This window comes from Lactobacillus johnsonii ATCC 33200, assembly GCF_000159355.1.
Classification (GTDB): Bacteria; Bacillota; Bacilli; order Lactobacillales; family Lactobacillaceae; genus Lactobacillus; species Lactobacillus johnsonii.
Window position 1 is genome coordinate 815,099 of record NZ_GG670120.1, and the last position, 57,671, is coordinate 872,769.

60 protein-coding genes and 1 other annotated feature (1 of these 61 cut by a window edge) are annotated in these 57,671 nt (G+C 34.5%); of the genes, 5 read left to right on the forward strand and 55 right to left on the reverse strand.

Going from position 1 to position 57,671, the window contains the following annotated elements; genetic code table 11:
• From HMPREF0528_RS03920 to HMPREF0528_RS03935, 4 genes are all read right to left on the reverse strand, one after another.
• The coding region (locus tag HMPREF0528_RS03920; RefSeq protein ID WP_004895275.1) for an ABC transporter ATP-binding protein at nucleotides 1-1,774 on the reverse strand (1,774 nt) is incomplete at its 3' end.
• Complete coding sequence (locus HMPREF0528_RS03925) at nucleotides 1,764-3,530, reverse strand: ABC transporter ATP-binding protein (protein WP_004895277.1); 1,767 nt, start codon at nucleotides 3,528-3,530, stop codon at nucleotides 1,764-1,766. The genes HMPREF0528_RS03925 and HMPREF0528_RS03920, both read right to left, overlap by 11 nt.
• Before the next feature lie 76 nt (nucleotides 3,531-3,606).
• Nucleotides 3,607-3,828, reverse strand: coding sequence for a YneF family protein (locus tag HMPREF0528_RS03930; protein WP_003649044.1), 222 nt, complete (start codon nucleotides 3,826-3,828; stop codon nucleotides 3,607-3,609).
• 72 nt (nucleotides 3,829-3,900) lie between these two features.
• Nucleotides 3,901-4,149, reverse strand: a complete 249-nt coding sequence (locus tag HMPREF0528_RS03935; protein ID WP_004895283.1) for a DUF896 domain-containing protein — start codon at nucleotides 4,147-4,149, stop codon at nucleotides 3,901-3,903.
• Between the two features lie 137 nt (nucleotides 4,150-4,286).
• On the opposite strand from HMPREF0528_RS03935, the gene lexA reads away from it, so the two are divergent.
• On the forward strand, nucleotides 4,287-4,910 hold the full coding sequence (lexA, locus tag HMPREF0528_RS03940; protein WP_004895286.1) for a transcriptional repressor LexA: 624 nt from the start codon (nucleotides 4,287-4,289) through the stop codon (nucleotides 4,908-4,910).
• A gap of 36 nt (nucleotides 4,911-4,946) precedes the next feature.
• On the opposite strand, the gene HMPREF0528_RS03945 is transcribed toward lexA, so the two are convergent.
• Nucleotides 4,947-5,585, reverse strand: a complete 639-nt coding sequence (locus tag HMPREF0528_RS03945; protein ID WP_004895288.1) for a uracil-DNA glycosylase — start codon at nucleotides 5,583-5,585, stop codon at nucleotides 4,947-4,949.
• Nucleotides 5,569-5,988, reverse strand: a complete 420-nt coding sequence (locus tag HMPREF0528_RS03950) for a bis(5'-nucleosyl)-tetraphosphatase (RefSeq protein WP_004895290.1) — start codon at nucleotides 5,986-5,988, stop codon at nucleotides 5,569-5,571. Before HMPREF0528_RS03950 ends, HMPREF0528_RS03945 begins: the two co-directional genes overlap by 17 nt.
• Nucleotides 5,989-6,189: 201 nt before the next feature.
• On the opposite strand from HMPREF0528_RS03950, the gene lepB reads away from it, so the two are divergent.
• A complete protein-coding gene (gene lepB, locus HMPREF0528_RS03955; protein WP_004897109.1) occupies nucleotides 6,190-6,831 on the forward strand; it encodes a signal peptidase I in 642 nt (213 codons plus the stop codon).
• 95 nt (nucleotides 6,832-6,926) lie between these two features.
• On the opposite strand, the gene rplS is transcribed toward lepB, so the two are convergent.
• The 21 genes from rplS to HMPREF0528_RS04060 all read right to left on the reverse strand — a co-directional run bounded on the left by rplS (nucleotide 6,927) and on the right by HMPREF0528_RS04060 (nucleotide 31,507).
• Nucleotides 6,927-7,277 carry a 50S ribosomal protein L19 gene (gene rplS, locus HMPREF0528_RS03960; RefSeq protein WP_003647502.1) on the reverse strand — a complete coding sequence of 117 codons (351 nt, stop codon included), beginning with the start codon at nucleotides 7,275-7,277 and terminating at the stop codon, nucleotides 6,927-6,929.
• Nucleotides 7,278-7,390: 113 nt separating this feature from the next.
• Entirely contained in the window at nucleotides 7,391-8,113 is a 723-nt protein-coding gene (trmD, locus tag HMPREF0528_RS03965; protein ID WP_004895296.1) for a tRNA (guanosine(37)-N1)-methyltransferase TrmD, read from the reverse strand.
• Nucleotides 8,103-8,624: a ribosome maturation factor RimM gene (gene rimM, locus HMPREF0528_RS03970; RefSeq protein WP_004895297.1), complete on the reverse strand. Its 522-nt coding sequence runs from the start codon at nucleotides 8,622-8,624 to the stop codon at nucleotides 8,103-8,105. Before rimM ends, trmD begins: the two co-directional genes overlap by 11 nt.
• Nucleotides 8,625-8,692: 68 nt before the next feature.
• A complete protein-coding gene (rpsP, locus tag HMPREF0528_RS03975) occupies nucleotides 8,693-8,965 on the reverse strand; it encodes a 30S ribosomal protein S16 (protein ID WP_003647505.1) in 273 nt (90 codons plus the stop codon).
• 86 nt (nucleotides 8,966-9,051) lie between these two features.
• Nucleotides 9,052-10,482, reverse strand: coding sequence for a signal recognition particle protein (ffh, locus tag HMPREF0528_RS03980; RefSeq protein ID WP_004895299.1), 1,431 nt, complete (start codon nucleotides 10,480-10,482; stop codon nucleotides 9,052-9,054).
• A gap of 1 nt (nucleotide 10,483) precedes the next feature.
• Nucleotides 10,484-10,825: a YlxM family DNA-binding protein gene (gene ylxM, locus HMPREF0528_RS03985; RefSeq protein WP_004895302.1), complete on the reverse strand. Its 342-nt coding sequence runs from the start codon at nucleotides 10,823-10,825 to the stop codon at nucleotides 10,484-10,486.
• Between the two features lie 143 nt (nucleotides 10,826-10,968).
• Nucleotides 10,969-12,393: a C69 family dipeptidase gene (locus tag HMPREF0528_RS03990; RefSeq protein WP_004895305.1), complete on the reverse strand. Its 1,425-nt coding sequence runs from the start codon at nucleotides 12,391-12,393 to the stop codon at nucleotides 10,969-10,971.
• A 39-nt stretch (nucleotides 12,394-12,432) separates the two neighbouring features.
• Nucleotides 12,433-13,761: a signal recognition particle-docking protein FtsY gene (gene ftsY / locus HMPREF0528_RS03995; protein ID WP_004895308.1), complete on the reverse strand. Its 1,329-nt coding sequence runs from the start codon at nucleotides 13,759-13,761 to the stop codon at nucleotides 12,433-12,435.
• A 2-nt stretch (nucleotides 13,762-13,763) separates the two neighbouring features.
• On the reverse strand, nucleotides 13,764-17,324 hold the full coding sequence (gene smc / locus HMPREF0528_RS04000) for a chromosome segregation protein SMC (protein ID WP_004895309.1): 3,561 nt from the start codon (nucleotides 17,322-17,324) through the stop codon (nucleotides 13,764-13,766).
• Between the two features lie 14 nt (nucleotides 17,325-17,338).
• The gene (gene rnc, locus HMPREF0528_RS04005) at nucleotides 17,339-18,019 is read right to left on the reverse strand and encodes a ribonuclease III (RefSeq protein ID WP_004895312.1); all 681 of its coding nucleotides are present in this window, start codon (nucleotides 18,017-18,019) and stop codon (nucleotides 17,339-17,341) included.
• A gap of 107 nt (nucleotides 18,020-18,126) precedes the next feature.
• Nucleotides 18,127-19,887: an oligopeptide ABC transporter substrate-binding protein gene (locus tag HMPREF0528_RS04010; RefSeq protein WP_034525138.1), complete on the reverse strand. Its 1,761-nt coding sequence runs from the start codon at nucleotides 19,885-19,887 to the stop codon at nucleotides 18,127-18,129.
• 126 nt (nucleotides 19,888-20,013) lie between these two features.
• Nucleotides 20,014-21,768 (reverse strand): oligopeptide ABC transporter substrate-binding protein, encoded by a 1,755-nt coding sequence (locus tag HMPREF0528_RS04015; protein WP_034525140.1) that lies wholly within the window; start codon nucleotides 21,766-21,768, stop codon nucleotides 20,014-20,016.
• Nucleotides 21,769-22,060: 292 nt separating this feature from the next.
• Nucleotides 22,061-22,975 (reverse strand): ABC transporter permease, encoded by a 915-nt coding sequence (locus HMPREF0528_RS04020; RefSeq protein ID WP_004895319.1) that lies wholly within the window; start codon nucleotides 22,973-22,975, stop codon nucleotides 22,061-22,063.
• A gap of 16 nt (nucleotides 22,976-22,991) precedes the next feature.
• Entirely contained in the window at nucleotides 22,992-23,954 is a 963-nt protein-coding gene (gene opp4B / locus HMPREF0528_RS04025) for an oligopeptide ABC transporter permease (RefSeq protein ID WP_004895321.1), read from the reverse strand.
• A gap of 2 nt (nucleotides 23,955-23,956) precedes the next feature.
• A complete protein-coding gene (locus HMPREF0528_RS04030) occupies nucleotides 23,957-24,925 on the reverse strand; it encodes an ABC transporter ATP-binding protein (protein ID WP_004895324.1) in 969 nt (322 codons plus the stop codon).
• 6 nt (nucleotides 24,926-24,931) lie between these two features.
• Complete coding sequence (locus HMPREF0528_RS04035; protein ID WP_034525143.1) at nucleotides 24,932-25,942, reverse strand: ABC transporter ATP-binding protein; 1,011 nt, start codon at nucleotides 25,940-25,942, stop codon at nucleotides 24,932-24,934.
• Between the two features lie 157 nt (nucleotides 25,943-26,099).
• Nucleotides 26,100-26,342 carry an acyl carrier protein gene (gene acpP / locus HMPREF0528_RS04040; RefSeq protein WP_004895326.1) on the reverse strand — a complete coding sequence of 81 codons (243 nt, stop codon included), beginning with the start codon at nucleotides 26,340-26,342 and terminating at the stop codon, nucleotides 26,100-26,102.
• Nucleotides 26,343-26,396: 54 nt separating this feature from the next.
• On the reverse strand, nucleotides 26,397-27,398 hold the full coding sequence (gene plsX, locus HMPREF0528_RS04045; protein ID WP_004895328.1) for a phosphate acyltransferase PlsX: 1,002 nt from the start codon (nucleotides 27,396-27,398) through the stop codon (nucleotides 26,397-26,399).
• 17 nt (nucleotides 27,399-27,415) lie between these two features.
• Nucleotides 27,416-29,455, reverse strand: a complete 2,040-nt coding sequence (gene recG, locus HMPREF0528_RS04050; protein WP_004895330.1) for an ATP-dependent DNA helicase RecG — start codon at nucleotides 29,453-29,455, stop codon at nucleotides 27,416-27,418.
• Between the two features lie 3 nt (nucleotides 29,456-29,458).
• Nucleotides 29,459-31,123 (reverse strand): DAK2 domain-containing protein, encoded by a 1,665-nt coding sequence (locus tag HMPREF0528_RS04055; protein WP_004895332.1) that lies wholly within the window; start codon nucleotides 31,121-31,123, stop codon nucleotides 29,459-29,461.
• A 21-nt stretch (nucleotides 31,124-31,144) separates the two neighbouring features.
• The gene (locus HMPREF0528_RS04060; protein WP_004895335.1) at nucleotides 31,145-31,507 is read right to left on the reverse strand and encodes an Asp23/Gls24 family envelope stress response protein; all 363 of its coding nucleotides are present in this window, start codon (nucleotides 31,505-31,507) and stop codon (nucleotides 31,145-31,147) included.
• Between the two features lie 170 nt (nucleotides 31,508-31,677).
• Between HMPREF0528_RS04060 and rpmB the strand changes: the two genes are divergently transcribed.
• Nucleotides 31,678-31,863, forward strand: a complete 186-nt coding sequence (gene rpmB, locus HMPREF0528_RS04065; protein ID WP_004895337.1) for a 50S ribosomal protein L28 — start codon at nucleotides 31,678-31,680, stop codon at nucleotides 31,861-31,863.
• Between the two features lie 47 nt (nucleotides 31,864-31,910).
• Here the strand turns inward: rpmB and HMPREF0528_RS04070 are convergent, their stop codons facing one another.
• From HMPREF0528_RS04070 to gmk, 10 genes are read right to left on the reverse strand one after another with little or no spacing between them, the layout of a single operon-like run.
• Nucleotides 31,911-32,579: a thiamine diphosphokinase gene (locus tag HMPREF0528_RS04070; RefSeq protein ID WP_004895340.1), complete on the reverse strand. Its 669-nt coding sequence runs from the start codon at nucleotides 32,577-32,579 to the stop codon at nucleotides 31,911-31,913.
• Nucleotides 32,576-33,226 (reverse strand): ribulose-phosphate 3-epimerase, encoded by a 651-nt coding sequence (gene rpe, locus HMPREF0528_RS04075; RefSeq protein WP_004895342.1) that lies wholly within the window; start codon nucleotides 33,224-33,226, stop codon nucleotides 32,576-32,578. The genes HMPREF0528_RS04070 and rpe overlap by 4 nt, the downstream gene beginning before the upstream one ends.
• A gap of 8 nt (nucleotides 33,227-33,234) precedes the next feature.
• A complete protein-coding gene (gene rsgA / locus HMPREF0528_RS04080; protein WP_004895344.1) occupies nucleotides 33,235-34,128 on the reverse strand; it encodes a ribosome small subunit-dependent GTPase A in 894 nt (297 codons plus the stop codon).
• Entirely contained in the window at nucleotides 34,128-36,116 is a 1,989-nt protein-coding gene (gene pknB / locus HMPREF0528_RS04085) for a Stk1 family PASTA domain-containing Ser/Thr kinase (RefSeq protein WP_004895346.1), read from the reverse strand. Before pknB ends, rsgA begins: the two co-directional genes overlap by 1 nt.
• 2 nt (nucleotides 36,117-36,118) lie before the next feature.
• On the reverse strand, nucleotides 36,119-36,871 hold the full coding sequence (locus HMPREF0528_RS04090) for a Stp1/IreP family PP2C-type Ser/Thr phosphatase (RefSeq protein WP_004895348.1): 753 nt from the start codon (nucleotides 36,869-36,871) through the stop codon (nucleotides 36,119-36,121).
• A gap of 6 nt (nucleotides 36,872-36,877) precedes the next feature.
• Nucleotides 36,878-38,194, reverse strand: a complete 1,317-nt coding sequence (gene rsmB / locus HMPREF0528_RS04095; RefSeq protein ID WP_004895350.1) for a 16S rRNA (cytosine(967)-C(5))-methyltransferase RsmB — start codon at nucleotides 38,192-38,194, stop codon at nucleotides 36,878-36,880.
• A complete protein-coding gene (gene fmt / locus HMPREF0528_RS04100; protein ID WP_004895351.1) occupies nucleotides 38,187-39,131 on the reverse strand; it encodes a methionyl-tRNA formyltransferase in 945 nt (314 codons plus the stop codon). The genes rsmB and fmt overlap by 8 nt, the downstream gene beginning before the upstream one ends.
• A 21-nt stretch (nucleotides 39,132-39,152) precedes the next feature.
• Nucleotides 39,153-41,549 carry a primosomal protein N' gene (gene priA / locus HMPREF0528_RS04105; protein ID WP_004895352.1) on the reverse strand — a complete coding sequence of 799 codons (2,397 nt, stop codon included), beginning with the start codon at nucleotides 41,547-41,549 and terminating at the stop codon, nucleotides 39,153-39,155.
• A gap of 54 nt (nucleotides 41,550-41,603) precedes the next feature.
• Nucleotides 41,604-41,822, reverse strand: a complete 219-nt coding sequence (gene rpoZ, locus HMPREF0528_RS04110) for a DNA-directed RNA polymerase subunit omega (protein ID WP_004895353.1) — start codon at nucleotides 41,820-41,822, stop codon at nucleotides 41,604-41,606.
• Nucleotides 41,823-41,825: 3 nt separating this feature from the next.
• On the reverse strand, nucleotides 41,826-42,440 hold the full coding sequence (gene gmk / locus HMPREF0528_RS04115; protein ID WP_004895355.1) for a guanylate kinase: 615 nt from the start codon (nucleotides 42,438-42,440) through the stop codon (nucleotides 41,826-41,828).
• A gap of 160 nt (nucleotides 42,441-42,600) precedes the next feature.
• On the opposite strand from gmk, the gene HMPREF0528_RS04120 reads away from it, so the two are divergent.
• A complete protein-coding gene (locus HMPREF0528_RS04120; protein ID WP_004895357.1) occupies nucleotides 42,601-42,894 on the forward strand; it encodes a hypothetical protein in 294 nt (97 codons plus the stop codon).
• Nucleotides 42,895-42,955: 61 nt separating this feature from the next.
• Here HMPREF0528_RS04120 and recN read toward each other — a convergent pair whose 3' ends face one another.
• From recN to rplU, 12 genes are all read right to left on the reverse strand, one after another.
• Complete coding sequence (gene recN / locus HMPREF0528_RS04125) at nucleotides 42,956-44,635, reverse strand: DNA repair protein RecN (RefSeq protein WP_004895359.1); 1,680 nt, start codon at nucleotides 44,633-44,635, stop codon at nucleotides 42,956-42,958.
• A 10-nt stretch (nucleotides 44,636-44,645) separates the two neighbouring features.
• The gene (locus HMPREF0528_RS04130; RefSeq protein WP_004895360.1) at nucleotides 44,646-45,458 is read right to left on the reverse strand and encodes a TlyA family RNA methyltransferase; all 813 of its coding nucleotides are present in this window, start codon (nucleotides 45,456-45,458) and stop codon (nucleotides 44,646-44,648) included.
• Between the two features lie 3 nt (nucleotides 45,459-45,461).
• Complete coding sequence (locus HMPREF0528_RS04135; protein WP_004895362.1) at nucleotides 45,462-46,328, reverse strand: polyprenyl synthetase family protein; 867 nt, start codon at nucleotides 46,326-46,328, stop codon at nucleotides 45,462-45,464.
• A complete protein-coding gene (locus tag HMPREF0528_RS04140) occupies nucleotides 46,329-46,574 on the reverse strand; it encodes an exodeoxyribonuclease VII small subunit (RefSeq protein WP_004895363.1) in 246 nt (81 codons plus the stop codon). It abuts the gene before it with no gap.
• Nucleotides 46,564-47,925: an exodeoxyribonuclease VII large subunit gene (gene xseA / locus HMPREF0528_RS04145; protein ID WP_004895364.1), complete on the reverse strand. Its 1,362-nt coding sequence runs from the start codon at nucleotides 47,923-47,925 to the stop codon at nucleotides 46,564-46,566. The genes HMPREF0528_RS04140 and xseA overlap by 11 nt, the downstream gene beginning before the upstream one ends.
• Nucleotides 47,915-48,763, reverse strand: coding sequence for a bifunctional methylenetetrahydrofolate dehydrogenase/methenyltetrahydrofolate cyclohydrolase (locus HMPREF0528_RS04150; RefSeq protein ID WP_004895365.1), 849 nt, complete (start codon nucleotides 48,761-48,763; stop codon nucleotides 47,915-47,917). Before HMPREF0528_RS04150 ends, xseA begins: the two co-directional genes overlap by 11 nt.
• Before the next feature lie 46 nt (nucleotides 48,764-48,809).
• The gene (nusB, locus tag HMPREF0528_RS04155; protein WP_004895366.1) at nucleotides 48,810-49,211 is read right to left on the reverse strand and encodes a transcription antitermination factor NusB; all 402 of its coding nucleotides are present in this window, start codon (nucleotides 49,209-49,211) and stop codon (nucleotides 48,810-48,812) included.
• Nucleotides 49,212-49,652, reverse strand: coding sequence for an Asp23/Gls24 family envelope stress response protein (locus HMPREF0528_RS04160; RefSeq protein WP_004895367.1), 441 nt, complete (start codon nucleotides 49,650-49,652; stop codon nucleotides 49,212-49,214).
• Nucleotides 49,653-49,669: 17 nt separating this feature from the next.
• Entirely contained in the window at nucleotides 49,670-50,239 is a 570-nt protein-coding gene (efp, locus tag HMPREF0528_RS04165) for an elongation factor P (protein ID WP_004895368.1), read from the reverse strand.
• Between the two features lie 84 nt (nucleotides 50,240-50,323).
• Nucleotides 50,324-51,433 carry an aminopeptidase P family protein gene (locus tag HMPREF0528_RS04170; RefSeq protein ID WP_004895369.1) on the reverse strand — a complete coding sequence of 370 codons (1,110 nt, stop codon included), beginning with the start codon at nucleotides 51,431-51,433 and terminating at the stop codon, nucleotides 50,324-50,326.
• Nucleotides 51,434-51,505: 72 nt separating this feature from the next.
• The gene (gene rpmA, locus HMPREF0528_RS04175) at nucleotides 51,506-51,805 is read right to left on the reverse strand and encodes a 50S ribosomal protein L27 (RefSeq protein WP_003647542.1); all 300 of its coding nucleotides are present in this window, start codon (nucleotides 51,803-51,805) and stop codon (nucleotides 51,506-51,508) included.
• A gap of 19 nt (nucleotides 51,806-51,824) precedes the next feature.
• Nucleotides 51,825-52,136: a 50S ribosomal protein L21 gene (rplU, locus tag HMPREF0528_RS04180; RefSeq protein WP_003647543.1), complete on the reverse strand. Its 312-nt coding sequence runs from the start codon at nucleotides 52,134-52,136 to the stop codon at nucleotides 51,825-51,827.
• 14 nt (nucleotides 52,137-52,150) lie between these two features.
• Nucleotides 52,151-52,231, reverse strand: a sequence feature (ribosomal protein L21 leader region).
• A 119-nt stretch (nucleotides 52,232-52,350) separates the two neighbouring features.
• Here rplU and HMPREF0528_RS04185 point away from each other — a divergent pair.
• Nucleotides 52,351-52,707, forward strand: coding sequence for an arsenate reductase family protein (locus HMPREF0528_RS04185; protein WP_004895370.1), 357 nt, complete (start codon nucleotides 52,351-52,353; stop codon nucleotides 52,705-52,707).
• Here HMPREF0528_RS04185 and HMPREF0528_RS04190 read toward each other — a convergent pair.
• The 6 genes from HMPREF0528_RS04190 to HMPREF0528_RS04215 all read right to left on the reverse strand — a co-directional run.
• Nucleotides 52,702-53,541 (reverse strand): YitT family protein, encoded by an 840-nt coding sequence (locus HMPREF0528_RS04190; protein ID WP_004895371.1) that lies wholly within the window; start codon nucleotides 53,539-53,541, stop codon nucleotides 52,702-52,704. The two genes, HMPREF0528_RS04185 and HMPREF0528_RS04190, sit on opposite strands and share 6 nt — an antisense overlap.
• A 77-nt stretch (nucleotides 53,542-53,618) precedes the next feature.
• Nucleotides 53,619-54,938, reverse strand: coding sequence for a DUF2325 domain-containing protein (locus tag HMPREF0528_RS04195; protein WP_004895372.1), 1,320 nt, complete (start codon nucleotides 54,936-54,938; stop codon nucleotides 53,619-53,621).
• Nucleotides 54,939-55,612: 674 nt separating this feature from the next.
• Entirely contained in the window at nucleotides 55,613-55,792 is a 180-nt protein-coding gene (gene thmT / locus HMPREF0528_RS04200; RefSeq protein WP_004895374.1) for a 2-hydroxymuconate tautomerase, read from the reverse strand.
• A gap of 52 nt (nucleotides 55,793-55,844) precedes the next feature.
• Nucleotides 55,845-56,402: an ECF transporter S component gene (locus HMPREF0528_RS04205; protein WP_004895375.1), complete on the reverse strand. Its 558-nt coding sequence runs from the start codon at nucleotides 56,400-56,402 to the stop codon at nucleotides 55,845-55,847.
• 3 nt (nucleotides 56,403-56,405) lie between these two features.
• A complete protein-coding gene (locus tag HMPREF0528_RS04210) occupies nucleotides 56,406-57,236 on the reverse strand; it encodes a PfkB family carbohydrate kinase (protein WP_004895376.1) in 831 nt (276 codons plus the stop codon).
• On the reverse strand, nucleotides 57,233-57,671 hold the 3' portion of the coding sequence (locus tag HMPREF0528_RS04215) for a DUF7679 family protein (RefSeq protein ID WP_004895377.1). The gene runs 23 nt beyond the window's last position; 439 of the gene's 462 nt are visible here — the last part of the coding sequence; its start codon lies beyond the right edge, outside the window; it ends in the stop codon at nucleotides 57,233-57,235. Before HMPREF0528_RS04215 ends, HMPREF0528_RS04210 begins: the two co-directional genes overlap by 4 nt.

Here is a 57,671-nt window from a genome sequence, read left to right on the forward strand (position 1 = left end):
GAAGCTTATAAAGATTGTAGTAATACCCTTTCTTCTTCAATAGTTCCTCATGTGTACCACGTTCAACAATTCTTCCTTTATCCAAAACAATAATCTGGTCCGCATCTGCAATTGTTGAAAGACGATGCGCAATTGCCAAAGTCGTTCTTCCTTGACGAAGCTTCTTTAATCCCTCTTGAATTAAATTTTCGGTTTCTGTATCGACATTAGCCGTTGCTTCATCTAGAACTAAAATTTTAGGATCAGTTACTAAGGTTCGTGCAAATGAAATTAATTGTCGTTGTCCTTGACTAAGTTCTGATCCACCTTCAATCACTTTTGCATGATATTTACCAGGCATCTTTTCAATAAATGAATCTGCTTGTACGGTTTTAGCAGCATCTTTAATTTGTTGATCTGTAATTTTGTCATTATACAAGCGAATATTTGAAGAAATGTCTCCATAGAACATAAAGGGTTCTTGTAAAACTAATCCTAGTTTTTTACGTAATTCTTTCTTCGGAAACTTCCTAATATCAATGCCATCAATAAGTACTTCCCCACTACCAAATTCATAAAATCTCATCATTACATTGATAATTGAACTCTTTCCTGATCCAGTATGACCAACAATTCCTAAAGTTTCACCCGGATTAACTACAAAAGATACATCATGTAAGATTTCATTCTCTCCATCATAAGAAAAGTTGACATTTTTAAATTCAATCTTTCCTTTTGAAATAACTGCTCTTTCATCATTTTCTTGTCGCGGTTCGTATTCTTTTTCATCCATAATTCTAAAAATACGTTTACCTGCCACAATTCCATCCTGAAAAGAAGTCATTCGATCCATCATAGTAGAAATAGGATTAAAAAATTGTTGTACATATTGAGAAAAAGCATATACAATTCCGGCAGGAACAAAAGTCTTTTGCAATGGAAAACCAAAATACATTAACACTAGTGCAAGAGCCAATGAATAAAGCAAACTAGTCATTGGCGATAATAAAAGCGAGTTAACTCGAATCAAGTTAAAACGTGTTCTCATTAAAGTACCATTCTCATTTTCAAAATGGTTTGTCATTCTTTTTTCCTGCTTAAATTGCTGAATTAGAGAAACTCCTTCAATAGATTCATTTAAGTTAGTATTAATTCGACTAAGCCGTTCCCTAAAAGCACGATACAATCTAGAACTCTTTTGTGTATAAATCCAGAAAATAAAACCTAAAATTGGTAAAAACAGCAAGACAATTAACGCCGCAAATTTATTAGTTACATACATCGCTATAAAAGCAGTTACTAAAGAAAATACTCCAATGACTACTTGACAAAGTACTCCTAAAAAGTCGCTTAGAGTCATTGTATCATTAGTGACTCTTGATACAATTGAACCTGCTGGCGTCTGGTCAAAATAGCGCATCCCTAAACTATGAAGTTTTCGATATAAATCTTTTCTTACACTTTCAAGTGTCTTTTCAGCGCCAAGTGCATATAAATATTGATATACAAACTGAAGAATTGCCTTAATAATTGTTCCAAGCCCATATAATAGTCCAGCCCAAATTATAATCTGTACTGTCGCTTTTTGTTTGATCAAATAATTATCTAAGAAAAACTGTAGTCCTCTTGGTAAAAGCATATTAATTACACTTACTAAGAAAGCTCCAAAAATTGCAATTCCCATTTCCACTTTAAAAGGCTTTACGTATTTTAAAACTCTTTTAAATATTTGGACTTGTTCTTTAAATGGGATAGCCTTAGACCAAACTGATTTGCTTTCTTCATTATTGTCCATCTACTTCACCCACCTTTGCTTGTAGTTCTTGTTTACGCCACATTTCAGCATACCAACCATTTTGAGCTAAAAGGTCAGCATGTTTTCCTCTTTCAACAATCTTCCCCTCTTTTAGAACTAAGATGAGATCAGCATCCATTACTGAGGTCAAACGATGAGCTGCAATCAAGGTCTTTTTTCCTTTTCTTTCCGATTTAAGTGAATCCAAAATAGAGGTCTCTGTCTTTGCATCTACCGCTGAAAGAGCGTCATCTAATATCAAAATAGGACTTTCTTTTAACAAGGCTCGTGCAATTGATAATCTTTGTTTTTGTCCCCCAGACAAAGATACTCCATTCTCACCTACCAATGTTTTATATCCGACTGGCATTTGTAAAATATCATCATGCAAATCACTCTTTTGAGCCGCAGATTCAATTTTATCTTTCTCCACATTTTCATCAGAAAAAGCAATATTTTTTTCAATAGAAGTAGAAAATAAGAAATTATTTTGCGGAACATACGAAATTTCACTTAAAAGTAATTTTAAAGGGATATTCCTAATATCATGACCACCTAAGCTTATTCTTCCTTGGTATTGATCAAATTCTCTTAATAAAAGCTCAATAATAGTTGTCTTTCCGGATCCAACTTTTCCCACTAAACCTAATGTTTGTCCTGGTTTTAATGTAAAATTAATATTTTGCAAAACTGGTATTTCTTTTTCATCAGGATAGGCAAAGGATTTAATTTCATATTTTAAATCACCTTGAATATCTGTAGTTGTTAAGCTTTGATCAGCGTTTTCATCAGTAATTTGAGGTTTTTCATATAATAGACGTTCAACACGATCATAAGAGGCTGATCCACGCTCTAAAATATTGAATAAATAACCAATTGCAAACATCGGCCATACCATATTAGAAATATAAGCAATAAAGGAAACCAATTGACCAACTGATAAAGTACGATTTGATACCAGTAACCCACCATAGATAATTGTAATTACATAAGTTGCTCCAATAATTAATGTCCCTAATGGATCAAACATTGAATCCCATTTAAAAACTTTCTTATTGATTTGAATGGTATCATCTACCATCTTATTAAAGGAAGCTGAATCCTGCTCACTTTCACCAAAGGCTTTTAATACTTTAATTCCGGAAACTGATTCTTGAGTTTTATTATTTAAACGTGAAAATGCAGCTTGTGATTTGTCAAAACTATAATGAAGCTTAGCTCCTAACTTCCAAGCACTTAAAGCAAGAAAAGGAAGTGGTAAAAGGGCAATAATAGTTAACCTAAAATCGGTAAAAATAATCATCGCAATCATTGTAGTTCCACCAGTAACCAAAGAGTCAACTAAAGTCAAAACTCCATCTCCAGCTACATTTTGAATGGAATTGATATCATTAGTCGCATGTGCCATTAAATCCCCGGTGCGGTGCCTTTGATAAAAAGTTTTATCCATTATCATAAAATGCTTGAATAAGCGGGATCGCATTTGTCTTTCTAACTCTGCTGCTCCACCCCAAATTTGCTTACGCCAAAAGTAGCGCAATAAATATAAGACTATGGCTGCAGCAATGACAGCTAAAACTAAGGCACCATACTCACCCCAGCTAATTGACCCTTTATCTAGCTGGTCAGCCATCAGCCCCAAAATTCTAGGTGGGACTAAATTGGCAATTGAAGTTAAAGCTAAAAAACTAATACCAATAATATATCTTTTCTTCTCTTGCTTAAAAAACCACCCTAATTTGCTAAAAATATTCATTTTTCACCCCACCATATACAAAAAAACAGAGGAATACGATCCTCTGTCTATTACCAAATATTAGTAAAGTAAGCTACTATTTTTGTTGTTGATGCTTCATCATATTCATAACTTGATTAAGCTTCTTAGCAGATGGTTTTTGTCCCATTTGCGCCATCATAGCTGCAATCATATCTTCACTAATAGGAGGATTGTCTTGGAAATACTTCTTCATGTATGCGCGAGCACCATAAAATCCGCCAACAAGACCGATTAATAATGCGATAATAATAAGAAAAATTGCTAAACCTAAATTCATTTCCCAAAAACCTCCAAAAATTAATGTACTTTTTCAGCATACCAAAAAAATAGTATTTTTTAAAGTAAAATATTAATCTTTTCTTAATCCTTTACGACGTTGTGCCTCTTTAGCTTTTTCTGAGGTTACTTCTTTACCATCTTTGTCAATGACTACAGTATCCTCTAATTGTTGTCTAAATCCAGCACGGAAGTTTTCTAGAAAAGCAGATCTTAATTTTTTACGTTCCTCTAACTCATCAGGAGTTAATTCACGTTCTCTACTAATTTTAGTTAATTCATTGATTCGCTTAATTAATTTTTCTTCTTCTTTTTTGTCCATAATAAACACCTCACTAAACAATGTTAGTTTACCTTAATTATACCAATAAAAAAAGACTCAACTACTAAGAACGCCTGTTTGCCGAGATAATATTTTTTTGTTAGAATACTAATAAGTAAGTAAATGGAGAAAAAATTATGACTGAACCACATGCAAATAAACAATTAGAAATTTTACGTTTTATTTACGATACTGTTGAAGAACGAGCTTTTCCTCCTACAGTGCGAGAAATCTGTAGCGCAGTGGATCTTTCTTCTACTTCAACCGTTCACGGTCACTTAGCACGCCTAGAAAAGAAAGGGTATATTTTAAAAGATGCCACTAAACCAAGAGCAATCGAAGTAACTGAAAAGGGTCGAGAAGCTCTGGGAATTAAACCTAAAGATATTCCTGTTGTTGGCGTAGTTACTGCTGGTCAACCTATCTTAGCCGTTCAGAACATCGATGAGTATTTCCCTCTTCCTCCTGATCTCGAAAATGACGCTGGCGAGCTTTTCATGTTACGTGTGCATGGCGAATCAATGATTAATGCTGGAATTTTAAATGGTGATCATGTCATTGTTCGTAAACAATCTAGTGCTAATAATGGTGAAATTGTTGTCGCTATGACTGAAGATAACGAAGCAACTGTCAAAAGATTTTTCAAAGAAGACGGTTATTACCGTCTGCAGCCAGAAAACGATACAATGGATCCAATTATTTTACCTGTGGTTCAAATTTTAGGTAAAGTTGTAGGTCTATATCGTAATAATATTGATTAAAAAATGGTAGGAAGTGTCATTCCTACCATTTTTTTGCTATTTAATTAGCGGTTTTACATTTAACCAGTCTTGCGCGATTACTTCAGCTAATTTTCTATTATAAAAAACTGCTGCAGGATGGTATTGTGGTACAACGATATACTTTTCTTTAGACCAGATATAACCATCTTTTTTATCGTTTAATTCTAAAATTGGGGTATTTTCAATAATTTTTCCATGCACATTACTAATTTCATATTTATCATCTAGCAATCTTGTTAGAGCCGTAGTACCCACTGTTACAATGATTTTAGGTTTAACACACTTAATTTCATAATCTAAAAATGGTGCATGTGCCAAAATTTCCTTTTTAGTCGGTTTTCGATTAGGATAGTTGATTACTTCTTTATTTTCTTTTTTACTAAATGTGTGCTTAATACTATAAGGACGGCTTCTGACAGCACTAGTTATATACACATCTTCTCGTTTAAGACCGATTGAGGCTAAAGATTTCATTAATTCTTTTCCAGACGCACCGTGAAACGGGATTAGCGACTCTATCTCTTCTCTTCCTGGCGCTTCTCCTACAATCATAAGCTTTGGATGAACTGGACCAGCACCAAAATTAATTCCTTCTAATTTCATCCCCTTTGATCTTTCCTTAACTTCAGCTAAGAGTTTATCTGGATATTTCATTTTCAATATATTCCTGTGCCTTCTTCAATAATTCTTTCAATTCTTCATAATTTAAACAGGAATTAGCTTCTGCTAAAGTTGCCCATTTATAATCTCCAATTTCACTTTTTTGTAGTTCTATTTTTTGATCCGGGTTAAATCTACTCAAAAACAATGTTACAGTTTTTAATCGATCCCGGGCAATTTTATAAGTAATACTTTCCTCAAAATCAAAATCATAATCTGGCTTTAGTCCCACTTCTTCATAGACCTCTCTTTGAGCAGCCTGTACATTATTTTCATCCTTTTCTAGATGCCCTTTCGGAAAGCCCCAAGTTCGGTTAAGTCTACTTTGGACAAGTAAAAATTCTATTTTATTATTTTTAATACGATAAACAATACTACCAGCTGAATACTCATGCATCTTTTTTACTCCCTTCTTATGATTGCTTTTGTTATTTTCATTATAAGCTAAATTAAAATTTTCGACCTCTTCAAGACCTTTATCTCCTATTTAATTATATAAATTAAACTTAAAATTATTTTTCATCTTCTTTGTTTAATCGACAAAATGCTAATTTAAGGTTACACTTTATGTTGAAATAGATTAAACAAGGTGAAAAAATTGAAGAAACAAGAACAATCTGAAAGCTGGGGTCAGTGGATTCTCCAGGTACTAATCCTAGTAGCCATATTTTTTGGTATCTTCTTTGTACTAAATAAATATGTTTTTGCCAATTTAACTGTATCTGGAATTTCAATGCAACCTACTTTTGAAAATAACGATCGTGTAATTGCCCTTCGGCATGCTAAGATTAAAGAAGGTGACATTGTAATTGTGGATGCGCCTGACGAGCCAGGAGCCCTATATATTAAGAGAGTAATCGGGTTACCGGGAGATACCATTGTAAGTAAAAATAATCAAATTTATATTAATGGTAAAAAACTTAATCAACCATGGTTAAAGGCTGGGCAAAAATTAATTGACAATGGAGAGGACGGAATCTCAGGTACTAAATATACTAATACACAAAATTTCACTCTGAGTTCTCTAGCTAAAACTCAAAATTATCGTCAATTTTATACTTCAAAGCAACTAAAAGAAATGCAAAAGACTAATAAAGTTCCTGCTAATACTTATTTTGTAATGGGAGATCATAGAAGCGTTTCTAAAGACAGTCGCTATATTGGAACAATTCCACGAAGTAAAATTGTGGGAGTAGTAAAGATGCGCTACTGGCCACTAAATCACATTACATTTTATTAATCAAAAAGAGTTTCTTTTTTTGAAACTCTTTTTTTATCTACAAAAAAAAGCCATCTCTTTCGAGATGGCTTTTAATACTGTCTTGATTAATTGAATTAACCGCGACGCTTTTCAGCAATTCTAGCTGCTTTACCGTGACGTTCACGTAAGTAGTAAAGCTTAGCACGACGTACACGACCGTGACGAAGAACTTCAACCTTAGCAACACGTGGGTCATTTACTGGGAAAGTACGTTCAACACCAATACCTGATGACATCTTACGTACAGTGTAAGTTGCGCTGATACCAGCACCCTTACGCTTAATTACAACACCTTCAAACATCTGAATACGTTCGTGAGTACCTTCTACAACACGTACGTGAACACGAACAGTGTCACCTGCACGAAAGTCAGGCATATCATCGCGTAATTGTTCTTTAGTTAATTCTTGAATTAATGGATCCATTATTTTCTCTCCTTCTACGGCATTCATCAACACCTTGTGCCAGCGGAATACCCATAAATCAGTGGCTTATGCCACAACGACTAGTTTACCAAATAGAAAAATGCTTGTAAATACTAATTCTCTTTTTCACTTTTAATTTCTTCAAGCATTCTCTTTTCTTCATCTGTTAGCTCACGGTCAGCTAACATATCAGGACGGTAAAGATATGTTGCCCGTAAGGCTTCCTTATGGCGCCACTCAGCAATTTTTTGGTGATTACCCGATGTTAATACTTCAGGGACTTTCTGACCTTCAAAATCAGCAGGACGCGTATATTGCGGATATTCTAAAAGACCGTGTGAAAAACTTTCTTCTACTGGAGAAGCAGAATTTCCCAAAATCCCCGGTAAGAGACGAACAGTAGCATCAATCATACTCATTGTTGGTAATTCTCCACCAGTAAGGACGTAATCGCCAATTGATACTGTTTCATCAGCCAAATCATAGATTCTCTGATCAAAACCTTCATAGTGACCACAAATAAAAGTTAAATTTTCTTCTTTTGACCAATCTTGGGCCATTTTTTCATTGAAAGTTTTTCCTTGTGGAGCAGTAATAATTACTTTTCCTTTATTAGTTAAAGAATCTAGAGCTTTTTTTATTGGCATAATTTGAAGTACCATCCCAGCTCCACCTCCATAAGGAGTATCATCGACATGATGATGTACGTCGCTAGTAAAGTCACGGAAATTAACTAAGTTTAATTCCCATTTTTTGTCTTCTAGACCTCTTCCCAACATTGATACCTGCAAGGGAGTAAACATATCTGGAAAAAGGGTTAAAACATTAATTTTCATCTCGTAATCCTTCAAGCAAAGTTACTTCTATTCTCTTATTGGCTAGATCAACTTTTTTAACTACTGATTCAATATTTGGAATCCAAAAACTCTTTCCTTTTTCTGGCTTTATCTCCCAAATATCATTAGCACCAGGAGTTTCAATATTTTCTAATACTCCTAGCTTTTCTCCAGTCTCAGCATCATAGACCGGGCAATTTAAGATGTCCTTAAAGTAATAGCTACCTTCAGGTAATTCTTGTTGATCTGTTTCTGCTACATATAATTCTTTACTGCAAATTTTTTCAGCTTGATCAATATCATCAATCTTTTCAAATTTAACTAAATAAAATTGTTTATGGCGTCGAGTATTTTCTACAATTAATTCTTCATACTGTTTATTATTCTTAATAAACAATCTACTTCCTGTAGCTAATCTTTCCTCTGGAAAATCAGTTGTTGCATTTACCTTAACTTCTCCCTTTAATCCATGAGGAGACAATATCTTTCCAACTTCAAAATATTCAGTCATAGAACTTATTCTTTCTAAATAAAAAAGTTTGGGAAGAGCTTTCCCAAACTTCTAATTGCAATAGTAAATTACTTACCGTACTTTGCGTCGTGGTATCTAGTCATCAAACCAGCTTTTGAAAGTAAGCTTCTTACAGTATCTGATGGTTGAGCACCTTTTTCAAGCCATTCAAAAATCTTGTCTTCTTCAAGCTTAACTTCATCAGGGTTAGTAAGTGGGTTATAGTAACCAACTTCTTCGATGAAACGACCATCACGTGGCATACGTGAATCAGCAACTACGATACGGTAAAAAGGTTTTCTCTTTGAGCCCATACGGCGCATACGAATCTTAACAGACATTAATTAATTCCTCCTAAATTTCTTGACTTAAATAATATAGCATATAGAAAAATATGTGTAAAGGGTTTTTCCTTAACAGTTGAAAATTATTTTGAACGATAACGCTTAATATTCTTCATCCGTTTCTTCTTATTTTTCTTAAAGCGCTTATTCATTGATCTCATCGCCATCTTACCCATTGGTGAATTCATTCCTGGTAAGTTAGCCAATTCACCCATATCACCTTTGGTCATCTTTTGCATCATTTCTTTTGATTGCTTAAATTGTTTAATCATTCGGTTAACTTCAGCGATCGATCTACCAGAACCGGCAGCAATTCTACGTCTTCTGGATGGATTAAGAATATCAGGATTTTCACGCTCTTCTGGAGTCATTGAATAAACAATAGCCTTAATGTGATCGATTTGTTTTTCCGGAATCTGAATATTTTTAAGAGCAGGATTATTACCCAATCCAGGAATCATTTTAATGATTTGATCTAGAGGACCCATTTTTTGAACTTGCTCCATTTGATCAATAAAGTCATTAAAATCAAAAGTATTTTCCCGCATCTTTTCAGCCATCTTTTCGGCTTCTTTAGCATCGTAATCTTGCTGAGCCTTTTCAATTAAGGTCAACATATCACCCATACCTAGGATACGTGAAGCCATTCGATCAGGATGGAAAGTAGAAAGATCCGTTAATTTTTCACCTTGACCGGTAAAGATAATTGGGAGACCAGTGACAGCACGAATAGAAAGTGCCGCACCACCACGAGTATCTCCATCAAGCTTAGTCAAAACAATTCCAGTTAGATCTAAGTCATTATTAAATCCTTCTGCTACTTGTGTAGCTGCTTGACCTGTCATTGCATCAACAACTAATAAAGTATTATCAGGATGAGCAACTTCAGTTACACGTTTCAATTCGTCCATCAATTGCTCATCAATTTCAAGACGCCCAGCCGTATCAATCAAGACATAGTCATTTTTATTTTTATCAGCTTCTTCAAGACCATGCTTTACAATTTCTGCTACATCTTGGTTATCTTCACTATAAACCGGTACGTCTAATTGTTGGCCAATTTGCTTTAACTGCTCCATAGCAGCTGGACGGTAAATATCACCTGCAATTAACAATGGACGAGCTTTTTCGTTCTTCATTAAGTAATTTGCAAGTTTACCGACAGTAGTAGTTTTACCAGTACCCTGTAAACCGACCATCATAATGATTGTTGGAATATGCGGAGATTTATTAAGAGAAACAGCCTCTTCTCCCATCATTTTAGTTAACTCATCATCAACAATTTTGATGATTTGTTGTCCTGGATTTAAGCTATCTTGGACTTCTTTACCTAAAGCTTCCTTTTTTATTTTTTTAATAAAGTCTTTTACAACCTTAAAGTTAACGTCCGCTTCTAATAAAGCCAATCGAATTTCACGACTAGCGTCATTAATATCCGCTTCTGAGATCTTACCTTTACCAGTTAAATTTTTTAATGCTTTTTGAAGTCTTTCACTTAAATTTTCAAAAGCCATACTATTCTACTCCCATTTGTCTTAATAATTTCAAAAGTTCAATCTGAGCTCGATTAATTTTGCCATGTTCAAGGGCATATACTGCCTCAGTAATTTTTTCTTCTATTTGAGTATAATCACGTTTCATATGAAGTTTATCTTCATATTTTTCTAAAGCACGGCTGCTTCGTTTCAAATTATCATAAACAGCTTGTCGAGAGACATGGTGATTATCTGCAATTTCTCCTAAAGAAAGATCATTGTAATAATAATCCTCAAAATACTCTTGTTGTCCTTTTGTTAATAATGGACCGTAGTAGGCAAATAAGTCGCCTAATCTTTCATTTTTTTCAAGTTCATCCATTTGTCTCACCTTGAAACAGTATAGCAAAAAAAATGTATTTCTAAAATAATAGCTACGTAGTTTTAAGAGACTTTTAGCTTAATTAATTTCAAAAAAGAAGGTTAGGCAATTTTTCCTAACCTTCTTGTATACGAATATTTTAATTAAAGATTTGGATCCATTTTAAATGTTAACTTAGACATCTTAATTGCATCAGTAAACATTTGACCCATTAATTTTTCACTATCTTTCTTAGTATGAGCAACAGTCTTTTGATTTTCACGAGTTAAGTAGTCGGTTAATTCTTCACCACTTAAATCTTTAGCATTTTCAATAATTTCTTCAACTCTACCGCGGTAATATCTATTCAATTCTTCAAGATATTTAGTGTCAAGTTGCACAAATTGAGGATAATGACTTTCAACTAAAGCAGCAAGAGATTTATAGTACCACCATGCATCATCTTTATTATAGGTCATTGACGTATTGTTAAATGATGGATCAGTTTCATTCATATTAGCAAAGAATGGGATATATGGGGTAAATGTTGGTCCACCAATACATAACCACATAATACTAGCCATTTCTTCAGGAACATCGCTTCTAATTTGCAAAATATGTGAGTTCTGAGTTCTATTTAAACCAATTGGACGATAACGATGCTTCTCTTCCTCAGTTCCATGACCAAACGGATCAAATGGAGTATCTTGATAATGAGAACCAAGTGCAAATTCAATATCTTCCTTAGTCAATTTCTTAGAAGGTTTTCTAATGAAAGGAATATCTGGATCTTCAGGATCTTGTTCAATTTCTGGGTTGAAAAGTTTTTGGATATACCATTGACGACTAGTGTTGTAGTGACGATCTTGTTCAGTATAAGTTCCAAAAATGTGACGGAAATTCCAACCTGCATGATCAGGATTTAAGTGATGTTCTTCAACGAATTCTTGAATTCCTTCACTCCACATAAAGTTATCTGGATCATCAAAGTTAACTTGTTGAATAGCAACACGGTTACCAGTTGCTGCATAACAGTCATCTGGAATGCGTTGAGCAACCCAATGGTGTCCTGTAACAATTTCCATGTACCATACTTCGTCTTTATCACCAAACAAAACTGAGTTTCCAGCAGGTGAACCATATTTTTTAATTAAGGAACCAAGACGTTTTACACCATCTCTTGCAGAATCAATATATGGCAAAACTACAGTCTGCATACAATCTTCATCTAAACCATCTTTAACCAATGGATCAAATGCTAATGTTCTTTCGTTACCATAAGTTGATTCAGTACATGACATAGCAACATTCTTTTGGTTGATACCACTTTCGTCATAATAACCTAACTTTTTATAGTCAACGTTTGGAACTGCTGGAACTCTTTGAGCATCTTCAGGAAGATCCATTTCAAACTTATTAAGCCAAGATTTAATTTTACGTCCTTTTTCACCATGAACAGCTGGCTCAATAATAAACTTTTGTGGCGTAATTGCACCTGCAGTATCGTCATTACGTGAAATCATTACTGATCCATCAATTGATGCTTTTTTTCCAACTAAAATAGTTGTACATGCACTTAAATGCTTCATTGTTTACTCCTTATATATTAATTGTAGCTTTGCCTATTATTAGATTAATCCTTGGAAGAGACCAATTGCAAATTTTTCTGCATCAAAGTTTGCTAAATCATCAACTTTTTCTCCAAGACCAACTAATTTAACCGGTAAATCCATTTCATTTCGAATTGCTAATACTACTCCACCTTTAGATGAGCCATCAAGCTTAGTTAAAACTAGCCCTGTAAGTTTAGTAGTTTTATCAAAGTCTTTTGCTTGTAGTAGGGCATTTTGACCTGTTGAGCCATCAAGGACTAAAAGGACTTCATTTGGTTGATCGGGTAGGATCTTTTTTATTGTTCGCTTAATTTTATCAAGCTCGCTCATTAAATTGACCTTATTTTGAAGACGACCAGCAGTATCCACTAATAAGAAATCAATTCCTCTCTCTTTAGCCTTTTTAACACCATCATAAACTACAGAAGCCGGATCAGCTTTTTCAGGACCAGTGATTACTTCAACCCCATCACGTCGACCCCATTCTACCAATTGTTCTACAGCACCTGCTCTAAAAGTATCGGCCGCTACCATCATGACAGACTTGCCCGAGTCTTTAATTCGCTTAGCTAATTTACCAATTGTTGTTGTTTTTCCAGCTCCATTAACACCAACAAAAAGATAAACATTAGGCTTTGCAGAAGGATCATCAGCTAATTTAGAATCTTCACCTTCCCCGCCTTTATCATAAATATCGACTAATTTTTCAACTATGACTTGCTTTAATGCATCATGGCTTTTTGCATTTTGGAGTTTGGCTTCATCCCTTAAAGAATCAGTTAATTCTTCAGCAGTTTCAAAACCAACGTCAGATTCAATTAATAAATCTTCAAGATCATCAAAAAAGTTTTCATCAACTGTTCTAAATTTAGCAAAAAATGCATTTAGACGTGCCCCAAAAGAATGATTTGTTTTTTCTAACCCTTTGTCATATCTTTCCTGTTCATCTTCTGTAGTTACTTCTTCAGAGCCCTCTTCAGAAGATTTAGTTTCTTCGGGCTTTTCCTCTTCTTTTTCTAAATTAGATGATTCTTGATCTTCTTGAAATTCTTCAGTTTCTTCAGTTTTTTCAGCTTCATCTTGTTTTTCTTCAAAAGCAGTTCCGGCATCACTCCAGCCAGGAGTCTCCTTAACTTCTTCATTTTCTTCTTCATGTTCATCTTCAGAAGATTCTGACTTAGGCTCTACAACCTCTTCATTTTTTTGAATATCTTCGGCTTCATTGGTTTCTTCAGGCTCTTGAAGTTCTTCATTTGAATTTTCAGTTAGTTCTTTTTTACTTTCTTCTCGTTCTTCATCTTTATGACCAAAAAGAGATTTCTTGATTTTATCAAATAATCCCACTACTAATTCACTTCTTTCTTAATTTCATTTAACGATACAGATAACACTTTTGAAATACCTGATTCTTGCATTACGATTCCATACAAATTATCTGCTTTCTGCATAGTTCCACGACGGTGTGTAATAACAATAAATTGAGTTTTCATATCATAATGATTCAAAAACTGAGCAAAACGATCAACGTTTGTTTCATCTAAAGCTGCTTCTACCTCGTCTAGAATACAGAATGGTACTGGGTTAACTTGAAGCATTGCAAACAATAAAGTAATTGCAGTTAATGCCCTTTCCCCACCAGAAAGAAGCGTTAACTTCTGGGATTTCTTACCCGGTGGCTGCGCAATAATTTCAATTCCAGTTTCAAGTAAGTTCTTTGGATCAGTTAACTCTAATCTAGCATGACCACCATCAAACATAATTGGAAAAATCTTTGCAAAGCTTCTTTCTATCTGGTGGAAGGTTGCGCTAAACCTACTCTTTACCTCATCATCTAGTTTAGACATTGACTCTTCGATATCTTTTCTAGCCTTTAGCAAGTCATTCTGTTGTCCATTTAAGAAATCATAACGCGTTTTAACATCTTCATACTCTTCAATAGAGTTCAAGTTAACCTCACCAATATCTGCTAAAGACATTTTATGTAGGTGAACTTCACGTTCTAATTTCTTACGCAAATCTGTTGTATTTTGTCCCTCAGATAATTGCAAAGCTGCTTCAAAAGTTAAGGAATATTCTTCACTTAAAATACCAAGTTTTTGATTAATCTGGGACTTAAGTTCTCCTAGCCTTGCAGAATACTCTTCTTGCTCCGCAGCAGTATTTTTACGCAAATTATAATTTCTCGTAGCAACTTGATCAAGATTATTTATTTGAGCATCAAATTTACCTAAATCTTTATTTATTTCAGCTAAAGCCTCTTGCATTTGTTTTTTCTGCTTGCTTAGCTTAGTAACTTGCTCTTCAATTTCTGACTCACTTTGTCCATTTTGAGACAATGACAAAGCTTTAATTTTTTCTTCAATATCCTTAAGTCTGGAATTAGTATTTTCAAGCTGTTCTTCCAATTCAGATTTCTTAGTAGTAATATTTTCTAATTTATTTTTTACTACCGCTAAGTCGGAATTTAAGTTACTTAATTCTGCTTGTAATTTTTGATAAGCTTCATCAAAATCGGTCAACTGAGTCTTTAATTGATCCATTTTTGCTCGTTGTGTTTGAGCAACTTCTTCAAGTTCCTTCTTTTTAGCCTGCTCTTTTTCAAGACGGCTAGTAAGTTCAGCTTCTTCTTGCTTCTTCTCAAGTTGGGCCTTTTGCTGTAAATCATTTAACTGAGTTAGCCTTTGAACTTCTTTTTCTTCATTTTCATACTTAATAGCTTGCTCACTAATTTTTTGATTTAAGGCAGTTAAATCAGTATTTTTAGCTTCTAGCTCTGTTTGTAACTCTGTTAATCTTTGATCTAATTCGTTTAGGGCTGTTTGTAGTTTAGTAAATTCTACATTCCCTGTCTTAATTTGCCGGGTTAATTTATCAATTTCAGCATTTGTGGCTAGAGGAGAATTATTTCTTGTATTTCTAGTCCCACCAGTCATACTTCCTCCAGGACTAATAATATCTCCGTCCAGCGTCACAATTCGATAATATCGTCCAATTCTGCGTTGAACACGCAAAGCCGTATCAATAGTATCTACCACTAAAACATTTCCTAAAAGGTAAGAGATAGCATTAGAAATATCAGTCTCAGTTTTTGATGTTACTAAGTCTGCTGCCACGCCTTTAAATCCTTCAATACTTTGTAAGGATTTTAAAGTGGAGGCAGCAATCTCATTATGACGTAATCCATCTAGAGGTAAAAAGGTAGCCCTACCTGTACGAGTTTGCTTCAACAAATTAATGGCATCCCTAGCACTACTTTGGTCAATAGTAACTAAGTCTTGAACGCCACCACCTAAAGCCGTTGACAAAGCGGCTTCTAATTCAGCTGGAAAAGAAATTAATTCCCCAATAACCCCTACAATTCCATGAAAATCACTTTGATGGTTTAAAACATATTTAACCCCATAATAGTATCCTTCATGTCTATCTCTAATTTTCTTTAAGCCTTCTACTTGTGCAGAAAGTTGTTGTAAATCATTTCTAACCTTTACGTAAGCTTGTTCACTTTGGTCCTTAAGCTTACTCTCTTCAGCAATTTTTCTATCAAGAGTTGCAATAGTTTCATTTAATTGTTTTCTCTTTAAAACAAGGTCCTGACCTTGTTTTTTTAATTGTGCAAGAATTTTTTGAGCTTCACCTAATTGTTCTTCAACCTCTTGCTGGCGATTATCATTCGATTTTTTACTACGAGTTAGCTCATTTTTTAAATAGACAATCTCGTTATTATTACTCGTTTGATCCTGCAAAGTTTGAATATAATCAGAGCGAACCTTTTCTAATTGATTATTTAACTGCTCGGGACCTTGCTTAAGTTCCTGCTTTAAATTCTTTTGTTTCTTTACAAAATTAGCAAGGACTTGGTTTTGACTGTTTAGATCTTTTTCATTAGCTTCAAGCTGGCTCAATAAACGTTTTTTTCGCTCTTTTAGCTCCTTAGATTGTGCATTATATTCCTTTTGAGTAGCAACATCATATTCTCGAGATTGTTGATGCATTTGAAGATCAGTAGTCAGAGTGGCAATTTTTTGTGTTAAAGATAATAAATCTTGCTGCTTTTCATCTTTTTCAGCATGGCGCTCATTTGATTGCTTACGTTTTTCTTCTAAATCAGCTTGGGATTGTTTAACCTCGTCATCAAGCTTATTTAAAATCCCTTGATTTGCTGCCGCCTTCTTAGCAACCGCCTTCTTCTCTTCATTTAGACTTTCAATCTCCAAGCCCAAAAGTTGTTTTAACTTATGATCAAGCTGTTCCTTCTGAAATTTATATTCTTTTGCTAAAGAACTCTGTTCATGTAACGGCTCGATTCTACCTTCCAATTCTTTAACCAAATCATTAATTCTAATTAAATTAGCATTAGTTTTGTCTAATTGCTTGAGTGCAATTTCTTTTTGCTGCTTAAAGTGAAGGACGCCGGCAGCCTCTTCAAAAATTCCTCGACGCTGTTGTGGCTTAGAATTAAGAATTTCATCGACCTTCCCCTGAGAAATTATTCCCAAGCTATCAGATGACATCCCTGATTCAATAAACAGTGTCCTAACATCTTTCAATCTTACTGGATGATGATTTAAAAGATAATCACTTTCGCCGTTACGCAAAATCTTTCTCGTTACGACCACTTCATCATTATCAGAAGCAAGTTGGTGATCACGATTATCAAAAACCAACTCAACCTCAGCATGATTCATTGGAGCTCTCATTTGACTACCAGCGAAAATAACATCTTTCATATTTTCACCACGTAAAGACTTGGCAGATCCTTCACCCATTACCCACCGAATTGCTTCAGTAATGTTACTTTTCCCACTACCATTTGGACCAACGATACCGGTAATACCATTATTAAATCTAATTGTCGTCTTATCAGCAAAAGACTTAAAACCATTTAAAACTAATTGTTGTAGTGGCACAGAATCACCTTTTCTTATTTATTTTTATCTAATGCAGCTTGAGCTGCTTGCTGCTCAGCAGCTTTTTTATTACGTCCTTGTCCCTCTGAAACTTTTTCACCATTTACAAGTAGCTGAACTTTAAAAGATGGCTTTGATTCATCTTCAGATATTACTTGATATTCAATTTTAACTGGTCCATTTACCTGCAAACGTTCCTGAAGTTCAGTTTTATAATCACGTGACGCATTAAAATCTCCTTCAGCAATTAATGGATACACTGTTAAATGCAAGAAGTGCTGTACTGCCGGCATTCCTTGATCTAAGAAAAGTGCACCATTGAAAGCTTCAAACACATCTTCAAGAAGTGTCTTCCGCTTCCTAGCGCCAGCTTTTTCTTCTCCTTTACCCAAATCAATTTCTTCTGGGAATCCACATTCAATGGCAAATTCAGAAAATCCTTCTGTTCTAACAATGTTAGATCGCATTCTTGTCAATTCCCCTTCATTTAATCTGGGAAAATGACGATACAGATAATCAGATACCGCTAATTCAAGAACAGCATCACCAAGAAACTCTAATTTTTCATAGTCCTTTCTTCCGGAATGCTCATTAGCATAAGAAGAATGTGTAAATGCATCTTCAAGCAATTTTTCGTTATTAAATTTTATTCCGTATTTTTTCTTTAAATTTTGTTTAAAAGCTACTGAAACCATAGTTGCTTCCTTTCTTTAACCCTTTAATTATACCTATTTTAACCTATTAAAAAAAGATAAAGAAAAAGTGTGACCTACTATAAGTCGCACTTTTAAATAATTTTTATTTATTTTGCATAGCCAACGTAGTACCAGTTAGGGAATCCGCCACCCATACTCTTAGATGGCTCTAGTGAATATCCAGTCAACTTATTGTTAATTGCGTAAATATTGTAGCTATTAGCAACTGGCACAACATAAGCTTCCTTATCCATGTAAGCTTGCCATTGGTGGAATTTCTTAACTCTGTAGCTATTATTAAAGGCCTTTTGTGAATCAATATCGTTTAACAAGTCAGTGTTTTCTTTAGTGACAAATCTACTGTAGTTAAATGGTGCCTTTGCGCCGTATAAGTCTTGAGGTGATGGTTCAGAAGAGAGTGACCATGCACCAATGAACATATCTACATCTTTAGAATCATTTTGAACCTTGTCGTAGAATGAATTCATTTCCATTAAACGGCCACCAGTTAACTTAACGTTCAAGCCCATTTTCTTCCATTGTTGAATATAATTTTGAATGATTGGCTCTTGAACTTTACTACCGCTCATGGCAGCTAAGTGAATAGTTAAAGGCTTACCATTTGGTTGAACACGGTAATTTCCCTTCTTCTTATACCCTGCTTTATCTAATAGTTCATTACCCTTTTTAATGTTATAAGTGTAACCCTTAACATTCTTATCGAAGTAATCACCGAATTGCTTTGGAATTAAAGTTGGAATTCTAAATGAAAGACCTGAAGAGTATCTCTTATAAACTTGGTCAACATTCATACCGTAGGCAATAGCTTGACGAAGAGAACGATTATTCATCTTTGCGTCCTTATTCATCACATTTTCGCCTTTGGCTGCATCCCATTTACCCACTTTAAAGCCTAAATAACTATATGAAAGTGGAATATTAGCAATAAAGTTTACTCCTTTAGCACCCTTAATATTTGGCCATTGAGAATTACTTACTTGCGTTACATCAAATTTATTACTCTTAATTGATTGAGCAACTGAAGCCGGAGTAATTACTGAAGCAGTTATCTTCTTTAAGTGTGGTTTACCCTTATAGTAATGTTCATTTGGAACCCATGAAACTGATTGTCCACGAACCACTTTACTTACTTTATATGGACCATAGAACAATGGATTCTTACGGATCTTATTGCTTGAAATAAGTTTATCAAATGGAACATCTTTTAAGTAATGATATGGAGCTGCTGCTTCCCAAATATATCCATTACCACTTTGCGTCATACCCGGCTTCATTTCTTTAAAGTGGAGCACTACTGTACGACCATTTTTGCCATCTGGCATTTCAATACCTGAAATAGTGTTAGACTTCCCATCATGGTATTCTTCTAATCCTTCAAGATTAGCTAAACTTGAAGTGTAACGCTGAGAATGTGTTGCCTTATTTGCAATAATTTCATAGGCGTATTCATAATCTTTTGCAACTAAAGGTTGTCCATCAGACCACTTAACTTTAGGATTAATGGTAATGGTTGCAGTTTTAGCATCTTTATTAATTTTAATATCTGCTGCTCCACCCTTAACGTATTTATAGGTATTATTTGTAGCAAATAATGATTCATCACCATATTGCATTACTTCTGAGTCTGTATTGTTAGTAGACAATTCATCATTAAAAATACCAGTAAACGGTGTATCAGTAACTACAGCAACGCTGACATTTCCACCATCCTTAATTGTCTTCTTAGGAGTTGACTCCTTGAAATTAGGATGACTAGTATTATTGCTATTACTATTACCACAGGCTGCTAAAGTTAGAGCTACACCTGAAAGCAAAGTTAATGTACCAATTAATTTGCCTTTCTTCATTAATTTTTCCTCCAATAACATTGGACAAGTTGATATATTTAATTTTAGCACTGAAAACGATTAAAACAACTTAAATAAAAAAAGACCGTCACTTAAGACGATCTTTATGAAGAAATTTATCTAATATTATTTTGCAATTCCTACATTGTACCATAAGCTGTTTGCTGCTGATGGTTTAGATGAGTAACCTGTAATCTTGCTGTTAACTGCATCAATACTATAACTGTTAGATACTGGAACAACGTAGGCTTCATCATCCATATATTTTTGCCATTCATGGAATTTCTTAACACGGTAATTAGTATTAAATGCCTTTTGTGAATCCATTTCTTGAAGTAACTTAGTGTTCTTAGCAGTTACAAAACGACTAAAGTTGTATGGTGCTTTTGCATTGTATAAGTCATTTGGTGATGGTTCTGAAGATAATGACCATGCACCCATGAACATATCTACGTCTTTAGAATCATTTTGGACCTTGTCATAGAAGGAGTTCATTTCCATCAAACGACCACCAGTTAACTTAACATTCAAGCCTAATTTCTTCCATTGTTGGATATAGTTTTGAATAATTGGTTCTTGAGTAGAGTCACCACTCATAGCTGCAAAATGGATAGTTAAAGGCTTACCGTTTGGTTGAACACGGTACTTACCCTTCTTCTTATATCCAGCTTTATCAAGAATTTCATTTCCCTTCTTGATATTGTAATCGTAGCCCTTAACATTTTTATCAAAGTACTTACCAAATTGTGCTGGAATTAAAGTTGGAATATGGAAAGTCAAACCGTTGGTATAACGTTTGTTTACAGCGGAGATATTCATACCATAAGCAATAGCTTGACGTAATGCTTTATTATTCATTTTTGCATTCTTATCCATTACGTTTTCGACTTTAGCTGCATCCCACTTACCTACCTTAAAACCTAGGTAACGATAAGACAAAGGAATCTTAGCGATCCAGTTAACATTATCAGTATTGGCAACGTTCTTCCATTGAGTATTAATTACACCGGCAATATCATACTTATGACTCTTAATAGCTTGAGAAGCTGAGTTAGGGTTCAAAACTTGAATTGTTACTTTATCTAATTTTGGTGTACCTCTCCAGTAGTACTTGTTAGGAACAAATGTTACTGCTTGACCACGTACAACCTTACTCATCTTATATGGACCAAAGAATAGTGGCTTCTTTCTTACTTGATCAGATGATTGTAGTTTATCAAATGGAACATCCTTCAAGTAGTGATATGGAGCTGCAGTTTCCCAGAAGTAGCCGTTACCACTGAACTTCATACCTGGTTTCATTTCTTTGAAGTGAATAACAACGGTTCTTCCATTTTCACCATCCGGCATTTCAATACCAGAAATAGTGTTAGATTTACCATCGTGGTATTCACTCATACCAACAATATTTTGAAGTGAGTCAGTATAACGTGATGACTTAGTTGCCTTGTTAGCAATAATTTCGTAAGAATATTCAACATCCTTAGCAGTTACTTGCTTACCATCTGACCACTTAACACCATTTTTAATTTTAATAGTAGCAGTTTTGTTATCATTATCTAATTTTAATGTAGCTGGTCCTTTGTCATTAATTTGATAAGTATCATCAGTATCAAATAACGCTTCATTAGCAGGTGCCATAGCATCAGAGTCATCCTGAGTATCAGAAAGTTCATTTAAAAAGATACCAGTAAATGGTGTATCAGATTCAAGTGCAACACTTACTGTACCACCCTTTTTAACAGCTTTCTTTGGAGTAGCTGACTTAAAGTTCTTAGTTGGGTTATCTACTTTTGAATTTGAATTGTTACCACATGCTGCTAATGTTAAAGCAACACTAGAAAGTAAAGTTAAACTTCCAAATAGTTTGGCTTTCTTCATAGTTATATTCCTCCATCTATTTGGGACAAGTTGATGATTTAATATTATCATCATCGAACTCATAATACAACGTTTTTACTCAATTATTTTTAATATTTTTTAATTTATATTTGAGTATTTTGCTACAAGTCCTTGATAAATCAATGTTTATTCACTATTATTTTTACCATAAAAAACTTATTTTATACCCATTTATAATATAAATATCTCCTACATTCTATCGCTTTTATATAAAGACATACAAAAAAGCAACTCAATTATGAGTTGCTTTTTAATGTTTAAATAATAAAATTTAATTTTCACGTTGACGAGCATCCCCAGCTCTTTGAAGAGCACGACCAACGTAGTTAATACTTAAGGAAATGACCAATAACAAGATAGTTGCTGGCATCCATAGCCATGGACGGGTAGTAACATTAACTGGATCATTAGCAAATCCAATTAAAGTACCTAGGGATGGTGTAGTAGTTGGTAATCCATATCCCAAGAAGGATAAAGTAGTTTCAATACCAATATTTCCGGCAATCATTAATACGACGTCAATTACCAAAGCTGAAGTAATGTTAGGCAAAACTTCACGGAAAATAATGGTTAAATTAGAAGAACCAGACGTCTTGGAAGCCAAAACATATTCACGTTCTCTCTGTGACAAAACAAACGCCCGGAAATATCTTGCCGTTGTTGTCCACCCAAACATAGAAATCAATAATACTAAAGTCCAAGCATTGTAGTTAGGAATAACAGTGGTTAAAACAATAATGATTGGGAATTGAGGTAAAATTTGGATGAAATCAACTATACGCATGATAACTGCGTCAGTTACCCCACCAAAGTAACCTGAGAACAAACCAACTAAAAGTCCGACACCTTCACAAAGAACAGTAACAGATAGACCAATCAAAATAGAGTTACGTCCACCCATCATTAGTAATTTCAAGATATCACGGCCACCATCGTCTGTACCAAAGACATGACCGGATTCACCCCAAGCATAATATGCTTCGGCAATATTAATCTCTGTTACTTGACTCTTATTTAAGAATAAAGAACCAACAAAAGTGAATAATAAGATAGCTACAATAATACAGAATGAAACAAATGCTACCTTATCACGCCAAACCTCACGTACAATGATCTTAAATCCAGATGGTGGTAGAGAGGTTTTAGCATTTTGATCTTTTTTCGATGTATTTTTATCTTTAGCCATAATTTACTACTCCTCCCTACTTAATCCGAATTCTTGGGTCAATAATACTCATGATAATATCAGATAACAAGTTACCAACTAAAGTTAACACACCAAATAATAAAATCAATGCAGTTAAAGTTGTGTAGTCACGTTGTCCAATAGAATCAAGGAACAATTTACCCATACCAGGATAACTAAACACTGATTCAATAACCATTGAACCGGAAAGTAAACCAGTGATAGTGTTACCAAAGAATGCAGCAATTGGTAAAAGTGAGTTTCTTAAAATATGTTTATTGAAAACAACATTTTCAGGTACACCCTTACTACGTGCAGTTCTTACATAATCTTCAACCTTGTTATCAACAATACCGGTTCTTAAGTATTGAACAATAGTTGTAGTAGAGATTAAAGCACAAAGAATTGAAGGCAAAATCAAGTGATAAATTCTACTCCAAAAATAAGCCAAAGTTCCTGGGTTTACATCTGCACTAACGGAACCTGAGATTGGGAACCAACCTAAAGTAAATCCGAATAGCCAAATACCTAAAATGTAGAAAACAAATGGAGGTACTGCGAATGTAATATAGTTAAAAATTTGTACTCCATGATCTTGCCATTCATCTTGGTGACGACCTGCAGTAACACCTAATGGAATAGCGATTACATAAGTTAAGACAACAGTCATTAAAGACAACCAGAAAGTGTTAACTGCACGATCCCAAATCAAAGAAGTAACTGGAACCTTTTGAATATATGATTGTCCTAAATCACCGTGGAACATATTTCCAAGCCAGCGAGTATATTGCACCCAAATTGGATCGTTCAATCCATATTCTTGTCTTAATCTTGCAATTTCCTTAGGGTCTGAATTCGGATTAATCATTCCAGTAAATGGGTCACCAGGCATCATTTTAGCCAAAACAAAGACTAGTAAACTCAAGATAAGTAACTGGGGGATCATAATCAGGATTCGACGTAAAACCGTTTTCCACATACCTATTCTCCCTCCTTCAATTCTTGCTCAATCATACCTTTAGGTAAAGCGACAAAATGACGATCAGCAACTTTTTGTAGTGGTAATACTCGACCATCTTTTTCATACCATTTATCTTGATCTTGCAAGAATTCTTGTTCTACACGTTGACGATCTTCCTTATGTTTTTCTCTATTTTCAACATCAACAACAGGAATTGCAGAAAGTAGACGCTTTGTATAAATATGCATTGGATTCTTATAAATCTGATCACGTTTGCCAATTTCTACAAAACGTCCCCGGTGCATAATAGCAATATCTTCTGACATATGCTTTACAACACCCAAGTCGTGTGAAATGAAGAGGTAGGCAATATTGTATTCTTGTTGAATATGTTTCATAAAGTTCAAAACTTGTGCTTGAACAGACAAATCCAAAGCTGAGGTTGGCTCATCTGCTACGATCAACTTCGGTCTAGTAGCTACTGCACGTGCTACCCCAATTCTTTGACGTTGACCACCAGAGAATTCGTGTGGATATTTGTAGATAGCATCACTAGGCATACCAACAATATCTAAGAGTTCTTGAACTCGTTTTCTTTCTTCATCGGTTGTTAAGTTTTCAAAGTTTCTAATAGGTTCAGCAATAATATCTTCAATTCGTTTTCTAGGATTTAAACTCGACATTGAATCCTGAAAAATCATTTGAACATCTTTATTGTAGTTAAGCTTTTTACGATTTGATGCTTTAGTAACATCAACGCCTTTATACAAAATTTGTCCGCTAGTTACTTTTTCTACACCAACAATTGCTTTACCAGTAGTTGATTTACCGGAACCCGATTCTCCAATTAGACCGTAAGTTTCTCCTTCTTTAATTGAAAGATTAATCCCATCAACGGCTTTGACATATCCAGTAACTCTATTCCAAAATCCAGAACGAATTGGATAGTGAACTTTTAAATTTTTTATTTGGATTATTTCATCGGCCATAATTTCCTATCCTTTCTTCTCTTCATCTTGGAAATGGAAGCTTTGCCAGCAAGTACATCTTACAAAATGTCCTGGTTCAACTTCATGAACCTTAGGGTTTTCTTCATGAGCACTAGCTGGAATCCAAGGAATTCTAGCTGCAAATCTATCCCCAGTTCTTGGCATGTTAATCAATGAAGGAACTGTTCCATGAATCACATGTAGGTCTTCACTTTCATCATCTGTTTGTGGCATAGAGTGTAAAAGTGAGCGTGTATATGGATGAAGAGGATTTTCAAAAATTGTTTTAACATCTGCTTTTTCAACAATTTGCCCTGCATACATAACTGCTACTTGATCAGCAGTTTCAGCAACAACACCTAAGTCGTGTGTAATTAAAACAATTCCTGAATGAGATTCTTTTTGAATTTCTTTAAGTAGATCTAAGATTTGTGCCTGAATAGTAACATCCAAAGCAGTAGTTGGTTCATCAGCAATAATAATTTCTGGCTTACATGCAATTGCGATTGCAATTACGACACGTTGACGTAAACCACCAGATAATTCATGTGGGTACATCTCGTACATTTCTTCTGGACGAGGCATTCCAACTTGATTAAAGAGTTCAATTACGCGTGCATGACGAGCTTTTTCATCCATATCAGTATGATAGTAAAGTGTCTCAGCAACTTGATCTCCAACCTTCATTAATGGATTAAGAGATGCTAATGGATCCTGGAAAATCATCCCAATATTATTACCACGAATTTTATTAAACAATGATTCATTTAAGTTAACTAGGTTTAATTCATTGTATAAAATATCGCCAGTTACTTTCGTATTTTTGTGGTCGTACAAACCAATAATGCTTGAAGCAATTGTACTTTTACCACAACCAGATTCTCCAACAACTGCCAAAATCTCATTTCGTTTCAAGGTTAAGTTAATGTCATCAGCGGCATCATAAAACTTACCGTGTAAACGATATGCGGTATGCAAGTGTTCGATATCTAATAAAAGATCACTTTGCTTTTCCAAAGGCCATTCTCCTCTCAAACCTTACGACATTATTAAAAGTCAATTAGATTTTCAATTTAATGTCATTATTATAAACAAAAGATACTGCTATTTCAACAACTTTTATAAAAGTAAATGAAAAATGACAGTATCTTCTGAAATTTCAATGATTAAAATTTTAATTTTGGTGACTCTTAATATATTCTACTGCTTCACCAACAGTTTGTAATTTTTCTGCATCATCATCTGGAATCTCGGCTCCAAATGTATCTTCTAGATCCATTACTAACTCAACGAAATCAATTGAATCTGCATCTAAATCATTCTGAAAATTTAAATCTTTAGTGATCTTATCACGATCAATACTAAAGCGTTCTGAAATCATATCAGCAATTTTATTAAAAATTTCCTCTTCGGTCATTTTTTAACCTCCAAAAAAGTTTAGTTTAATTCTAAGGCATTTTTATATTAAAGTCTAGCGAGATTCACTAAAGTATTTTTTATATTCGCCAACCAAATCTTGACTCAACATCTTATCAATTTGTAATAAAGTGTAGTAAATAGGACGGATATTCGATCTACCGTGCGTCTTTACAACAGGTGCATTTACCCCAAGTAAAACTGCTCCCCCATATCTAGCCGTATCAAATCTTTTCTTTAATGCAGTAAGTCCTGGCTTTGCTAATAAGGCTCCTACCTTAGGACGTAAACCATTATTTAGCAAAGACTCTTTAAGTAGACGTAAAATTACACTTGCAGTCCCTTCTATTGCCTTAAGAGTAGCATTTCCAGTAAAACCATCTGTTACAATCACATCGGCTTTACCTTCCATTAAATCATTTCCTTCAACATTACCAATGAAGTTAAGATTAGTTGCTTTAAGAAGCTTATAAGCTTCTTGGTGAAGGGGATCTCCTTTATCATCTTCTGCACCATTATTTAATAAAGCTACGGTTGGATTTTTAATATTTCTAATTTTTTGAGCATAAAAGTTAGCCATTTGTGCCCATTGTACTAAATATTCAGGCTTACTTTGTGCATTTGCACCAACATCAATAATATTAAAGCCATCTTCACTTTTAGCACTGGGAAGAGTTGGCATTAAAGCCGGGCGTTCTACACCTTTAATTCGGCCAATAATAAAAATCCCGCAAGCTAGGAGTGCTCCAGTATTTCCTAGTGAAAATAAGGCGTCTGCTTTTCCCGACTTTACATAGTTAGCAGCAACAACCATTGAAGAATTCTTCTTACGTCTAATTGCTTTTACTGGCTCGTCACTATCAACAATAACTTCACTAGTTGCAATAACGTCAATTCTATCTTTTTGCTTAGGGGGAATTAGTTTATTAATCTTTTCTTCATCCCCAAATAAAACAAATTTTGTATCTTTTAATTTCGGCTTTGCTTTTAATGCGGCATCAACAATAGCCTTAGGAGCATTTTCTCCCCCCATGGCATCAATTGCAATTGTTTTCATATTCACTCCGGTTATTTCTAATTATTATTCAAATCTTTCTTATATTTTAGCACTTCTTGTAAAAATTTATTTTCTGGATTAGCCAAAGCTGGGTCAGACTTAATTAGATTACGAGCTTCTTTTTGAGCAGTCACTAAGGCATTATAGTCATTTACTACATCCCCAACTTGAAACTGAGGTAAACCAGATTGAGCCTTTCCAAAAACATCTCCTTCGCCACGTAGTTTTAAATCTTCTTCTGCTAATTTAAAACCATTACTGGTAGAGGTAATAATGTTCATTCGTTTCTTACCAATTTCTGTTTTAGGATCACTCACAAACACACAAAAACTTTGTGTCTGTCCCCGGCCAATTCTTCCTCGCAACTGATGCAATTGACTTAAGCCAAAGCGATCAGCATTAAAGATCACCATCATATTTGCATTCGGAACATCGACACCAACTTCAATTACACTTGTAGTAACTAAAATATTAATCTTGCCCGCAGCAAAGCTATCCATAATTTCATTTTTCTGATCGCCTTTCATCTGGCCATGAAGCAAAACAACATTTTCGTCTTTAAAGTAATGAGCAATTTTTGCTTGTAAATCCTCAGCGTTTTTTAAGTCACTTTTTTCTGATTCACTAATTAAAGGGGTTACAACATAAATTTGAAAACCTTTATCTAACTGTGAACGCATCAAACCAAGAACCTCTCTTAATTTGCTGGAAGTTGCCCATGAGGAAACTACTGGCTTTCTTCCTTTTGGCAAGTGTCTAATTTCAGAAACAGCCATATCTCCATATACAGTTAATGCCAGTGTACGAGGAATTGGAGTTGCAGTCATTGCCAGTATATCAGGTGCCTCACCTTTTTTAATTAAGGTGTTTCTTTGATTTACTCCAAATCTATGTTGCTCATCAATGATAACTAGACCGAGATTTTTAAAATGAACATCTTTTTGGATTAATGCATGAGTCCCAATCACAACATTGATTGTTCCATCAGCTAATTCACGATAAATTTCTTTCTTTTCTAAGTCCTTAGTGTCTCTCGTCAATAAGGCAACTCGCACACCCAAGGGCTTCAGTAATTCATCTATTTTAGCAAAATGCTGCTGAGCTAAAATTTCTGTTGGAACCATTAAAGCAGCCTGATAGCCTGCAGTAACAGCTGCATAAATTGCAAAAACTGCTACTACGGTTTTACCACTACCCACATCTCCCTGCAATAATCTTCGCATTTGTCTTTTAGAATGAAGATCAGCAAAAATTTCATTCACCACTTTTTTTTGATCATCAGATAACTCAAATGGAATTTCTTCAATTAATTCTTTGACAGCAGCTAAATCATATTTCTTTTCTACTCCAGGTGCATCTTCATTTCTTTGGGAAAGAAGTTGAGCAAGTTGCATTTGAAAAAGAAAAAAATCTCTAAAAATAGCACTTCGGCGTGCTATCTTTGCCTCATTTTCATTTTTTGGATGATGCATTTTTTCTACCAAAACGCGATCAGAAAGCAAGCGATATTTTTCTCTTATAGAAGCTGGGATTGTTTCTCCAACTTCATTTATAGTTTCCTCTAAAGCAAGATCAATTAACTTTTGCAGCTTATTTTGCTTTAAATGACGATTGACAGAATAAATAGGAGCAAAACCTGAATCTTTCTTTTCAGCTACTAATTTAAAGCCACTTAATGACTGTCGCGCTACTTGATACTTCCCATATACTGCAACTTCCTTACCTGATTCCACTTTATTCTTTAACCAGGGCTGATTAAAAAAATTGACCATGATAATGTCATGATCAATTTTCATTTTAAAGCTGAGCCTTGTTTTTCGATAACCAAATCGGCTAACAAATGGATCTGTTACCACCATTCCCTTTAATAAGACTTTCTGCCCATCTTCAATTTGATCAAGAGGGATTATCTCTAAATCATCATATCTAAAAGGAAAATAAAATAGTAAATCATAAATTGTATTAATGCCAAGACTGGCCAAAGCTGTAGCTGTCTTTGCTCCTACACCTTTTAACTCAGTTACTGGTTCAAATAACTTACTCTGCTTATTATTCATATTTTATTCCACGGATACTAAGAAGTAGTAAACTGGCTGGCCACCATCATGAACTTCAAATTCTAAATCATCATGAGTAGCTTTAAGCTTTTTAACTACTTCGTCAGCTTCTGCTCTGGTAGCATCACTACCATACATAATAGTGATAATTTCACTATCTTCATCTAACATCTTTTCAATCATTGAAACTGTTGTATCAACCAGGTCTGGATTATCAACCTTAATGGTTCCATCAACAATTCCAAGATAGTCATCTTTTTTAACTTCAATATCATCAATCTTAGTGTCACGGATTGCTTTAGTGACTTCACCAGATTTAACTGTATCCAGGTCTTCAGACATTGCTTCAACATTTTCCTCTACTGAAGCATCTGGATCAAAGGAAAGCATTGCAGTTAATCCTTGAGAAATTGTCTTTGTTGGAACAATTCCAACCGGAATTTCACTAACTTCAGCAGCTTGCTTAGCAGCCATGATAATATTACCGTTATTTGGTAAAATAATGGCCTTTTTAGCACCGGATTTAGTAATAGCGTCCATAATATCCTTAGTTGATGGATTCATAGTTTGTCCACCAGAAATAATTCTATTTACGCCCTCACTCTTAAATAATTCACGGATTCCATGACCTGAAGCAACTGCAATAACTGCAAAATCAACATTTTCTTCTTGTTCTTCGTTACTTTCTAAGATAGTTTCATGTTGAATCCGCATATTATCGATTTTAATTTTACCTAGTTGTCCAAATTTTTGGCCGTATGTAAAAACATCTCCTGGGTGTTCTGTATGAACGTGAACTTTAGCCACTTCACCATCTGAAACAGCTAAAAGTGAATCACCTAAGTTAGATAGATGTTCTCTAAATTGTTCAAGATTGAATTCTTCTTTATTTGGAACATCAACAGTTAAGTCAACCATAATTTCAGTACAGTAACCATTCTTAATATCACTAGTTGATAATTGAACTTGAGCAGATTCAGCTTGGTGGTGAGCTGCATTAATTAACTCATCCATTTCACCTTCATCTAGTTGATAATCATCATTATCCTTTTCGCCAAGAACTCCCTCTAAAAAGCCTTGGTAGATAAATACTAATCCTTGACCACCCGAGTCTACTACTCCAACTTGCTTTAAAACTGGTAATAAATCAGGCGTAGTCTTCAAAGCCTTTTTAGCTCCATCAACTACCGCTCTCATTACTTCGCTGACATCATCAGTTTCGTTTGCCTTATTTTTACCTTCCTCAGCTGCAACACGAGCAACGGTTAAAATAGTTCCTTCAACAGGCTTCATAACTGCTTTATATGCAGTTGTAACACCATTTGCAAAAGCATTAGCTAAATCTTGAGCAGTCAGGGTATCTTTTTCTTCAGTAGCTTTATAAAAACCTCTAAATAGTTGAGAAGTTATAACTCCACTGTTACCGCGAGCTCCCATCAACATTCCTTTTGAGAGACTTTCAGTTAGGTCACCAACGGATTCACTAAGATTTTCATTAACAGCTTTTGCGCCGCTCTCAATGGTTAAATTCATATTAGTTCCAGTATCACCATCAGGTACTGGGAAAACATTTAATTTATTTACAAATTCAGCGTTCTTGCTCATGCGATGAGTTGCTGCACGAACCATATCTCTGAATTGATCACTATTAATTTCAGTTAAAACCACAATTAACTCCTCCAGAATGCATTAATCGTCTAAAACCTTTACGCCTTGAACAATAACGTTAACCGTCTTAGTCTTAATGCCTAAAAGATTTTCAAGATTGTATTTTACACTATCTTGGACATTGTGACTTACTTCCGAAATTTTTAGACCATAACCCACAATAATATATACATCAACGACGATTTGATTATCATTAGTTTTAATTACAACACCGCGACGATAATTTTCACGGTTTAAAATAGTATAAGCTCCATCCCGTAAAGCGTTCTTTGAAGCCATTCCAACTACACCATAGTTAGAAGTAGCTGCTCCGCCTACGACAGTAGCAATCACACTATTTGAAATATCAATTAAGCCATATTTTGTTTTAATTTTAACAGCCATCGTATTCCTCCATTAACGAAGAACAATTTTTTCTCAATTTATTTTAACACAGCAGGCTTTTATATCAACAATGTTAGTTTCAAGAAAATGGAAAGACAATATTGCACAATTCTAAAAGCTGTGATAAATTAAATAAGTACTACAACAACATAAAGGAGGGTTTAGCACAAATGGCAAAAGACATTATTACTGGCCGCAAGACGGTCTTTGGTAACAAGCGTTCAAAGGCTTTGAACTCCGTGCGGCGTTCATGGAAGCCAAACCTTCAAAAAGTTCGCATCCTTGTTGACGGTAAGCCAAAGCGTGTTTGGGTATCCGCTCGCGCTTTGAAATCCGGTAAGGTTAAACGTGTCTAATTAAGAAGTAAAAATAAAAGGGATCAAGAAATATTTCTTGATCCCTTTTATTTTTTATCTCGACTATTGATTACGATTAATGTCCCAGACTCACACGAAATCTCTATTGCTTGCCTATTCAAATATTCATTTGATGAATAAACTGTCGGTACGGGCAAATCAATGGGCTGTAAATCATATCTCGCATTTTTGATACTAAAATTTTTAGCTCCTGTCAAAGTTCCGATTCCTAAATATTTATAATCAGCTTCGTAAGGAAGTATGTGCTTTCCTTTTCCGAAAAAGCGGATAATATTTTGCTTATCAATAAATTTAATTTTTTCTTTAAATCTATCAAACGGAGCTTTCAGCATAGCATACATATTAACAAAAAAATGATCCATTCTTCCTCCTGTTGCTCCATATACCGTTAAACTGTCAACTCGATAATCGATAAATGCGGCATAAAACAACATTTCAGAATCCGTAAAATCTTTGATTGGATTCGAATAACGCATATCCTTAACTTTACTTTCAACGATTTCTCTTTCATCAAAAGTCAATGAATCATAATCTCCTAAGGCAACGTTAGGTACTATCCCTAACTCTAATAAAAAAAGGCTGCCCCGATCACTAGCCATAATTAGGGCGCCTTTTTTACTTGCTTCTTTAATTTCAGTGGCTAAATTATGTGGCCATTCTTCTTTTGGACCACCTAATAATGCAATTGCTCTCATTTGTCTTCTTTTTTCAATTTCATAACTTGATCTTCAATACTTCCATTTTTAAAAATGTAAGAACCAGCTACAAAAATTGTGGCTCCTGCGTCTCTAGTAAGCTTTACAGTCTTAGGCTCAATTCCACCATCAACTTCAATTGGAACACTTAAATTCTCAGCTTCAATCATATTCTTAAGTTCAACTAAACGTTCAACTGACTGTTCTTCAAACTTTTGCCCACCAAATCCAGGTTTCACCGTCATCAAAAGCACTTGATCTAATTCTTTTAAAAATGGCTGCAATTTTTGTACTGGTGTAGACGGATTAATGGCCATTCCACATCTAACATTATGATCTTTTAAATATTTTATCCAATATTCTGGATTATCCGTTGCTTCATAATGAAATTCTAAAAGATCACATCCAGCTTCTACAAAGAGAGGCAATGTTGTTTCTAAGTCATTACTCATTAAATGAATTTCAGCATCTGTTAACGGAAAGGAGCGCTTAAAGTCTTTTACCAATTCTGGTCCATATGACAAATTAGGTACAAAGTGTCCATCCATAATATCAATATGGAATCTATCTATGCCACTTTCAATAGCGGCTTTAATATCACGACTTAGATGCATATTATCTGCATTCAAAATTGATGGTGCTATCATAGTTTCACCTATTTCTTTAAATACTCTGGCATTCTATTGTCAGAAATTTCTTGTCTAATTTTTAAATAAGATTCATAACGACTGCGCGCTATTTTGCCCTCTTCTACAAGTTTTTTAACCTCGCAACCAGGCTCTTTAATATGTTGACAACCTCTAAATTTGCATTCTACACTTGCTTCTTTTAAATCATAAAAGTAATTTCTTAGATCATCAACTTTGATCTTAAAGAGATCAATAGCTGAAAAACCAGGAGTATCAGCAATAAAGCCAGAGCCGTATTTAAATAGTGTTACTTGTCTTGTGGTATGTTTTCCACGATTTAAAGCAGTTGAAATTGCTCCTGTTGCCTGCTTTGCTTCACTCTCCAGCTTATTCAATAATGTTGACTTGCCAGCACCTGATTGGCCAGCTAAGGTCCAAATCTGATCTTTATCGATCATTTTTGGAAGCTCATTTTCCAGTTTTTTTGCATCTTCAAAAACAGGATACCCAATTCTTTGGTAGTATTCTAACTCAGTTTGAATATCTTTTAATCTTTCAGAAGAAGTAATATCGGATTTTGACAAATAAATGACTACGCCAACATTTTTCCAAGCAAAAAATGTTAAGTATCTATCTAATAATTCAAGTGAAAAGTCGGGCTCAACAGCGGAAATTACTAACAATACTCTAGACACATTTGCCACTGCTGGCCGCCCTATTTCATTAATGCGTGGCAATATTTCAATTAAATAGTTCATTCCCTGATCATCTAGTTGAACTACTACTCTATCTCCTACCAGTGGCTTTTGTTTACGATCTCTAAAAACTCCTCGTGCTCTCGTTCTAACTACTTTATCATCAATTTCGACATCATAGTAGCCTGAGATAGCACTAATAATCGTCCCTTCTGCTTTTTTCATTATTTATTAACGTCCTCATTTAAAATCGTTTCACCATTTCGCAATATTTTTATATGCCCATTTTTTTTGCTTAACTTAAACGAAATGGTAAAAGTTTGTTCAGAAATAATGTTCATGTCTTTGTAAATATTATTAATTGAATGTCCATCATCAGAAACATATACCTGAATATGATCTGGCGTTTTTTCTGATCCGCTTTGATCAGTACTTCCTGGATAATTAATAGTATAAGATTTTGTAACAGTAGTGGTAGTAGTTGAACTGCTTGAAGTATCAGTAGAATTGTTTTTCTTAGCTTTTGCTACTACTATCGTTAACGTATCCCCGGGATTCACGTCAGTACCTGATTCTGGGGATTGACGTAAAACTGTACCATCATTTTTACCATCTGAGTCTTCTTCTTCAACTTTAAGTGATAAATGATGTTCCCGTGCATAATCTCGGGCACCTTTCAATGAATATCCCACGATATCTCTTAATTTTATTGTATTTCGTCTAGATCGGGTACTACTCGCCGAACTAGGCCCCTTCGAAACCAACAAAGTTACTGTTGATTTATTAGGATTTACTTCCTGGCCTGGTTCAATATCTTGAGCATTAACCTGGTTTTTAGGACTAGGAGAGTATTCTTCAGTTTTAGTAACAGTAAAGCCTAGTTTAACCAGCTGTTTCCGCGCAAGAGAATAAGACTCTCCAATTACATTTGGCATTTCAACAAGACGACTACCTCGAGATAAAACTAAGTTAACTTTTTCTCCATCTTTTATCTGAGATCCAATCGGAGGGTCTGTTCTAATTACTTCTCCTTTTGGAACACTGTCAGAATATTCATAAGTAATCTTTCCAATTTTTAAATTAGATGATTGGAGAGACTTCTTGGCTTGGGTTTGGCTCATCCTATTAAGATTAGGAATATCTACCATATCTTTTCTACCAAGAGCAAAGAATAGAATTACCATAATTACACAAAATGCAATTATTGCTCCTAACCACCACCATGTATGACCCTTAAGATTTTTAAACAGACTCTTTTTTTCTTCTTTAGGTTCTTCCTTTGCTTGCACTTCATGATCTTTATTATGAACGCTTCCTTCAAGAGGAGGAACAACAATAGTTTCATCAGTAGACGGATCATGCTCGGGCTTAAAAATCGGCTCATCCTTACGTTTTGGATCAAGACACGTATCCAAATCTGCTTTCATTTCTAAAGCAGATTTATATCGATCACGTGGATCTTTTGCTGTTGCTTTAAAAACCACATTTTCTAAAGCTTGGGGAACATTAGGATTTTTATCACTTAAAGATGGTGTTTTTTCTTGGAAATGCTTTAGAGCAACTGCAACAGCATTTTCTCCAGTAAAAGGAACTGTACCAGTCAATAATTTGTAAAGAATTATTCCTAAAGAATAGATATCCGATTGTTTTGTTGCCATACTGCCTCGGGCTTGTTCAGGTGACATATAATGCACTGATCCCATTGCAGTATTGGTTTGCGTCATCGTACTTTGATTTAAAGCAATTGCAATACCAAAATCCACAATTTTAATATTGCCTTTTTTATCCATTAAAATGTTTTGTGGTTTTAAGTCGCGATGGATCACATTGTGCTTATGCGCCAATGCAACGGCACTTAATATTTGATCCATGATATCAATTACTTTAGGCAAAGGAATTGGATTATTATGTTGGATATATTCTTCCAAATCAGATCCATCCACATAATCCATTACTAAATAATGACAATTTCCGTCTGTTCCTACGTCAAGAATCGAAACAATATGCGGATGACTTAATTCACTAGTAGAAAGTGCCTCTCTTTGGAAACGTTGAATAGTTTGAGGATCCTTTTGCAAATCTAGTCGCAAAACTTTAACTGCAACTTTTCTTTGCAGAATAATATCTTCAGCTAAATAAACATTAGCCATTCCACCTTCGCCTAAAACAGAGATAATCTTATAGCGACCACCAAGCAAATGGCCTTTCTCCATTGCTATTTGTCACCATCCTTTTCTACATAGGCAAGCAAGCAAACAGTAATATTATCTCCACCACCTAAACGATTAGCTTCATTAATAAGTTTATTACAACGCTCTTTTAAACTTAAATTTTTAGTGGCAAGGATTTGTTGAATTTGAGGATCAGTTAACGAATTTGTTAATCCATCCGTACAAAGCAAAAAAATATCACCAGCATGCACTTCAAGAATATCAAATTCTGGATTTACAGTACTTGAGACTCCTAAAGTTTCAGTAATAATATTTTTTTGAGGATGATTTCGAGCTTGTTGCTCGGTAATTTGTCCCATTTTAACTAATTCATGGACTAAAGAGTGGTCTTCAGTAATTTGCTTAAATTCATTACCTCCATAGAGATAACAACGTGAGTCACCTAGATGGGCAATTAAGATTTTTTCCGTAAAGGCAATTGCTAAAACTATTGTGGTGCCCATTCCATTTAGATCAGAAAAACGATCAGCTGTATTCAAGATAGTTTCATTTTCTAACCTTAATTGTACAGTTAACCATTTTTGAGCTAAGTCAGGATCAGTAAAATCTGTTTTTTCAAAATTATGACCTAAATGACTAACTGCCATCGTTGAGGCAACATCTCCTCCTTGATGGCCACCCATACCGTCACAAACGATCCCCATAATAATATTATTTTGATTTTTAAATACCTTTACAAAGTCCTGATTAGTTTCTCGGACTCTACCAATACTTGAAGCAAATGCTGTTTTAATCAAAATTATTTACCCTCGTTTTTTTAATTTTGCAATAAAAAATCCGTCACTGCCGTCACTACTTGGAAAAATACGTACCATTTCTTGCTTAGGAAGCTTTCCTACTTGAACTGGTATCAACTCAAAATCGGGATGCAATTTTAGAAATTGCTTAACTATTCCTTCATCCTCTTCATAGCTGATGGTACAAGTTGAATAAACCAATTCTCCTCCATTAGCTAAAAGTCCACTCACACTTTCCAAAATAGCTAACTGAATTTTTGCTAAATTTTTAATATCATTTAGTGATTTTTCATATCTAATCTCTGGCTTTCGTCTAATCAACCCTAAGCCCGAGCAAGGCGCATCTACTAAAATTTTATCAAATTGTCTTTGATTAAAATATTCTTTCGACTTTCGTGCATCTAAAGCCTTCGTCTTTACTTTATCACTAACATGAAGACGTTCGGCCGCATTTCTTACAAGCCTTAGTTTATTCTCATGAATATCTAAAGCAATTACACTACCTGTTGTCAAGTTTTCAGCGATTTGAACCGTCTTACCACCAGGGGCACTACATGCATCTAATACCTGTTCACTCCCCTTAAAGTCAAACGCATCCACAGCAAGTGAAGCAGCAGCATCCTGAATAGTAATTTTTCCATTTTTAAACAGAGCTGTTTGAGCTACTCCACCTTTATTCAAATTTAAATTATGCGGAGTTAGACTAGACTCTTCAAAACTAAAAGTATCTTTTTTTAATTCTTCTTTGATTTCTTCAAAGTCTGACTCTTTTGTAGTCATTCTAATTGAATTAGCAGCCGGTTGATTACTTCGTACTAAAATTTTTTTTGTTTCATTTTCACCAAAATGATCTAATAAATATTCTACTAACCATTTAGGAAAACTCTCTTTAATACTTAAATATTCAACTAAATCATTAGTTGGGGGCAAAATTTTACCTTGACGCTCTAAAGCACGCAAAATTCCGTTAACCAGCTTATAACTGCCACTATTTCTCTTACTATATTTTTTAGCAAGCTTGTTTGCCTCATCAAAAATCGCGTTTGCTGGTACTTTTTCTAAGAAAAAATACTGGTAGGCAGACATTAAAAGAAGCGGCTTTAAAAAACTATCGCGTAGTTTTGTTTTAATTAATGGCTTTAATTGATACTCTAAAAATATTTTATATTGAATTGTACCATATACAATTCTAGTAGCTAAAGCCTTATCAGCTAGCTTTAAATCATGCTTTATTAGTTCATTGTTTAAAGCAATATTAGAATAGCTTTTTTGATTAAAAACTTTAATCAAAGTCTCCAAAGCAACCGTTCTTGCATTACTCATCAACTATCTTATCTCCAATTATAAAATGACTACCTTGACCATTGAGATAATCTTTAATATTCATTTTCTTCTTACCAGTTGGCTGAACTTCAAGTAACTCTAATTGACTGCCATCAGCCATACTAATTACGAATTTCTTTTTATTAGTAACTAAAGTTCCAGCTGGAAAACTAGTCTTTTCAGTCAATGGCTTTGCTTTCCAAACTTTGAATCTCTTTCCACCAAGCATAAAGTAAGCACCTGGATCAGGATTAAGGGCACGAATTAGATTATTAGCTTCTTTAGCAGTCATGGTTAGGTTTATCTTTTCTTGGTCTTTAGAGATGTTAGGTGAAAAGACAACCTTATCCTCATCCTGAGCAGTCCGAGTAACTGTCCCATCAATAAACTTAGGTAAAGTTTCTAAGAGAAGATCTCTTCCCAAAACACTTAACTTATCAAATAAAGTACCACTTGTATCTTCATCTGTAATTGTCAAAGCTTTTTGGGCAAAAATATCTCCTGCATCCATCTTTTTCACCATCTCCATAATGGTGACACCAGTCTCTTTATCCCCATTCAAAACGGAATATTGAATTGGTGCACCACCACGATATTTAGGGAGAAGAGAACCATGAACATTAACTGGAGCTACTTTAGCTGACTTCAAAAACTTCGTTGGCAAAAATTGCCCATAAGCAGCGGTAATAATAAAATCTGGTTCAATTTTCATTAATTCTGCAAGTTCTTCTGATCCTGACAATTTAGCAGGTTGATAAACTGGAAGATTATGTTTCAAAGCTGTTTCTTTAACAGCAGATTGATGGACTACTTGTTTACGCCCAACGCGCTTGTCAGGTTGAGTAACAACCGCTTTAATTTCATACCCTTGTTCAATTAATCCTTGCAGAACGACACTACCAAAATTTGGAGTTCCTAAAAAAATAACTGATGACATAGATTCAACTTCTTTCTAAATTTACATTATTCTCTCTGGTTCATTATCAATATATATATTTAAACCACGTTTTTGTGCTAATTGTGCATCATCTTGAATTTGATGAAGCAAATCATGCAACTTAGGCTCATATTTATATTTTACCAAGATTTGGTAATAATATTGATTTTTAATTTTAGCTACACTACTTGGCGTCGGACCTAAAATAATAGTCGGAGCATGTAACTCCCGCATTAATTTTCTTTTTATTACAAATGCCTCTTTAGCAGCTGACTGTTCATTTTTTGATGTAATAGTAATTAAGGTAGTATAAAAAAATGGCGGATAGTTTCCTTGAAATCTAACCTGCATTTCTTTTTGGTAAAATCCCTCGTAATCTTGGCTTTGGGCTAGTTTTATTGCATAATTTTCCGGATTATAAGTTTGAATCATAACTCTACCAGTTTTTTCAGCTCTTCCGGCCCTTCCAGCTACTTGGGTTAGTAAATCAAATGTTTTTTCTGAAGAATTAAAATCTGGAAGAGATAATGCTGTGTCAGCATTAATTACTCCCACTAAAGTAACATTTGGAAAATCTAGTCCTTTAGCAATCATTTGTGTTCCTAAGAGAATATCGGCTTGATGATTACCAAAACTATCAAGAATTTTCTTATAACTTCCTTTACGTCTAGTAGTATCAACGTCCATTCTTAAGATCTTAGCGTCAGGAAGTAAAGTTTCCAGTTCTTCTTGAACTTTTTGCGTCCCCGTACCTAAAAATCTTATTTTTTCACTCTGACAATTTGGACATTTTCTTGGAATTGGCTCCTTATGGCCGCAATAATGACATTGCATCTGTCCAGTATCTTTATGTAAAGTTAACGAGATATCACAATTTGGACATTTTAAAACAAAGCCACAATTGCGACAAAGCATAAAACTAGCAAAACCACGACGATTAAGAAGTAAAATAACTTGTTCTTTTTTAGCTATTTTTTCTTTAATTACATCTACTAAGGGAATTGATAGATCAAACTGTCCACCAGCAAATTCAACAGTTTTTAGGTCTATTAGATCCACTTTAGGTAGCGACTTTTGATTAGCACGTTTAGTCAGACGTAATAATTTATATCTTCCTTTTTGAGCACGCGCTCGGCTTGCTAAAGAAGGCGTTGCACTTCCTAAAACAACTGGACAATTGTGAAATTTACTTCTCAATAGAGCTACATCCCGGGCATGGTAGCGAGGAGTATCGTTTTGCTTATAGGAAGATTCATGCTCCTCATCAATTACTATTAAACCAATATTTTTTAAAGGAGCAAAAATCGCGCTTCTAGCCCCTACTACAACTTGAGCTTCTCCACGCCTAATTCTTCGCCATTCATCATATTTTTCACCTTCAGATAAACCACTATGTAAAACAGCAACATTATCTCCAAAACGCTCTTTCACTTGTTTAACCATTTGAGGAGTTAGAGAAATCTCCGGAACCAACATTAAAGCATTCCGCTTCTGTTCAAGAGCTGTACTGATAGCGTGAAGGTACACCTCAGTTTTGCCACTCCCAGTAATTCCCTCAAGAAGAAAAGTCTTGGCCTCTTTTTCTTTAATACTAGTACCAATTGAATTTAAGGCGTCTAACTGTTCTGAATTTAATCTAACCGAATGCTTACTAGCATTAGATTCAAAATCTTTCAATGGATTTCGATAAATCTCCTGCTCTTTTTTTAACAGCCATCCCTTTTTTTCGGCTGCTCGTAATGTAGAACTTGAGATTCCTAATTCAGACTCAATAGTTGAACCCAATTTTGGATATTCGTTATATTTTTCAACGATATTATTAAGCAATGCTCGCTGGTTTTTGGATGTTTTCCTGATCCCTCCTAAAATCTCCTGATATTCTGTTCTTGTTTTAGTCAAAAGATAGGCAGCCACCTGTTTCTTCCTAGCTTTATTTTCAACTAAGTATTCAATCTTAGCTTGGTTATTTTTTATAAGCTTTTTAATTTTTACAATTGTCTCAAGATCAGAAACTTCATTTAAATCAAGCGGTTCACCTTTAAAAAGACTATTTTCTTTAATTTCATCTGTAAGGGGAACTAGAATTTTCCGATAATTCGCCTTCATTACGCGTGGTAACATTGATTGAAGAATTGTAATTCGATATGAAAAAATTTTATCAGCTAAAGTTTTAGAAAGAGCAATTAATTCTGGCGTAAGTGGTGGCAATTCATCAATTACAACAAGTAAATCTTTTAATTTTCCTGTATAAGAAGTTGTTTCACTGATTCCGACTACAAATCCCTGCACTTTTCGTCGACCAAAAGGAACAACCACTCTTGATCCAACAGCTACATCAGTTAATTCCTTTGGAATATGATATTCAAACACTCGATCAGTTTGTTTGGCAGCTACATCTACAATAACTTGCGCAATCATTTATCTTATCACCTACTAAAAAACCTTCATTGATTAACAATGAAGGAAAAGATTCTAGCCAATATCTTCATGATGCTCAGGATCAATTGTAACTTTACCAGCAGCAATTTCTTCAAGTGCTTCGCCCACTGCTTTATCAGACTTATAGTGTTTTAAAGCTAATGGAGCGCCTGCTTGAATCTCATGAGCTCTTTTAGCAGCTAACACTGAAAGAGAATAACGAGAATTTACTCGAGACAGCAATTTATCAATAGATGGGTATGTAATTTTCATCTGTTAATCCTCCTTAACCATATTTCTATAATCGTTAATTACTCGCGGTACACGCACGTGTTCAGCTTCAACAATAGACTTAATATGATCCACCGCATTAGCAACAGTATCGTTAACTACAGCATAATCATAATCTTCCATCATTAAAATCTCTTTACGTGCCTGTTTCATTCTCATGGCAATTACCTTGTCAGAATCAGTCCCGCGATTAACAATTCGATGTTTTAATTCATGTAAATCTGGTGGTGTCAAAAAGATAAAGACGCCATCTGGCATTAACTTGCGAACCTGTTTTGCTCCATTGACATCAATTTCAAGTAAAACATCTTTACCTTCATTGAGCATATTTTGTACTGGTGCAAGTGGAGTACCATAATGGTTGCCTACATATTTATTATATTCCAAAAGCTCGTTACCTTTAATTGCTTCTTGGAAACGGTCCTCTGAAACAAAATAATAATCCTTCCCATTAACTTCGCCTGGACGGGGCTTACGAGTAGTCATTGAAACAGAATATTCAAATGAAAAAGCTTTTTGCTTCACCATTGCACTTTTAACGGTCCCCTTACCAACGCCAGAAGGACCAGATAAAACTAATAATAAACCTTGATGTGCCATTTTCGCTCCTAAAAATTATAGTAACAAGAATATATTGCACTAAAAAACGAGGAATTTCAAGAGTTTCGCAAAGAGATATAAATTCCACTTGCAATCAAAAACATTTGTTCGTATAATACATAGTACAAACACAAGTTCGGGATATATAGAGGAATGAGATATGAATTTATTAAAGTCGCTTAATAATTATAGTAAACAAATTTATAATTACTTCTTTAATTATAATATTAATAAGCTTACTACTTTTGCACAAGACCCAAGTAAAATTATTAGAATTTTAGAGCATGCACTTTTTCATAAAGAATATATATTACTGACCTATCAAAATGGATGCACTGAGATTGGTCAACTAATTAAAAGAACTTCTGCTGGGCGTTTTGTATTAGATAGCTATGATAGCAACATAATTAGAATAATCGATTTAAACGAAATTTTTAACGTAGAGACGGCATGAAAATAAAGGACTTTTCAGTATAAATGTGATTTTTACTTTAAACTGAGAAGTCCTTTTTATTTTATTCTTTAAAACTTTCCATTAAATCAGCTGCATTTCTCTTAGCAGCATCCGTTACATCAGAGCCTGCCATCATCTGAGCAATTGCGGTAATGGCTTCTTCTTGCGTAAGAGGACCTACTTGAGTATAAGTAGCTCCATCTTTAACTTGTTTTACAACTGAATAACGTTGATCTCCAGCAGCAGCTACCTGTGGGGAGTGAGTAATTGTAATAACTTGTTTTTCTTGGCCGATTGCATGCATCTTTTTACCAATTGCTGCTGAAACCCTTCCGGAAACCCCAGTATCAATTTCATCAAAAATCATGGTTCCAACTGGTTCCACACGACTAAAGATTGCCTTTAATGCCAAAATTAAACGTGATTGTTCACCGCCAGATACTATTTTGACTAATGGCATCAAAGCTTCACCAGGATTAGGTGCAATCATAAAGATAACTTCATCAGTTCCAAGTTTTGTAAATGAATTAGTCTCATTAATTCTAATAGAAAAGCGTGCTTTTTCCATATACAGATCGGCTAATTCTTTTTTTATTTTTTCTTCAAGATCGCGAGCAATCTTTTCTCTCTGTTCATGCAAGTTTTGGGCTTTTTGACTAAGTCTTTTTTCAATGATTGCGAGTTCTTTTTGGATTTTTCCCTCATCTAAGTCTCCAATTTCAAACTTATTTAGTTCACTTTTAACCTTTTGTGCGAATTTAAAAACATCGTCTAAAGTTGGACCGTATTTTTTCTTCAAAGTATTCAATGTATCTAATCGGCTAGAAACATATTGATACCGCTCTTCATCAAAGTCCATTTGATCCATTAAAGTAGATAGTTCACTACGAGCATCATTTAAAGAATAAATACCATCATTAAGACTAGTAGCAAAATTCTCAAACTTTTTACCATAATTACTCAAATCTTCAGCAGCATTTTGGGCATTCCCAAGTAACGTAGCTAGTCCATGCTCATCATCATCATATAACTGCATAAAATAATTAGCTGTATCTGCAATTTTTTGATAGTTATTGAGCTCATTAAATTCTTCTTCTAGCTTTTCATCTTCATTTGGATCATTCAAATCAGCACTTTCTAGTTCATTATTTTGAAATTCCAAAATATCCTGTTTTTGAGCAATTTCTTGAGCATCTTCTCTTAACTTACGGAGTTGAGAAGTAAGATGACGCCATTTCTCAAAGTCAGCTTCATAACTATGCAATTCTTCCTTAAATTTAGGTTCCGCATAATTATCAATCAAATCTATTTGTCGATCTTGATCCATCAAAATTTGTTGATCATTTTGGCCATGAATATCAACTAAATTTCGTCCAATTTCACGTAAAACATTGATTGTAGTCAGCTGCCCATTAATTCTAACTACATTTCTTCCTTTATGCGTTAATTCTCGGCTAATTATTAGCTGGTCATCTTCAAAAGGCAGACCATATTTTTCACATAAACTTTCAATAAGAGCCTTTTGTTCGCTTAACACAAATAAACCCGTGATGACAGCCTTTTCTTCACCCGAGCGAATCATTTCACTTTGTGCACGACTTCCCAGGAGCAAAGAAACTGCATCAATAATAATTGATTTACCTGCACCAGTTTCTCCAATTAGAACAGTCATTTTTTCTTGAAAGCGAACTTTTAAAGTTTTAATGATTGCAAAATTTTTAATATCTAATTCAACTAACATTTTATTTCACCTAAAGGCCACTAACTGCACGTTGAACTACATCGGAAGGATTACCTTTCCATAAGTCTTGACCTGGATTTGCTATGTCTTTTCCTAAATGAATAAGAAATTCAATATTTCCTTTTCCACCTTTAATTGGTGAATAGTCTACTCCCAAAATATTAAACCCTATTTTTTGAGCAACTTCCATGGTATGTTTAATAACATTTGCATGAACTTCATGATCATGAACAATTCCATGTTTACCTACATTCTCAGGACCTGCCTCAAATTGTGGCTTAATTAAACACACTGCATCGCATTTATCTTTTAAAATTTCATACATTGGCGGCATAATTAAGTCTAATGAGATGAAGGAAACATCTGTCATTGCAAAATCAGGCAAGCCATCAGTGAAATCTTCTGGCTTACTATAACGAAAGTTCTGTTTTTCCATTACTACGACTTGAGGATTATCTCGTAATTTCCAAGCCAATTGATTATATCCTACATCTAATGCATAGACTAACTTAGCACCATTTTGTAAGGCAACATCGGTAAAACCACCAGTGGATGCTCCAATATCAAGGCAAATTTTTCTCTTCAAATCAATATTAAATACTTGCAGGGCTTTTTCTAATTTGAATCCTCCACGGGAAACATATTTTTTACCATCATCTTTTATATGAAAAACTTCATCTTCGGGAAATTTTTCTCCACTTTTATCAATTCTTTGATGATTATGGTCATTAACTAATCCAGCCATAATAGCTCTTTGGGCTTGACTACGAGAATTAAAAAGACCTTGTTCAAACAACAATACATCTGCACGCTTTTTAGACATTTACTATAATACCTTCTGATACAAATTAAAAAATTCACCTAATAAAGGTTGTTCAAAAACTTCTATAGCTTTTCTTCCTGATTCAATCATTTCTACAAGTTGTTTACGACTAGCCTCAATCCCAAGCAAAGTTAAAGTATTATTTTTACCTTCAGTTGCATCCTTATGAGTAGCTTTTCCTGCTTCAGTTGCTGTCTCCACTACATCCACCAAATCATCATAAATTTGATAAGATCTTCCAAAACGCTTGCTGAAGTTGTCTAATCTATTAAACTCAGAATCAGTTGCACCAGCATAAATTGCAGCCATTTTAACACTTGCTTCAATTAGGCAGCCTGTTTTCAACCACTCCATCTGATCAATCATCTTCGCATTTTCTTTAGCTGAATCGTTATTAGTTGTATCAATATCCAGATATTGACCACCGACCATCCCATTTGGTCCTACAGCTTGAGAAATAACAATTGCTAACGCAGCTGAATTACTTCCCTCAGTGATCCATTGAATTCCCAACGGAAGCAACCCATCTCCAGCTAATATCGCTTCTGCTTCTCCCCATTTTTTATGAGATGTAAGTTTTCCGCGACGATAATCATCATTATCCATCGCAGGTAAATCATCATGAATTAGAGAATAAGTATGAATTAATTCAATTCCACATGCAATTCTTAATTCTGGCTCTTCAATTTTATGATTTAGTGTCTCAAGAGTTGCTAAGAAAAGCAAAGGACGTAGTCGCTTACCTCCCGCCATTACTGAATAAGACATAATTTTACTAAAAGTTAGATTATCAATTTCAGTAACCAGATGTTCTTTTAAGAAATTGTCAATTTGAGGTGTATATTTTTCTTGAAAATCTTTTAACTTCATTTATTCTTCCTCAGGAGCAGACGCATTTTGGGGATCTAAGGTTTTTTCGCTTCCATCTTTATCTACTAACTTGGCCACAGTTTGTTCTGCATCATTTAGCTTTTTTTCTAATTCTCGGCTTAATTTAACGCCTGCTTGAAATTCACTTAGAGCATCTTCAAGAGGAACATTACCACTTTCAAGCTTATTAACTATTTCTTGTAATTCATTTAACTGTTCTTCAAAATTATTTTTCTTAATTGCCATTTTTTTCTCTCCGAATATTTTCTACATTCACTTGTGCTTGACCATCTTTAAAATGTAACTTTAACTTCTCATCAATTTTTAGCTGGCCAACTGAAGTAACTGTATTTCCTTTTTGATCAGTTGTATAAACGTATCCTCGACTAATTGTTTTCAACGGACTAATATCATCTAATTGTTGCATAGCTCGATTTAATCTATTTCTTTGATCTTTAAGATAGTTATTCATCGTTGAAAATAAATTCGATACTACAAAATTTCGTTCACGCTCAAGTTGCTCTAATTTTCGGCTAGGATTTAGTGCCTTAAGATGCTCTTGAAGTAATCGTAATGTAGATCCATCGTGCTGTAGTCGATTGTCCATTGCCTGATTAAGACGATGGGTGAGCATATCAACTTGTTGAATTTGTTGATCATAAATTCTAGTTGGCTCTTGTAAAACTGGTGCGTTCTTTAACCGATCTAAAATTTGACGCTTTGTATGAATATTGGCCTGAACGGCAGCATAAAGTCTTGCCCGCAATTGAACAATTTGCGTTAGTACATCAACTAAATTAGGTGTTGCATATTCTGCTGCAGCAGTTGGAGTAGCTGCTCTGGCATCGGCCACTAAATCAGCTAAAGTTGTATCAGTTTCATGTCCTACTGAACTGATCACTGGCATTTGCATCGCATAAATCTGCCGCACAACTTTTTCTTCATTAAATGGCCATAAATCTTCTAGTGATCCACCGCCACGCCCAATGATTACAACATCATATTTATCGCCTTGAGCTTGAATTTGCTGTAAAGCAGCCACAATTGTATCTGCTGCTTCATCTCCTTGAACTTTAGCGGGATACAAATCAATCTCAGCATGAGGAAAACGGCGATTAGCAGTAACCATAATATCATGAATTACCGCTCCTGAAGCACTAGTTACAACTGCAATACGATCTGGAAATAGGGGGATCTTCTTTTTATGTTCTTCGTTAAATAATCCTTCCTTTGCAAGCTTCTCTTGCAATTGTCTTAGCTGTTCATAAAGAGCTCCTAAACCTGCTGGCTCCATAGTCTGAGCATAAAATTGGTAAGATCCCTGCGGTCCATAAACATCTACATATCCACTAACATAAACCTTCATTCCCTCTTCAGGCTTAAATTTTAATTTTTCAAAAAATGAGCGAAACATCACTACATTAATTTTTGATTTTTCATCTTTTAATGAAAAATACTGGTGGGAATTCATTCTAAATCTAAAGTTAGACAACTCTCCCTGTAAAAACACTTTATGTAAATAGGGATCATTTTTAAACTTTTGTGAAATATAAAAATTTAAATCACTAACAGAAAGATAAACTTTATTATCTACCATGTTGTTTCCTCGTCAAAATTACTGCTTGTTTCATTAAACTAGCAACTGTTAATGGGCCAACTCCCCCTGGAACTGGTGTAATTGCATTGGCTTTCGGAGCAACCGTATTGAAGTCGACATCCCCCATTAATTTACCATTCTCACGGTTCATACCAACATCGATTATAACTGCTCCTTCTTTTACCATATCCTCAGTTACTAAATGTGCTTTACCCACATCGGAAATAATCACCTCAGCATTTTTAGTTAGCTCTGATAAATTTTTTGTTTTTGAATGGGCAATCGTAACAGTTGCATCCCTTTCAACTAAAACTGCAGCTAATGGTTTGCCTACAATGACACTACGGCCAATAATTACTGTATTTTTACCGGCCATCTCAATTCCATAATAGTCAATTAAGGTTAAAATACTGCGAACTGTTGCTGGAATTACATCACGCTGTCCTTCCCAGAGACGCCCTAAATTAAGAGGTGAAAATCCATCGGCATCTTTTTCTGGAGCAATTGTTTCAAAAATAGCTCTTGGATCAATTTGAGGAGGAACGGGCAATTGCACCATTATCCCATTAATACTTGGATCTTGATTAAGTTCTTCAATTTTTTCTAGAAGTTCAGCTTGAGAAGTATTAGCTGGAAAATGCAATCCTATTTCTTTAATTCCTACTTTTTTAGCCAAATTTCTTTTAACTCGCAAATAAATTTTGCTTGCCGGATCATCTCCAACTTCTATTACGCATAAAGTTGGATTTATTCCGTCGCTTTTTAATTTTTTTATTTCTTCTATCAAGTTCTCTTTAATTTCATTTGCAGGAGTTTTTCCTTCTAGTAATTTTTTCACTTAATCACCTCATAAAAAAAGTCGGCTCAACGAGCCGACTCATTAGTTAGTCTTTCTTAATGAAATTGGCCAAGAGACCATTAATAAACTTTTTAGATTCCTTAGAGCTAAATTCATCACATAAATTTAACGCTTCATTTAAAGCAGCTACCGGATCAATTACTTTGCTATTTTGCATTTCATAAAGAGCTACTTCAAGGATTGCCAAGTCAATTTCGTTAATTCTATTAAGACGCCAACCCTTTTTTAAATATTTACTTAATTGCTCATCAAGTGCTTCTTTATTTGCTAAAACACCATTAACTAATTCTGTAGAATAGTCTGGGAAATCTTTCAATTCCAAAGCCTTTAAAGCTTTTTGACAAACTTCCTCTGCATCAGTTAATTTACCTTGGTTAGCCAAATAAATTGCTTGCATAGCAATTCTTCTCATCTCATGCTGTGTCATTTAGTCTTTAGCCTCGTCCTCTTTATCATCTGGGAAAAGTGCTTCCGTGTCAGCCTTTACTTCAGTTTCGTCTGCTTCTGAAACCAAGCCAACTACATGAACATTAATTTGAGTTAAATCTAAATCTGTCATTTGCTTCAATTGCAAAGTTAGATTTTTTTGCAGTTGGACGCATACTTTTGGCACATTTACACCGTAGTCAAGATAAGTATAAACATCAGCAGTTAACTTATCGTCTTCAACACTTAGGGAAACACCTTTACCTTGGTTAGAACGACCAAAAAGAGTATCAATGCCAGTTTTTAGCGTCCCACGCATTTCGCTGACGCCATCGACTTTTCTGGCAGCAATTCCTAGAATAACCTCTAAAACACCAAGGTCAACTCGGGTTTCATCTCCTTTGTCATTGCTTGATAAAAGAATCGTTGAATTATCAGCCATATTTTTTACCTCAAAAACTATTTATTTGCACGAGAAACGTAAGTACCATCAGCAGTATTAATAGTTAATACATCACCTTGATTAATAAAGAATGGTACGTTAACTACTAAGCCAGTTTCCATAGTTGCTGGCTTACCACCACCGGAAGATGTATCACCCTTAATATTAGGTTCAGTTTCTGCAACTTCAAGATCAACTGTATTTGGTAAATCAACACCCAAAGTTTCACCTTCATGAGTAATAACGTTAACTACCATGTTTTCTTTCAAGAACTTAGATTCTCTTTCAACTTGAGCTTCTGGAATTTCAAGTTGTTCATAAGTATTAGTATCCATAAATACAAAACTTGTACCATCATTGTATAAGTATTGCATTGCCTTAGTTTGAATATCAGCAGTATTTACTTTAGCAGTTGAACGGAAAGTATATTCTTGAACTGCACCAGTTCTTAAACTCTTAAGTTTTGAACGAACAAAGGCACTACCTTTACCTGGCTTAACGTGTTGGAATTCAACAATACGCCATAAATCATTGTTATATTCAATAGTTAATCCATTTTTAAATTCATTAACTGAGATCATTGTCATAGTAAAATTACCTCATTTCTACACTTATTTATCTTACCAATCTTATCTATTGTTTCGCAACATTAACCGCATAATTACACAAAATTATAAGATTAAAAGTTCATCTTTTGGCAACTGTGACATCACATATGGATGATTATCTTTAATTAAAACATCATCTTCAATTCTAACACCGCCACGGTCTGGCAAATAAATTCCTGGCTCAACCGTGATTGCCATATTATTTTTCATAACTTCTTTACTATATGGCATTGCTGGCGTACAGAGTTCATGCACTTCTAAGCCAATTCCATGACCAATACCGTGACCAAAGTACTCTCCATATCCTTGCTCTTTAATGTAGTTTCTACCAGCTTGATCGATATCTTTACCAGTATTTCCAGCAATTGCAGCTGCAATTCCCCGTTTTTGTGCTTCTAGTACAATATAATATATTTTTTCTAGTTCAGGCTCTACTTGGCCTAAAGCAACTGTTCTAGTAATATCTGCGGTATAACCATGATAAAAACTTCCAAAGTCAATTACAATTAATTCACCTTTTTGAATCTTTTTATCACTCGCAACACCATGGGCCCAACTACCGCGGTATCCGGAAGCAATTATTGTCTCAAACGAAGGGCCATCTCCACCATTCATTTTGAACAAATAATCTAATTTTGCTCCAATCGCACGTTCACTAACACCCGGCTCAATTAAAGGCAAAATTTCTTTAAAACTTTGAGCTGAAATATCAATTGCCTTTTGCAAAGTTTCTAATTCTAGCTCATCTTTTATGTTACGAACTGTTTCTACTAATTCAGCATTTAAAATAAAATCAAGATCAGGACAAGCCTGCTTAAGAGCCTCAAATTGAGTTGCAGAAATAAATTCTCCTTCAACTAGAACAGTTTTAACATCTAGCTGCTTTAGCTGTCCGGCAATTTCTTCTATCACGTCCATAGTTTGCATAACTACCTTCATTTCGCCAGGTGTCTGATGGCGAATTTGGTCTTTGAAACGTGAATCAGATAATAAAACGCGATCTCCATTTGCAGTTAAAATAAGTTCAGCTTCTTCACCAGAAAAATTGGTTAAAAAGCGATAATTAGCTTGATTAAAAATGACTAACGCATCTGCCTGCTTTTCTTTAATCAATTTAGTAGTTTTACTAATTCGATTATTAAGTAAAGTTAATAACTCTTGATCTGAAGACATAGGCTTGGATCCTCCTGAGTAGATAAAAAAAGACTGAACGTTCCTTAGGGACGTCCAGCCTGCAAAAGAAAATTATTTTGCTTCTTCAACTGGGTAAACAGAAACTTGTTTACGATCTCTGCCCAAACGTTCGAATTTAACAACGCCACTAGTTAAAGCAAACAAAGTATCGTCGCCACCAATACCAACGTTCTTACCTGGGTGGATCTTAGTACCGCGTTGACGGAAAATGATTGAACCTGCATTGATCTTTTGACCATCAGCACGCTTTGCGCCTAAACGACGACCAGCTGAGTTACGACCATTAGCAGTTGAACCACCACCCTTGTGGTGGGCAAATAATTTAAGTGCTTCAAGATTATTAATCATCATAATTTGTTTCACCCCTTAATTAAGCTTCAATGCTTTCGATAGTTACCTTAGTGTAAGGTTGACGGTGACCATACTTAGTGTGTGAGTGCTTCTTAGGCTTGTACTTGAAAGTAACAACTTTCTTTTCTTTACCTTGCTTTTCAACTTTAGCAACAACCTTAGCACCTTCAACTACTGGAGTACCAATCTTAGTTGATTTACCATCGTTTACAAGAATAACTTCATCAAAAGTTACTTCGTCACCAGGCTTAACTTCAAGTTTTTCAACAAAAACGCTGTCGCCCTTAGCAACCTTGTATTGCTTACCACCGGTTTTAATAACTGCGTACATTTGTACACCTCCGAAAAAATACTTAGACTCGCCGCATGAGGTGGAATTAACGTTAATTCTCTTCTAACCTCATAAACGTGCGGTTGCAGATGTGAGGTTTCCACAAATACAACTCTTACAGTATACTCTCATCCCTCTTTTAAAGCAATTCAATATCAAAATTTCTAAAAAAATAATAGAATATTAGTAGATATTTTTTAAGAAGGAGTATATTATGATTAAATTTTACGGATACAAACGTTGTTCCACCTCTAAAAAAGCGCAAAAATGGCTAGATCAACACCATATTACATATGAGTATCAAGATTTAGTAGAAAGGCCACCTAAACAAGAAGACTTGCTTAAGTGGCTAAATAAGTTTCAAGATAGAGGTTTAAGATACTTCTTTAATACATCAGGACAAGTCTATCGTCAGATGCATTTAAAAGATCAGATTGATTCCATGTCAATTGAGAAAGCTGCTATATTACTCTCACAAAACGGCAAATTAATTAAGAGACCGTTAGTAACTGACGGTAAGAAATTAACTTGTGGCTTCAAAGAAAACACGTACGAAAAAGTCTGGTTATAGTCCCCATTGACCTCCATGAACCCGAGCTACTGTATCAGTAATAATAAATGCGTCAGGGTCAATTTCATGAATTTTACTAATCAAAGGACCGTACTCACGTGTATCAACTACTAAAAGTAATTGTTTTTTATCATCATCGCTATAGCCACCAACAACATCATAAATTGTCAAACCATTATAATTATCTAGTAACATAGTTTTCAATTCATTGAAATGTTTATTACTCATAATACGAACTTGATATTTTCGATCAAAGCCTGCTTCTGCATAGTTCATCGTCATAGATGTAACTACCTGAGACAAAGCCGCTAGTAAAAAGGCATTCCATCCATCAACAAATATATTTAGGAAAATAATTATCATATCAATTCCAAGTAAGCCAACCGCTGGATTGATATAAAAATATTTTTTCAAAATCATTGGTGGAATTGTTGTCCCGCCACTTGAAGCATTTACACGATAGAGAAGAGAGACTCCTAGTCCCATTAATACTCCACCGTAAATTACAGCAAGTAATTGGTTATTAGTAATTTTAAAACTTGGGGTAATTTCCATTAGGATTGGCAATAATAAACTACCTAAGGCAACGTTCTTCGTTGTCTTTTTTCCTAAAAAGATGGCTGCCAAAACCAACATTAAAATATTAACAACTAAAACCGTTATTGAACGGTTAATTTCCCATACTGCGTCAACTAAAATCGAAATACCAGTTGATCCTCCCGCAGCAATATTAATTGGACCATAGAAGAAATTAATAGAAATGGCGATAATTTCTAGGCCGGCTAAAAATACTACCCAGCGCATCCAAGATTTCTTTTTAATGTTTTTTGTCATTTCATCATCCTTCCTAAAAATAAGTTATTAATATTTTATCTAATTTCTATACAATTTGTCAGTTTCATCTTCCATTCCTAATTATTTTTTAACATTTTATATTCTAATTGCTGGTTTCCTTCATAAGCCGGCATCCCGTTTTCTGCTCTATACAAAGCGCGTTCAAATGCTTGATATCCTTTGCTGGAACTAACGGCAAATTTTACATGATATTTGCTTGCAAACTCTCTAATATTCCAAGTACTGTCATGAGCTGCAAAAGCTGTTACCAAGATTACAATATCTAAATCTTTAATTTGATTTTCAATTACCTTTTTCTTTCCTTCAAAAGCATCGATTGGAATTGCAATACCATTGTAGCGATTAACAATACCTTCTAAAATTGCCTCGTTTTGATTGTCTCCAACCGCAATCCCAACTCTTTGATAATGCAAATTCATATCTAATTGTGCCAGTTTCTGCGTGTTTTCTCGACTTGACTTTTCTTTTTTAGTTTTAGAAATCCGTTTTGGTTGCTCAGTTTCATAGATCCATCGAATTTGAACGGCACTAGCTGGATCTTTCTTAAGTCTTACATCACCGGTATACCAAGCTAAGTCAACAATCGAACCATCTTCTAGATGTACACTTCCATTTTGATAGTAACTAGAATCAAGGGCAACAATCACCGGCTTATGATTAATTGTTAACCTTTCTCCGTGAATATTACGCGAAACGCTTAGATTTCTCGGATTTCCTTGTACTACACCGTACTTAAAATCTTCTATTTTGTCATAATCACGGCTGCGCAATTTTCTATAGCCGACAACTCGTAAAACTTCAGCTTCATTTAAACCATCTGATACCGGGATAGCTTCAACAATATCACCACTCTTTAGGTTTAAATCGTGTATTTGACCTTCATTAACCTCAAAAACCACTTCTCCATTATCATTGATTAGATCTGCACCCTTCAATGCACGAATAACTGTATAACGCCTTCCCTTGCGATAGTCACGTGCTTTTTCTTTTTTAGGCTTTAATGCTTCTTCAAAAATTTTTCTATTTACTACACTACTCGTTTCTTCTGATGATTGAATTACTTGATCGAGCTGCCCTAGTTGTTTTCCAAAATTAGCAGTAATATTTTGATCAAAAGTTAATTTATGTAGTGCTCCTAAAGCTGTCTTTTTAGCATCTTTATTGCCAGGATGCTCAATTAATTTAGTTATTCCTTGCAAAAAAGTATTTATTTGGGCAATAATTTTTGGATCAAGTTCACCGCCAGTTGCCCTTTCACTGCTTTCCCCTGTCATTCCCACGACTAACTTAATTGCATTCAAGCTATTTTTAAGGCTCTTTTCGTCGCCTTCTGTACTATTTAATATTCTTTTTAAATTATTTCGATAGTCAAACATTTTAACCACTTTCTTACTTTTTATCTATTATTATAGCGATTTAATAATATTTACTTCAAAATTTCTTTATCAATTCTATCAATAAAGTGATATATTAAAGGTAAAAAATAAAAAGTGAGGAAAAATCATGACTAAGTACACTGTTACATTATCTGAAGAAGATTACCAAATGTTAAAAGATTGTCATTCAAAGAATCCTTCAATCATGAAGGCTTTAGAAGAAGCAAAAAAAGAAGATTAGACTAAACAAAAAAATCGTGATTAGTTAATTGCTAATCATGATTTTTTATTTATTTTTTGGACGCTCTTCGACTAAAAAGCAACATTCCAATTAAAATACCTATAATTAAGTCAATAATTAATCGAATAACCATAAACATATCAAGAGTTGCCCAAATTATTCCAACCAGGATTCCTTTATACAGATACTCCCACTTAAACTTAAATTTAGGTTGATCTATACTCAGCCAAACACCAGCTAAAATAAAACCTAAAAATAAGCTTATAACGATAAGAATTACAAACAGACTAATTACTCTAGCAGTTGGTAAGATGCGTAGGTTTGAAAAATCAGTTAGACTTTCAAAGCTAAAAAATAAAAGATAAGCAAATCATACTGTACTAAAAATTAATCCCAGTTTTATTAAGCGATTAATAGAAAACATTTTCAATTTTTAAGCCCTCCATTCGCCGCCCTGACCATAAGTATGTTTATCAAGTTCATTAATAATTACATGAATATGTTCTTTTGGAGCACCAGTATTCTTATGAATAGCTTCGGTAATATCTTTCATCATTTGAGTAAGTTGTTCATCACTTCTACCCTTAATTAGCTCTACATGTACAAATGGCATTTAAAATTCCTCCTTTTTATCTTTAATCAAAATTATAACAAATCTATTTTAATTAAGCAGTCCTTCTTAAAATTCTTCTTGCACCATCACGGACTGCAAAGTATAAGATTGGGGTACAAATTGCTGTCGAAATCGAATTGATGATCGTTGCCGGCAAACTAACAAAAGAGCTAACTAAAGCCACATTTAAACTAGTTCCTACCATTAAAGCTTCTACAATTGAGACACAGTAAGTAGTAAAAATTTTCGTAATTCCAGCAATAATTCCTAAAATAATAATATTTTTCTTACTATCTTGATAGTGCATCCCCTTATATACTGCCGTTAAAACACTTGCAACTACTACAACTTCGAGCATTGTTAACCACGATGTTGCAGCGTAACCATTAAGCAAATCAAAGCCGCCCAATCCAATAATTCCAGCTAGCATTCCATTACGATAACCTAAATATAAAATTGCAACAGCCGTTAACGTATTACCAAAATGAATAAATGGACACCCTACTAAAGCAGGAACTGGGATTCTTAAAACCCAAACACCCAAATAAATTATTGCCGCAAATAATCCAGTTAAAATTATTGAAACTAATGAATTTTCTCTTGTGCGCATTTATTATTTCTTTCCTTCCACTTTGTTCATTAACCAAGATAGGGCACCTGCGTAGTTAGGTCCCAAGCGTTTATCTTGACTTGGATCAGTCTTTTCAATCGCCAATTTAACAAAATTACCTGCTATTTGTGCACTTTCTTTTAATGAATACCCAGCTAAAAAAATCGCTAATAAGCTACTTGCAAACATATCTCCAGTGCCAAAAAATGAGCGAGTAATTTTTTCATTTTCGATTACGAAAATTTTACTATCATTTGCTAATCCAACCATCTTCACTTTATTTTCTAAGAAAATGCCAGTAATTACCAGACCATCTAACTTAAATTTTTCTTTTAACTCGACAGCAATTTCTTTAATTTCATTTATTGAAAAATTTCTATATTCCTTATTCAGTAACAGACATGCTTCAGTTAAATTGGGAGTTAAAATAGTTGCTTGCCTTGCAAGTTCGCGCATTTTTACTAAATATTCTATATCTAAGCCGCTATATAACTTTCCTGAATCTGCCATTGCTGGATCAAGCAATATTAAGTCAGTATTTCTAAAATCAGAAATATGCTCAATCCAAAAATCAATGGCATTTCTTCCCAAATAGCCTAAGTATAAATTTTTAAAAGTAATTTTTTCATCTTGCCAGTGAGCAACAATTTTACTCATTTCATTATTTAGCGCCAAAAAGGTATTATTACCAAAGCCACCAGTATGAGTAGATAAAATTGCTGTTGGTAAAATATCTGGCTGATATCCACATGCTCCTAAAATTGGTAAGGCAACACTTAGAGAAACCTGGCCCAAGCAAGACAAATCTTGACTAATTAAAAATTTTTCCTTCATTTTATTTTTCTTTCTAACTTAAGTCGTTTTTTCTTAATAGCATATCGTTTTGAATTTAACTTAACTTGTAGTAACTGATTATGCCAATATATTAAGGCTAATTTAATTGCTAAACGATTATACCAACAATAATCATGTTTTAAATAATTAAATGAATCTTTAAGATCCAGTAAGTGCTCTGCTGTAACAAATTGATTTCGGCTCCAATGCCAGTCCGCTGCACTATTTTTTCGAATTCTAATTTTTTCAATCCGGCCAACCGTTAATCTTGCTCGTCCCCTAATATACTTACTCCGAGCTACAGTAATATAATTACCAATCATCGTTTTTTTCCAGAATTGATTATGTTTCTTTTCGATAAAAAGAGCTCGTCTTAATACTTTACTTAGACAATACCATTCTTTATTACCATTTGAGAGCTCAATTAAACACCAA

Bases quoted from the DNA above. Each gene is read 5' to 3' on its own strand.
- HMPREF0528_RS03925 (WP_004895277.1), bottom strand. From the start codon at position 3,530: ATGAATATTTTTAGCAAATTAGGGTGGTTTTTTAAGCAAGAGAAGAAA.
- HMPREF0528_RS03930 (WP_003649044.1), bottom strand. From the start codon at position 3,828: ATGAATTTAGGTTTAGCAATTTTTCTTATTATTATCGCATTATTAATC.
- HMPREF0528_RS03935 (WP_004895283.1), bottom strand. From the start codon at position 4,149: ATGGACAAAAAAGAAGAAGAAAAATTAATTAAGCGAATCAATGAATTA.
- lexA (WP_004895286.1), top strand. From the start codon at position 4,287: ATGACTGAACCACATGCAAATAAACAATTAGAAATTTTACGTTTTATT.
- HMPREF0528_RS03945 (WP_004895288.1), bottom strand. From the start codon at position 5,585: ATGAAATATCCAGATAAACTCTTAGCTGAAGTTAAGGAAAGATCAAAG.
- HMPREF0528_RS03950 (WP_004895290.1), bottom strand. From the start codon at position 5,988: ATGCATGAGTATTCAGCTGGTAGTATTGTTTATCGTATTAAAAATAAT.
- rplS (WP_003647502.1), bottom strand. From the start codon at position 7,277: ATGGATCCATTAATTCAAGAATTAACTAAAGAACAATTACGCGATGAT.
- trmD (WP_004895296.1), bottom strand. From the start codon at position 8,113: ATGAAAATTAATGTTTTAACCCTTTTTCCAGATATGTTTACTCCCTTG.
- rimM (WP_004895297.1), bottom strand. From the start codon at position 8,624: ATGACTGAATATTTTGAAGTTGGAAAGATATTGTCTCCTCATGGATTA.
- rpsP (WP_003647505.1), bottom strand. From the start codon at position 8,965: ATGTCTGTTAAGATTCGTATGCGCCGTATGGGCTCAAAGAGAAAACCT.
- ffh (WP_004895299.1), bottom strand. From the start codon at position 10,482: ATGGCTTTTGAAAATTTAAGTGAAAGACTTCAAAAAGCATTAAAAAAT.
- ylxM (WP_004895302.1), bottom strand. From the start codon at position 10,825: ATGGATGAACTTGAAAAAAATGAAAGATTAGGCGACTTATTTGCCTAC.
- HMPREF0528_RS03990 (WP_004895305.1), bottom strand. From the start codon at position 12,393: ATGAAGCATTTAAGTGCATGTACAACTATTTTAGTTGGAAAAAAAGCA.
- rnc (WP_004895312.1), bottom strand. From the start codon at position 18,019: ATGGTTTCAGTAGCTTTTAAACAAAATTTAAAGAAAAAATACGGAATA.
- HMPREF0528_RS04010 (WP_034525138.1), bottom strand. From the start codon at position 19,887: ATGAAGAAAGGCAAATTAATTGGTACATTAACTTTGCTTTCAGGTGTA.
- HMPREF0528_RS04015 (WP_034525140.1), bottom strand. From the start codon at position 21,768: ATGAAGAAAGCCAAACTATTTGGAAGTTTAACTTTACTTTCTAGTGTT.
- HMPREF0528_RS04020 (WP_004895319.1), bottom strand. From the start codon at position 22,975: ATGGCTAAAGATAAAAATACATCGAAAAAAGATCAAAATGCTAAAACC.
- opp4B (WP_004895321.1), bottom strand. From the start codon at position 23,954: ATGTGGAAAACGGTTTTACGTCGAATCCTGATTATGATCCCCCAGTTA.
- HMPREF0528_RS04030 (WP_004895324.1), bottom strand. From the start codon at position 24,925: ATGGCCGATGAAATAATCCAAATAAAAAATTTAAAAGTTCACTATCCA.
- acpP (WP_004895326.1), bottom strand. From the start codon at position 26,342: ATGACCGAAGAGGAAATTTTTAATAAAATTGCTGATATGATTTCAGAA.
- plsX (WP_004895328.1), bottom strand. From the start codon at position 27,398: ATGAAAACAATTGCAATTGATGCCATGGGGGGAGAAAATGCTCCTAAG.
- recG (WP_004895330.1), bottom strand. From the start codon at position 29,455: ATGAATAATAAGCAGAGTAAGTTATTTGAACCAGTAACTGAGTTAAAA.
- HMPREF0528_RS04060 (WP_004895335.1), bottom strand. From the start codon at position 31,507: ATGGCTGTTAAAATTAAAACAAAATATGGCTTAATTGATATTTCAAAT.
- rpmB (WP_004895337.1), top strand. From the start codon at position 31,678: ATGGCAAAAGACATTATTACTGGCCGCAAGACGGTCTTTGGTAACAAG.
- HMPREF0528_RS04070 (WP_004895340.1), bottom strand. From the start codon at position 32,579: ATGAGAGCAATTGCATTATTAGGTGGTCCAAAAGAAGAATGGCCACAT.
- rpe (WP_004895342.1), bottom strand. From the start codon at position 33,226: ATGATAGCACCATCAATTTTGAATGCAGATAATATGCATCTAAGTCGT.
- rsgA (WP_004895344.1), bottom strand. From the start codon at position 34,128: ATGAAAAAAGCAGAAGGGACGATTATTAGTGCTATCTCAGGCTACTAT.
- pknB (WP_004895346.1), bottom strand. From the start codon at position 36,116: ATGGAGAAAGGCCATTTGCTTGGTGGTCGCTATAAGATTATCTCTGTT.
- rsmB (WP_004895350.1), bottom strand. From the start codon at position 38,194: ATGAGTAATGCAAGAACGGTTGCTTTGGAGACTTTGATTAAAGTTTTT.
- fmt (WP_004895351.1), bottom strand. From the start codon at position 39,131: ATGTCATCAGTTATTTTTTTAGGAACTCCAAATTTTGGTAGTGTCGTT.
- priA (WP_004895352.1), bottom strand. From the start codon at position 41,549: ATGATTGCGCAAGTTATTGTAGATGTAGCTGCCAAACAAACTGATCGA.
- rpoZ (WP_004895353.1), bottom strand. From the start codon at position 41,822: ATGAAAATTACATACCCATCTATTGATAAATTGCTGTCTCGAGTAAAT.
- gmk (WP_004895355.1), bottom strand. From the start codon at position 42,440: ATGGCACATCAAGGTTTATTATTAGTTTTATCTGGTCCTTCTGGCGTT.
- HMPREF0528_RS04120 (WP_004895357.1), top strand. From the start codon at position 42,601: ATGAATTTATTAAAGTCGCTTAATAATTATAGTAAACAAATTTATAAT.
- recN (WP_004895359.1), bottom strand. From the start codon at position 44,635: ATGTTAGTTGAATTAGATATTAAAAATTTTGCAATCATTAAAACTTTA.
- HMPREF0528_RS04130 (WP_004895360.1), bottom strand. From the start codon at position 45,458: ATGTCTAAAAAGCGTGCAGATGTATTGTTGTTTGAACAAGGTCTTTTT.
- HMPREF0528_RS04135 (WP_004895362.1), bottom strand. From the start codon at position 46,328: ATGAAGTTAAAAGATTTTCAAGAAAAATATACACCTCAAATTGACAAT.
- HMPREF0528_RS04140 (WP_004895363.1), bottom strand. From the start codon at position 46,574: ATGGCAATTAAGAAAAATAATTTTGAAGAACAGTTAAATGAATTACAA.
- xseA (WP_004895364.1), bottom strand. From the start codon at position 47,925: ATGGTAGATAATAAAGTTTATCTTTCTGTTAGTGATTTAAATTTTTAT.
- nusB (WP_004895366.1), bottom strand. From the start codon at position 49,211: ATGACACAGCATGAGATGAGAAGAATTGCTATGCAAGCAATTTATTTG.
- HMPREF0528_RS04160 (WP_004895367.1), bottom strand. From the start codon at position 49,652: ATGGCTGATAATTCAACGATTCTTTTATCAAGCAATGACAAAGGAGAT.
- efp (WP_004895368.1), bottom strand. From the start codon at position 50,239: ATGACAATGATCTCAGTTAATGAATTTAAAAATGGATTAACTATTGAA.
- HMPREF0528_RS04170 (WP_004895369.1), bottom strand. From the start codon at position 51,433: ATGTCTTCAGATCAAGAGTTATTAACTTTACTTAATAATCGAATTAGT.
- rpmA (WP_003647542.1), bottom strand. From the start codon at position 51,805: ATGATGATTAATAATCTTGAAGCACTTAAATTATTTGCCCACCACAAG.
- rplU (WP_003647543.1), bottom strand. From the start codon at position 52,136: ATGTACGCAGTTATTAAAACCGGTGGTAAGCAATACAAGGTTGCTAAG.
- HMPREF0528_RS04185 (WP_004895370.1), top strand. From the start codon at position 52,351: ATGATTAAATTTTACGGATACAAACGTTGTTCCACCTCTAAAAAAGCG.
- HMPREF0528_RS04190 (WP_004895371.1), bottom strand. From the start codon at position 53,541: ATGACAAAAAACATTAAAAAGAAATCTTGGATGCGCTGGGTAGTATTT.
- HMPREF0528_RS04195 (WP_004895372.1), bottom strand. From the start codon at position 54,938: ATGTTTGACTATCGAAATAATTTAAAAAGAATATTAAATAGTACAGAA.
- thmT (WP_004895374.1), bottom strand. From the start codon at position 55,792: ATGCCATTTGTACATGTAGAGCTAATTAAGGGTAGAAGTGATGAACAA.
- HMPREF0528_RS04205 (WP_004895375.1), bottom strand. From the start codon at position 56,402: ATGCGCACAAGAGAAAATTCATTAGTTTCAATAATTTTAACTGGATTA.
- HMPREF0528_RS04210 (WP_004895376.1), bottom strand. From the start codon at position 57,236: ATGAAGGAAAAATTTTTAATTAGTCAAGATTTGTCTTGCTTGGGCCAG.